The sequence below is a fragment of the Bdellovibrio sp. ArHS genome, from assembly GCF_000786105.1.
Classification (GTDB): domain Bacteria; phylum Bdellovibrionota; class Bdellovibrionia; order Bdellovibrionales; family Bdellovibrionaceae; genus Bdellovibrio.
Genome location: NZ_JTEV01000030.1, coordinates 1 through 48,319 on the forward strand (window position 1 = coordinate 1; position 48,319 = coordinate 48,319).

General features: G+C 49.0%; 42 protein-coding genes. 28 read left to right on the top strand and 14 right to left on the bottom strand.

Annotated elements, in window-relative coordinates:
• From OM95_RS14710 to OM95_RS14720, 3 genes are all read left to right on the top strand, one after another.
• The coding region (locus tag OM95_RS14710) for an amidohydrolase family protein (protein WP_041875411.1) at nt 1-795 on the top strand (795 nt) is incomplete at its 5' end.
• A complete protein-coding gene (locus OM95_RS14715; RefSeq protein WP_291516529.1) occupies nt 761-1,621 on the top strand; it encodes a cyanophycinase in 861 nt (286 codons plus the stop codon). The genes OM95_RS14710 and OM95_RS14715, both read left to right, overlap by 35 nt.
• A gap of 64 nt (nt 1,622-1,685) precedes the next feature.
• Nucleotides 1,686-2,228, top strand: a complete 543-nt coding sequence (locus OM95_RS14720) for a hemerythrin domain-containing protein (protein WP_041875414.1) — start codon at nt 1,686-1,688, stop codon at nt 2,226-2,228.
• Here the strand turns inward: OM95_RS14720 and OM95_RS14725 are convergent.
• Complete coding sequence (locus tag OM95_RS14725; protein WP_041875417.1) at nt 2,222-2,896, bottom strand: cupin domain-containing protein; 675 nt, start codon at nt 2,894-2,896, stop codon at nt 2,222-2,224. The genes OM95_RS14720 and OM95_RS14725 overlap by 7 nt on opposite strands.
• A 221-nt stretch (nt 2,897-3,117) precedes the next feature.
• Here OM95_RS14725 and OM95_RS14730 point away from each other — a divergent pair, with 221 nt between their 5' ends.
• The 5 genes from OM95_RS14730 to OM95_RS14750 all read left to right on the top strand — a co-directional run bounded on the left by OM95_RS14730 (nt 3,118) and on the right by OM95_RS14750 (nt 10,987).
• Nucleotides 3,118-4,497, top strand: a complete 1,380-nt coding sequence (locus tag OM95_RS14730) for a DUF1254 domain-containing protein (RefSeq protein ID WP_291516531.1) — start codon at nt 3,118-3,120, stop codon at nt 4,495-4,497.
• 123 nt (nt 4,498-4,620) lie between these two features.
• The gene (locus tag OM95_RS14735; RefSeq protein ID WP_041875491.1) at nt 4,621-6,411 is read left to right on the top strand and encodes a sensor histidine kinase; all 1,791 of its coding nucleotides are present in this window, start codon (nt 4,621-4,623) and stop codon (nt 6,409-6,411) included.
• A gap of 172 nt (nt 6,412-6,583) precedes the next feature.
• Nucleotides 6,584-9,325, top strand: a complete 2,742-nt coding sequence (locus OM95_RS14740; RefSeq protein ID WP_041875423.1) for a PKD domain-containing protein — start codon at nt 6,584-6,586, stop codon at nt 9,323-9,325.
• A 1-nt stretch (nt 9,326) separates the two neighbouring features.
• Nucleotides 9,327-10,043, top strand: coding sequence for a hypothetical protein (locus OM95_RS14745; RefSeq protein ID WP_041875426.1), 717 nt, complete (start codon nt 9,327-9,329; stop codon nt 10,041-10,043).
• Nucleotides 10,044-10,237: 194 nt separating this feature from the next.
• Nucleotides 10,238-10,987: a murein L,D-transpeptidase catalytic domain family protein gene (locus OM95_RS14750; protein WP_291516533.1), complete on the top strand. Its 750-nt coding sequence runs from the start codon at nt 10,238-10,240 to the stop codon at nt 10,985-10,987.
• 66 nt (nt 10,988-11,053) lie between these two features.
• Here the strand turns inward: OM95_RS14750 and OM95_RS14755 are convergent, their stop codons facing one another.
• Nucleotides 11,054-12,871, bottom strand: a complete 1,818-nt coding sequence (locus tag OM95_RS14755) for a TonB-dependent receptor (protein ID WP_041875429.1) — start codon at nt 12,869-12,871, stop codon at nt 11,054-11,056.
• Nucleotides 12,872-12,895: 24 nt separating this feature from the next.
• Nucleotides 12,896-13,498, bottom strand: coding sequence for an energy transducer TonB (locus OM95_RS14760; protein WP_291516535.1), 603 nt, complete (start codon nt 13,496-13,498; stop codon nt 12,896-12,898).
• A gap of 116 nt (nt 13,499-13,614) precedes the next feature.
• Between OM95_RS14760 and OM95_RS14765 the strand changes: the two genes are divergently transcribed.
• Nucleotides 13,615-14,565 carry a putative sulfate exporter family transporter gene (locus OM95_RS14765; RefSeq protein ID WP_041875431.1) on the top strand — a complete coding sequence of 317 codons (951 nt, stop codon included), beginning with the start codon at nt 13,615-13,617 and terminating at the stop codon, nt 14,563-14,565.
• A 68-nt stretch (nt 14,566-14,633) separates the two neighbouring features.
• Here the strand turns inward: OM95_RS14765 and OM95_RS17410 are convergent, their stop codons facing one another.
• The 4 genes from OM95_RS17410 to OM95_RS17415 all read right to left on the bottom strand — a co-directional run bounded on the left by OM95_RS17410 (nt 14,634) and on the right by OM95_RS17415 (nt 16,467).
• On the bottom strand, nt 14,634-15,161 hold the full coding sequence (locus OM95_RS17410) for a hemerythrin domain-containing protein (RefSeq protein WP_291516538.1): 528 nt from the start codon (nt 15,159-15,161) through the stop codon (nt 14,634-14,636).
• 130 nt (nt 15,162-15,291) lie between these two features.
• Nucleotides 15,292-15,657 (bottom strand): hypothetical protein, encoded by a 366-nt coding sequence (locus OM95_RS14775; RefSeq protein ID WP_041875433.1) that lies wholly within the window; start codon nt 15,655-15,657, stop codon nt 15,292-15,294.
• Nucleotides 15,629-16,063, bottom strand: a complete 435-nt coding sequence (locus OM95_RS14780; RefSeq protein WP_041875435.1) for a hypothetical protein — start codon at nt 16,061-16,063, stop codon at nt 15,629-15,631. Before OM95_RS14780 ends, OM95_RS14775 begins: the two co-directional genes overlap by 29 nt.
• 41 nt (nt 16,064-16,104) lie before the next feature.
• Nucleotides 16,105-16,467, bottom strand: a complete 363-nt coding sequence (locus tag OM95_RS17415) for a response regulator (RefSeq protein ID WP_291516540.1) — start codon at nt 16,465-16,467, stop codon at nt 16,105-16,107.
• A gap of 208 nt (nt 16,468-16,675) precedes the next feature.
• On the opposite strand from OM95_RS17415, the gene mtnN reads away from it, so the two are divergent.
• Nucleotides 16,676-17,422: a 5'-methylthioadenosine/S-adenosylhomocysteine nucleosidase gene (gene mtnN, locus OM95_RS14790; RefSeq protein ID WP_041875437.1), complete on the top strand. Its 747-nt coding sequence runs from the start codon at nt 16,676-16,678 to the stop codon at nt 17,420-17,422.
• Between the two features lie 22 nt (nt 17,423-17,444).
• Here mtnN and OM95_RS14795 read toward each other — a convergent pair whose 3' ends face one another.
• The 3 genes from OM95_RS14795 to OM95_RS17420 form a co-directional block, all read right to left on the bottom strand.
• On the bottom strand, nt 17,445-18,140 hold the full coding sequence (locus OM95_RS14795) for an endonuclease/exonuclease/phosphatase family protein (RefSeq protein WP_041875439.1): 696 nt from the start codon (nt 18,138-18,140) through the stop codon (nt 17,445-17,447).
• Nucleotides 18,130-20,280, bottom strand: coding sequence for a VTT domain-containing protein (locus OM95_RS14800; RefSeq protein ID WP_041875441.1), 2,151 nt, complete (start codon nt 20,278-20,280; stop codon nt 18,130-18,132). Before OM95_RS14800 ends, OM95_RS14795 begins: the two co-directional genes overlap by 11 nt.
• Before the next feature lie 93 nt (nt 20,281-20,373).
• Nucleotides 20,374-20,616: a hypothetical protein gene (locus OM95_RS17420; RefSeq protein ID WP_291516542.1), complete on the bottom strand. Its 243-nt coding sequence runs from the start codon at nt 20,614-20,616 to the stop codon at nt 20,374-20,376.
• A 10-nt stretch (nt 20,617-20,626) separates the two neighbouring features.
• Between OM95_RS17420 and OM95_RS14805 the strand changes: the two genes are divergently transcribed.
• The 8 genes from OM95_RS14805 (at nt 20,627) to OM95_RS14840 (ending at nt 28,143) form a co-directional block, all read left to right on the top strand.
• Complete coding sequence (locus OM95_RS14805) at nt 20,627-21,904, top strand: DUF1214 domain-containing protein (RefSeq protein WP_291516544.1); 1,278 nt, start codon at nt 20,627-20,629, stop codon at nt 21,902-21,904.
• A 127-nt stretch (nt 21,905-22,031) separates the two neighbouring features.
• Nucleotides 22,032-23,087, top strand: coding sequence for an alkene reductase (locus tag OM95_RS14810; protein WP_041875446.1), 1,056 nt, complete (start codon nt 22,032-22,034; stop codon nt 23,085-23,087).
• Between the two features lie 189 nt (nt 23,088-23,276).
• Nucleotides 23,277-23,606: a hypothetical protein gene (locus OM95_RS14815; protein ID WP_291516546.1), complete on the top strand. Its 330-nt coding sequence runs from the start codon at nt 23,277-23,279 to the stop codon at nt 23,604-23,606.
• A gap of 101 nt (nt 23,607-23,707) precedes the next feature.
• Entirely contained in the window at nt 23,708-24,712 is a 1,005-nt protein-coding gene (locus OM95_RS14820) for a zinc-binding dehydrogenase (protein WP_041875451.1), read from the top strand.
• Between the two features lie 109 nt (nt 24,713-24,821).
• On the top strand, nt 24,822-25,325 hold the full coding sequence (locus OM95_RS14825) for a hypothetical protein (RefSeq protein ID WP_041875454.1): 504 nt from the start codon (nt 24,822-24,824) through the stop codon (nt 25,323-25,325).
• A 78-nt stretch (nt 25,326-25,403) separates the two neighbouring features.
• On the top strand, nt 25,404-26,102 hold the full coding sequence (locus OM95_RS14830) for a metalloregulator ArsR/SmtB family transcription factor (protein WP_041875456.1): 699 nt from the start codon (nt 25,404-25,406) through the stop codon (nt 26,100-26,102).
• Nucleotides 26,099-27,250, top strand: coding sequence for a cytochrome c biogenesis protein CcdA (locus tag OM95_RS14835; protein WP_041875458.1), 1,152 nt, complete (start codon nt 26,099-26,101; stop codon nt 27,248-27,250). The genes OM95_RS14830 and OM95_RS14835 overlap by 4 nt, the downstream gene beginning before the upstream one ends.
• Before the next feature lie 122 nt (nt 27,251-27,372).
• Nucleotides 27,373-28,143, top strand: a complete 771-nt coding sequence (locus OM95_RS14840) for an SDR family oxidoreductase (protein ID WP_041875461.1) — start codon at nt 27,373-27,375, stop codon at nt 28,141-28,143.
• A 183-nt stretch (nt 28,144-28,326) separates the two neighbouring features.
• Here the strand turns inward: OM95_RS14840 and OM95_RS14845 are convergent, their stop codons facing one another.
• Nucleotides 28,327-29,157: an alcohol dehydrogenase catalytic domain-containing protein gene (locus tag OM95_RS14845; RefSeq protein ID WP_291516549.1), complete on the bottom strand. Its 831-nt coding sequence runs from the start codon at nt 29,155-29,157 to the stop codon at nt 28,327-28,329.
• Nucleotides 29,158-29,279: 122 nt separating this feature from the next.
• On the opposite strand from OM95_RS14845, the gene OM95_RS14850 reads away from it, so the two are divergent.
• Entirely contained in the window at nt 29,280-29,891 is a 612-nt protein-coding gene (locus OM95_RS14850) for an AAA family ATPase (RefSeq protein ID WP_041875463.1), read from the top strand.
• A 4-nt stretch (nt 29,892-29,895) separates the two neighbouring features.
• Entirely contained in the window at nt 29,896-30,591 is a 696-nt protein-coding gene (locus OM95_RS14855; RefSeq protein ID WP_291516551.1) for a PfkB family carbohydrate kinase, read from the top strand.
• On the opposite strand, the gene OM95_RS17425 is transcribed toward OM95_RS14855, so the two are convergent.
• The 3 genes from OM95_RS17425 to OM95_RS14865 form a co-directional block, all read right to left on the bottom strand.
• Nucleotides 30,546-30,719 carry a hypothetical protein gene (locus tag OM95_RS17425; protein WP_291516553.1) on the bottom strand — a complete coding sequence of 58 codons (174 nt, stop codon included), beginning with the start codon at nt 30,717-30,719 and terminating at the stop codon, nt 30,546-30,548. The genes OM95_RS14855 and OM95_RS17425 overlap by 46 nt on opposite strands.
• An 8-nt stretch (nt 30,720-30,727) precedes the next feature.
• Nucleotides 30,728-31,204: a hypothetical protein gene (locus OM95_RS14860; RefSeq protein ID WP_041875466.1), complete on the bottom strand. Its 477-nt coding sequence runs from the start codon at nt 31,202-31,204 to the stop codon at nt 30,728-30,730.
• A gap of 121 nt (nt 31,205-31,325) precedes the next feature.
• A complete protein-coding gene (locus OM95_RS14865; RefSeq protein WP_291516555.1) occupies nt 31,326-32,009 on the bottom strand; it encodes a hypothetical protein in 684 nt (227 codons plus the stop codon).
• Nucleotides 32,010-32,353: 344 nt separating this feature from the next.
• Between OM95_RS14865 and OM95_RS14870 the strand changes: the two genes are divergently transcribed.
• The 8 genes from OM95_RS14870 (at nt 32,354) to OM95_RS14905 (ending at nt 48,164) form a co-directional block, all read left to right on the top strand.
• Nucleotides 32,354-32,677 (top strand): hypothetical protein, encoded by a 324-nt coding sequence (locus OM95_RS14870; RefSeq protein WP_041875471.1) that lies wholly within the window; start codon nt 32,354-32,356, stop codon nt 32,675-32,677.
• Between the two features lie 6 nt (nt 32,678-32,683).
• Nucleotides 32,684-36,907 (top strand): hypothetical protein, encoded by a 4,224-nt coding sequence (locus OM95_RS14875; RefSeq protein WP_041875474.1) that lies wholly within the window; start codon nt 32,684-32,686, stop codon nt 36,905-36,907.
• A 42-nt stretch (nt 36,908-36,949) separates the two neighbouring features.
• Nucleotides 36,950-37,705, top strand: coding sequence for a LamG domain-containing protein (locus OM95_RS14880; RefSeq protein ID WP_291516557.1), 756 nt, complete (start codon nt 36,950-36,952; stop codon nt 37,703-37,705).
• Between the two features lie 173 nt (nt 37,706-37,878).
• Entirely contained in the window at nt 37,879-38,622 is a 744-nt protein-coding gene (locus tag OM95_RS14885) for a TIGR02147 family protein (protein ID WP_041875479.1), read from the top strand.
• Nucleotides 38,585-39,739, top strand: coding sequence for a hypothetical protein (locus OM95_RS14890; RefSeq protein WP_041875481.1), 1,155 nt, complete (start codon nt 38,585-38,587; stop codon nt 39,737-39,739). The genes OM95_RS14885 and OM95_RS14890 overlap by 38 nt, the downstream gene beginning before the upstream one ends.
• 130 nt (nt 39,740-39,869) lie before the next feature.
• Complete coding sequence (locus OM95_RS14895) at nt 39,870-40,193, top strand: KH domain-containing protein (protein ID WP_291516561.1); 324 nt, start codon at nt 39,870-39,872, stop codon at nt 40,191-40,193.
• 167 nt (nt 40,194-40,360) lie between these two features.
• On the top strand, nt 40,361-44,734 hold the full coding sequence (locus OM95_RS14900) for a hypothetical protein (protein WP_041875483.1): 4,374 nt from the start codon (nt 40,361-40,363) through the stop codon (nt 44,732-44,734).
• A gap of 10 nt (nt 44,735-44,744) precedes the next feature.
• On the top strand, nt 44,745-48,164 hold the full coding sequence (locus OM95_RS14905) for a hypothetical protein (RefSeq protein ID WP_041875486.1): 3,420 nt from the start codon (nt 44,745-44,747) through the stop codon (nt 48,162-48,164).
• Nucleotides 48,165-48,319: the final 155 nt, after the last annotated feature.

Genomic DNA, 48,319 nt, shown 5'->3' on the forward strand with positions numbered 1-48,319 from the left:
GGTTTGACCGCCTACTGTTATACTGGCGGGTATGATTGTCCGCCCAAAACTTTGACGGGCTCTGTGCGCGATGATCTGATTTATATTCCGGAAGTCATTGGGGTGGGCGAGTTGGCGATCGCGGATCGTCGGGCTCCAGAACCCGAGATCAAAGATTTGGCCAAAGCCTGCATTGATTCATACGTCGGTGGCATGTTGGCAAATAAACCAGGGGTTGCGCACATCCATGTCGGCGACGGCGCTCGTCGCATGCAATCGTTGCGAGATCTGATGGAAAAACACGTTGTGCTGCCTGGAAATTTTCATATCACCCACATCGGACGCAGCGAGGCCTTGATTAAAGAAGCAGTGGAAATGGCCCGACAGGGCTGTTATGTCGATCTGGATTTGTGGGATCGCGACTTTAGCTATTGGTATCAGGTGTACAAAGAACTGAAAGGTCCGTTGGATCAGTTGACAGTATCCTCCGATGCAAGCAAGGGACCACCGGCAGATCTTTGGTACGAAATAAAAGCCTGTGTTTTACAACACGGATTTAAACTTGAGGAGCTACTAAAACACTTTACTAGCAACACCGCACGGGCCTTAAAGCTCAGTCGTAAAGGGCACCTGGCCGTGGGGTGTGATGCGGACGTTGCGGTCTTCGACAAGAACACCTTTGAGATGAAACATGTAATATCTCGGGGACAGATTCTGATGAAAGATGGAAAATTAAATTTCATTAACAGACCTCCTGACTCAAGAAGGGAATTTGATGTTTATGGAATCCGTAAAGAAGAAGATTCGAAGATCTGAAGCCCGGCATGTCAAAGTGCTTCATCCCCAGGGGACGCTGATCATTATCGGTGGCCGCGAGGATAAAACGGGTGAAAAAAGAATACTCAAAGAAATCGCCGCCCGGGTTCATGGAGGAAAGCTCATCATTATCACGGCCGCCAGTGAAGTCCCGCACGAAGTGTGGCCCGAATACCGGGAAATTTTCAAAAAATTAGGCGTCAAAAAAATCGAGCACTTCCATTGCAATCAACCCGAAGAAGTTCGCACCATGGATTTACAAAAACTTTTTGATAAAGCCAAAGTGGTTTTTTTTACTGGCGGTGATCAACTCAAGTTGACGAGCAAGCTGGGAGGAACTTTGGTTATGGACTATATCATCGAAGTTTTTAAAAAAGGGGGCACCTTGGCGGGAACTTCCGCCGGGGCCAGTGTCATGGGTGAAATCATGCTTGTCGGTGGGGAAAATGCCGAATCTCACAAAGTGGGAAACTGGATGATGGCTCCAGGTATGCGTTTCGTGGAAAGTCTGATTATCGATCAACATTTTGCCCAGCGCGGACGCATCGGCCGATTGTTAGGGGCTGTGGCTCTGAACCCCGGCGTTTTGGGAATTGGGATTGATGAGGGCACGGCGATCATTGTCGAACAGGAACAGTTTCGCATCATGGGCGAAAATGCCGTCTACGTACTTGATGGCCGGGGCGTGACATACACCAATATTTCAGAGGCGTCTGCGGACCAGACGATGTCTATTCATGATGTCAGACTGCATGTGTTGTCGGAACCCGAAGTTTTTGATTTGAAAAAGCGCACCGCCTTATCCATGTCTTCGGGCAATGGATAGTGTCCCTCACTTGCCTTCTTTGCTGAGCGGTTGAATATTATAAAATTTGAAAAGCGAGGAAACTATGCTCATTTACGATGCTCTCCGTAAGGATCATGATGAAGTCAAAGAACTGTTAGCGCGTCTTATCGAACTTGAGGAAACTCAAACAGCTTCGCCTCAGCGAACGAAGTTGATCGAGCAAATTGTGGAGACATTGATTCCACACGCTCGAGCGGAAGAAGCCGTGCTTTATAATTCACTGCGGATGTTGAAAGACTCTAAAGACGATGCCATGCACGCGTATCGCGAGCACATGGAGGCCGAGGCGCTTCTGCGTGTTTTGCAGGTGCAGGATAAAGCAAATATGGCTTGGAAAACCACGGCCAGAAAACTTCAATCGTCCCTGGAACACCACATTCAAGAGGAAGAAAATCATTTATTCATGGTGGCTCAAGGGCTTTTTACCGATGAAGAAGCCGAAGCAATGACTGACGAGTTCAATGATATGAAGATGGAAGTCAGCGAGAAAGGTTTTATGGGGACCACCTTGGATATGATCACTAATTTGATGCCCCCGGCGATGTCGGATGCTCTTCGAAGCAATAATAATCGCCACGTTCAATAAGGACTTGAGCTGCTTTTTCCCCTCAGGACCCCCACAGAAATATGGTAAGAGTCGGTCAGGGCTAGGGCTTTATGCCAGTAGCCCGCCGGAATATAAAGCCAATCACCGGGCTTCAAATAGCAGCGAATTTCCGCGCGATTGGTTTCTTTACGAAGATCCTCGGCCTGAGACTCTTTGCGAAGCGAAGCTCCGGGATTGACAGAGTTCTTGCGAAGACGGAATTCTTTTTCGCCATGGCTTTGGATGACGAACACATCTTCATAGTCGTAATGCCAGTCAAATCCTTCCTGCCCCTCAGGAGTGCAGTAAAGCTGCACATCGATGGGCGCCTTAAAAAGGCGGTAGAAGTCGCGAGCGATCGCCGCAAAAACGGGATGTGCTTGTTCCGCGTGACGAACTAGGACTGTGCGCCCCTCGATAAAACCTTTTCTGGCCTGACTAAAAGTCAATTGACCGGTGTTGAGGTTTTCATCCGTGGGCAGTTGACCCTGTCGCGGAAGCCAACAGTTTTTGTGACCCGTAAAAAGAATCTCATCCAAGGTATTCCAGGAAAGGCTCTTGCGAAGAAAGGCCGCTTTTTCCGGCGCAGCGTAAGGCTCGCGATATAAGTGATTCGTCGAAAAATCTGATAGGGTCATGGGTGCAAGAAGCTGTTCGAGTATCGACATGATCGGGTCCTTGTGGGATGAGGCTAAATGACTGAATAATATGGCGCGAAGACGACCACAAGTTACGATTGATTACATTTTGGACGATCTATGGAAGAACTTCATGTGCAAGGGAAGTAGTGTTTGATTGCATATCAGTCGCTGTATAATTTCAGTATGAAGAGGAGTCCTTGGACTCCTCTTTTTTTTTGCCGCTAGGATGAATGTTGGTGGGGGTGGCAATGCGGCTGTTAATTTTGGTGTTAATGGTCCCAAGTATTTTGTGGGGCCAAACGGAGGACACCCGAGCTCGTCAATTGGAAGTGTTGGCAAAGAAAGCCACAATCTATGCCTATCCGCTTGTCGAGAACGCGCGGGCTATTTACGAGCAGTTCTACAACCGTGATTCCAAAGCTTTTAAGGCCCCAGTCAACACCCTTCGGACCGTGGCAACTCTTCCAGACGCCAGTTTTAAAACCCCGTCGATGAATCTAGATGTCGCTTATGGCTACCTGTTAATGGATTTACGAGCAGAGCCTTTTGTAATTTCACTGCCCAAAATCACTAAAGACCGTTACCACTCCGTTCAGATCATGGATCTTTATACGCACAACGTGGACTATCTGGGTACTCGCAAAGATGGCCGGGAAGAGGGGCCGTTCCTGATCGTCGGTCCTACCTGGACGGGAAGTGCAGCAGGTTTTCGGCGAATTATTAAAGTTGAAACCGAGTTCGCGCTGGCTCTTTTTAGAATGCAGATCTTTGACGAACCCGACCTGGTGAATGTGCAGGCTTTGCAGTCGCAATATAAGGTGATGCCTTTAAGCGTTTTGCAAAAAGGGACCGCCGTGCAAAAACCTGCCTTGATATTTCCGCCTGTTCTGGATGTGAATGATGTGGATTCCTACTTTGCCACTTTCAATTTTGTTCTAGGATTGTCGCCGGTTTTAAAAAGTGAAAAGGCCTTGCGTGCGGACTTTGAATCTTTAGGACTTGCCCCAGGCCAACCATTTGAGTTGGCGCGCTTGAATCCTGAGCAAAGAGCCGCCCTTCGCAAAGGATACGCAGAGGGGCTGCAAGAAATTCGCGAAGTGGCGCAGAATACTGGAGATACCCGTCACCTTTATGGAACGCGGGAGTTCTTCAAAGAAAATTATCTGAACCGCGCCGTGGGCGCTTTTTTGGGGCTTTATGGTAGTTCGAAAGAAGAAGCTGTGACCGTGGCCTGGCGTGTGGATGAGATCAATGAAGGCGAAAAGCTGGATGGTTCCAAGTACAACTATATGTTGCGATTCACAAAGAACAACTTGCCACCGGTGCGCGCCTTTTGGTCGTTAACGATGTATGATGCCGGTTTGAATTTGGTTAAAAATCCCATCAGCCGCTATCACATCAGCTCGCACAATTTATCAAAGTTGAAACGTGATGGTGATGGTGGCTTAACCATTCACTTGCAAAGAACTTCACCGGGACCCACGAAAGAGACCAACTGGCTGCCGACTCCCGCGGGGCCCTTTGTCGCCGTCTTAAGAATGTATGCGCCTATGAAAGAAGTCAGAGAAGGTCAGTGGAAGAAGCCAGCAATGACCGCAGTAAATCCGTCCGCTCTTTCGAAGAAGTAGCGATTGTGTTGACCTCAATAGAATCGCAAAGAATAATAAGAGTACATGTACTTAAATGAACTCCGGAAATACATTGTTGCGTTCATACTCTTTTTTGCCACGAACGCAATTGCTAGTCTGCAAATGCAGTTATCCACCGGGGTGAGTTCCCCTCAGGCCACAAACCCCAGCGAAGTTATTTTTGCAGATCAGAGCGCGCCGGATCTGGCAATGGGCTATAGTGCAGAGGATTTATGGATTCGAGTCACACTTTTTAATGACTCGGACTCAGTGGAAAAGAAAATTCTTTACTTGGATTCTCCCTTAGCAGGGCGTCTTTCACTGTATGGTGCAGACGGAATTGAACAGATTTCAGGACCGGGGGTTCCTTTACAGGACCGTCTTTATCATTCTCGATTAGGTGCTTTTCCGCTGGAACTTAAACCACGCTCTGAAGAAGTTTTGTACCTAAAAAGGGACTCCCATCATGCCCTCAGCGGGCGAGTGGTGATTGAGGACGAAAGTACTTTTTTAAAAAATGAGATGACCGCCAAAGCGATTTTCTTTTTTTACATCGGCGGAATTCTTTCTTTAGTTATCTATAATTTTTTTGTGGGTCTTTCGACGTCACAGAAAGATCATCTTAGTTACGCGGTGTTTGCTTTCAGCTTTGGTGTCACCGCGATGGTTCTGCACGGAGTCTTCGACACCTATCTTTTTCCTCAGGGACATTTCGTTTTTTCGAACTATTTGATGTTCTTTTCCTCGTTGACTCTTTTGTCAGCGACCCTCTTTGTGCGACGCTTTTTGAATATCGGCAGAAGTTTTTGGGTCGGTTATTACGGTACGATTCTGTTTTGTGGCTTGGCCCTCGTCACCGTGTTCGTCAGTTTTTTTGCGCCCAAGCATCGCGAACTTTTTGTGTTCGGCTACTGGATTGATCTTTCTATTGCCGGTGCGATTCTGTTCTTTATTTTTTGCGGGTTCTATTCGCTGATAAAACTGAAAAACCGACTGGCTCTTTACTTTTTAGCCAGTTGGTTGGTTGTTTTGGTTGGTACGTTCTTTTGGATCGCGTCTTTGCATGGCCTCGTCAGATCGACCAGCTTTACCCAATACTCGTTGCTCTTTGCAAATCTGGGAGAAATGTTGGTTTTGTCCTTGGGACTTGCTTATAAGCTGAAAACATTGGATCGGGAGAAGCGTCTGGCGCAACAGGCCGCGGGCGACAAAGAACGTTATCATCGTCTGGTGCGGGTGTTGTCCCACGACGTTGCCAATACAGTGTCGGGGCTCATGTATCATTCCGAGATGTTGGAAGAATTAGCCCAGGAACCGCAGATTCGCGAACATGCGCGAAAAATAGGTCTTTCCATTCAGCGTCTGGATAAAATTCTTCATGCTGTCCGTAACGAAGAAGTGGTCTATTCATTAAAATCAAAAAGCCCACTGCAGACGGTGGATCTGGGGGCCGCCTGTGACGAGGCGATTCAACATTGCAGCTGGCAACTTGAAAATAAAAATATCCAAATAATAATCGACGTGCCACCAGGCAAAGTCGTCAAAGCGGACCCTTCCGCCCTCGTAAATCAGGTTTTGCTGAATCTGCTTTCGAATGCGATTAAGTTTTCCCAGCCCGGTCAGTGCATCACCATTGATTATATCGAGAAGCCAGAACATCTGGGATTAAGGGTGAAGGATCAGGGGGTCGGCATCCCCGCCGAGGACCTGGAATATATCTTTAAAGGGAAAAAACTTTTTTCGCGACGGGGAACCGCCAACGAAAGCGGGACCGGACTGGGCACCACATTGGTCAGCGACTATATGCACCTTTTTGGCGGGGTGATCGAGGTGGAGTCCACGCAATCCTTGCGGGGTGAGGGTTCTGGGACGACCGTCATTCTTCTTTTTCCTAAACGCCCTTCGGCGACATAGCTGTCTGAATAAAGTTTCGACAAAAAATGAAACTTCGAAAAATCCTTTTTAAAGCGTCAAATCTTTAGAGAGTCTACATAGTCATGATGATCCACGGACTTTAAAAAAGTTGAGAGAGCCAGTGAATGGGTTGAGAATTTAAACATAATAATTACCAACCCAGGAGTTTTCCATGAACAAAGGGATGCGATTAGCTGCAACAGGATTGTTGTTACTGTTGGTGGGGTGTCAGAAGGCTCAGGAGAATAGTGAAGTGATGGATCTTTCCAGCTCCACATTGACCTGCAAACCCGGCTCGCAAAAGATCAGCACGTCCGACCTTAAGATCGAAGGCGAGTCTGTCGGTCAGACCAACGAGTCGATCCGCTATAAGCTGAACGAGCAACTGTCCTGTGATAGCACTCAGGAAGTCGTGTGGAAATCTGCCGGTGGTACGGCACGAACTGCCAGCAGCGTCACTTCAGTATATAAAAAGGCCGGAACGTACATCATGACGGCCAAGGTTCAAGACATGAGTGGCGTCACTTCGCAAGAAGTGTCCTTTAAAACCGTGGTGGTTGCTGGCGAACCTGTGATGTTGGCGCCGACAGTGGGAGTAGCTGGACAGCCCGTGACTTTCGACGTGGGTATTCCTGAGACGATGACTCTTTTAGATGCTTATTGGACTTTCGGTGACGGCACGCCGTCCGTCAGCTCGATGGAAGCGATTCAACACACCTACGCTAATCCCGGAACTTACACTGTGAAAGTTCTTGTTGTTGGAAATCCTGGTGGTGAGAAAATGCTTTCTCAAACTATTGTGATTTCTGAAGAAGAGGATCAGGTGGTTTGTACGGCGGCCGCCGCGATTTCGGGTCCTTCTGAAGCGAAGGTGGGATCTCCGGTTAGTTTGTCTCTTTATATGCCACAATGTTTGGCTGATCAGGTGGGCGCCATTCGTTGGGCCTTTGGTGATGGTGGCTCGGCATCGGGTCAAAATGTTCAGCATACCTATACCGCAGAAGGCACATTTGAGGTCAGCGCGGTGTTGCTCAAAGGTGATTCCAGTCAGGTGCTTTTCAATTTGAAACATATCATCACCGTGACTGCGGCCTCTCAAGAACCTGATCCAGAACCAACGCCCGAGCCGGAGGTTCCAGGTTCCTGCACCGTGAAAGATCAAACTCGTGAATCTCAAGGTGACATCTATTCAGAGACAATGGCTTGTGGCTTGAATGGTTCTAAAGAAATCTCTTATCGTGATGTGATCAAAGAACAATGTCAGTTGGTCAACGAGAAGTTAAGTTGGGTGGAAACCTCTCGAGTGAAAGAAGTAACCAATGAGGGTTCTTGTGAGGGGCAGTCATGCCGCTTGCCTGATGGAAGTGTTCTGCCGCATGGTGGATCGAAGGTGTTATACTCGACCAGTTCGCCTGTCGGCTCGTGTGCTAGTGTTTCCCAGGAAAGAGTGTGTAACAACGGAGTGCTTTCAGGCTCTGATTCTTACAACCAAAACTCTTGCCACAATGGCTGCGGTGATTTCGGTTCGCACGGTACCGTGAAGACAGAAGTCGTTACAGGCGAAGTGAAAGTGTCCTTGACTTGTGCCTTCGGAGAAACCGGATTCTTTGACATCTTTAACGAGGTTGCAGACCAAAAATGTCAAGACGGTCAAATTATCAGTTCGAATACTCGTCAGGGTTCGATTAAAACGGCCGGCGTATGTCCCACATATAAATATGTACCCACAGAAAACTACACAGCTTGTACGGCGGATTGTGGTGGTAAACAGGCGCGCATCTTCGTTTGCGTGGATGACAAAGGAACGCAAGTTAGTAATGAGCGTTGCGTAGGTCAGGTTTACCCGGTGGAAGAACGAGTTTGTGATGGCAATCCTGAAGCCGTTCGTCGCCAGGAAACCGCAACCTCTGTTGAAGAAGCGAATAGTTCACAAAAATGTCCTTCGAATCAAATTGGTGTGATCGTCAATAAACGTAATGTGACGACTGTCAGCACTTACGCGTGTATTGATCATCAGGTGCAGTTAGCAGGAACGGAAACTCAATACAGCGCTTGGGTGGCTGAAAGCTACTGCCGTGACTATGTGGCCCGACGTTGTTCGCAAGACAGCTTGAGTAACTCGCAAGCGCAGGGTCGCTATGAATGGATGGTGAAGTGTCAGGATCAATTGCCTCTAATTAAAGAGTTCCTGACTCAGTTTGAAGATGTGAAGGCAAAATCGGGCAAGACATCGGTAGCTTTGAACTCGAACGGACAGCACTTGTATCCGACATTCATGAATCGGGCTTACAGCCCCGAAAAACCTTGGATTGCACCGACTTCGAAAACTGCCGCATGTAGCATGCCTTCGACGGTCTATGTGGCCACGGTGTGTGTGTCTTCATGTGCGACGCCGGAACAGTTGATTCTGGCTCAGGAAGCGGGCAACACAGAAATGAAGTATGTGCCTTTCATTGAAGCGTTGACGAAGAACTATGCCTTTGTCGCCTCTTTGCAAAGCGCGCAAAGCATGGGCAGCAAAGCGATCCAAAAAACAAAAGTCGATCAGTGGATCACAGAGCTTATGGAGACAGAACACGATATCCTCCAGTTCCGTATGAAATCGGGTCGCACCCTTAAAGTCACTCCGAACCATCCATTGGTGGCGGCAAATGGCTTTATGCAGTCCGCGCAGGATTTCAAAGTCGGCGAGGATTTAGTGCAACTGGGTGGTGTGTTGGATGAGATCGTTTCGATCACACCGATGAAATATACAGGAAAGGTTTACAACATCTTCGTTCAGTCGACGGCGATTCATCACAATATCCTGGTTCTAAATGGATACTTGAACGGTTCGGCGTACTTCCAAAACGACGGAGCTAAAGAGTTGAACAGATCCTTATTCAGAAAAACTCTGACTCGAGGAGCATTCTAGAATGACCAAAAAACAGCGGGCCCTTACGGGGGTGGCAGTTGCAGTCGGAGGAGTCATGCTGGTCATGACTTCTCTTTCTGTTAAAAAGGACTCGGTTCATGAAAATATACAGGCCGTGCCAAAGGCTGTCGATTCTGTTTCTGTTCCAGAGGCGGCGAAATCGGCACAGGTTCATAGTGATCTGCCACTTGCTAAGATGGCGAATGTTCCGGTGGCGGAAAGTGCGCCTATCTGGAAAAACTATCCCTACAAAAAAGAACTCAGTGCCTTTCATCGTGTGCACAGAAAGGTCTTCTTGAACGAGGACGAAAAGAAAATGCGCCAAGAACTGCTAAAAGATCCACGAATGATTTCTTCATTAGGTGAGCTTTTGCAGACCCCTGCGTTGACGGTGGATGAAGTGATTTTGCAAAATGTGGCGTTGGATCTTCTTTTGGAATCACTGCGGGAGGTTCCGGCAGGTGAAGCCGTGGGCGTCCTTAAGGACATTGTCAATAATGGATACATAGAAGATAGTACGAAAAGTTTAGAGTCGCGAAAGTCCTTGGGCGAGGTGAAAGCAGAGATTTTGTATCAGTGGTCCTCGTTGCAGCCGCAAAAAAAATCCGAAATTGAAAGGCTGCTCCCGGGGCCGGTCAGTCGAAAAATTTGGGAAAATGTCCGCTACCAGCAGGAAAACAATTTGGCGGAATCTGCTTTAGAACAAAAAGGCCAATAAACTTTCGCGTCCTTTTTGTCGAAACACATTTTCATTTCTGTCAGAACACATGCTTTGTCCTAGCTATTAAAGTTCCTCTCGAAATCGGCCCCAGCCTTGGTCCGAATCTTTATCCTTCCGTAACGAATTTTTCTATCGCGTAATCTTTCTCCTTTAAGGTTTGTTCATGCACATCAAACAACTTTGGAGGTTGAATGCAAGTGACTGTTAACAAATCTTTCTATTCCCGTTTTACAGCGACTCTATTGGTAGCTTCTTTTATGATCCTGGCAGCTTGCGCGGGAAATGGTGGTGGAGATACAGCCGCTCTTCCCGATGACACTACAGAGGAACAAATTGTTGGCAATCCGGGAGCCAGCGCTTCAGTACCCCGAGATGCCTCGGAAAGTCTTTCAGACTCGCAACGCGAGGGCATTTTACAAAAATACAACTACGTCGATCCGACGCGCATGGTTCGCACGGAGGCTTTAGCTAAGGCCTTGGTGTATTTTGATGCTAATAAAAACAACCTGAAGAATCAGGATTTTGTTTCGGTGATTGATTTTGGCAAAAATTCTTCAGAGGCGCGCTTCTACATTGTGAGCATGAAGACCGGAGCTGTCTGGGCGATTCGTGTCGCGCATGGAAAAGGCTCTGATGCCAACCATGACGGCTTTGCCGAGAAGTTCAGCAATACTTCAGGGGCCCATGCGAGCTCTATCGGTTTCTATCGCACGGCCGAAACCTATCAGGGCGGTCACGGCTTGTCGCTCCGCCTGGATGGCCTGTCGACAACGAATTCCAATGCCCGGGCACGCGCAGTTGTCATTCATGGCGCGGATTACGTTCAAGACACCAATATCAAGCAGGGGCGAAGCTGGGGATGTCCCGCGGTCTCAATGCAGAATCTTAAAAATGTCGTGAACTATCTTAAAGGCGGCAGTTTGATTTACGCGGTTAAATAACCTCGTCGAGTTTAGAAAAAGAAAGAAAAAATCGGAGATGACTCTCCGATTTTTTCTTTTTCCGAATTAGAACCAGTACTCGCCACCCACAGAGGTGTTAAAGCCTTCGGAATAATAGCTATAGGTCTCTTCGTAACGATGATCCGCCAGATTATTTAGACGTGTGTAAAGAGTGAGCTTGTCATTGACGGTATAAGAATACGCAGCATTGGCTGTGACATAACCCGGGATGCTAATCACGTCCGTTGCACCATTATCCAAACGAGTTCCCGCAGCAATAAATTCTAAAGAGGCGGAATGTTTGTTATCCCAGCCTTGAATATATCGCAGGCTTCCATTCACCAAGGGGCGACGTAACAACCAGCGATCGTTTTCAAAGTCGCGAGGTTCTTGATAGCCATAGGTAGCGACAATGCTGGACGCTGTGTTCGGTCGGATTGTATAGGCCACGTCAACGCCACGAGTTTCTGATTTCGCGACATTGTTGTATTTGAAATTTCCGGGGGTTCCCGTAATTAAGAGTAAATTGGAAAACTCAGAATAGAAAAGGGTCACAGAAACATTTTGAATGTCGCTGATAATCCATTCTTGCATCAAACTGTATTGGTTGGCATTTTCGGCTTTCAAATCCGGATTTCCATAACTGGAGTAAAGCTGGAACAAAGACGGAATTTTATACCCCGAGGTTGCTTCAAGCTTGGTATTTTCAAAAAGCGTTAAACCCACCTGATAGGTGCCGACAGGGTCCTGGTCACCCCAGTTTTCCACGCGGCCACCGAGAGCCAACGAATAATTTTTATTCCAGACATAATCCGCTTTTAGAAAAAGACCGCGCTGTTCTGAAAGGGTGTTGATTTGTTCAGCGCCTTTTTTTCTATAAACGAAGTCCTCGTAAATATAACTCAATCCCCCTGTGAGCGTAAGTTCGTCTCCTTTGAACGGGGTGAAGTCCAGGCGTACGGAGCGCAAATTGGCGCCGTAATCATCTTCAGTGCCCGACGGATTGTCGGGGCCAAGAACCGGCCAGTCGTAGCTGCGCAAGCTGTTTTGCGTGCTGATGGCTAAGCGAGGCTCCCACGGAGTCTGCGTGAATCTTAGGTTGGACGAAGCGCCGATTTGTCGGGTGTACTGCTCGAAGTTTTCAGTGTCATACAGAGCATTGTTAGCACGACTGGAAGCGGGCGAGGCATTCAGATCCTGAAGAAAATGAGCCTTGATATTTCCTTCAATGTTTCCCTTCCACGCATAGGTGCCCTCTGCATTCCAATTATTGCGAATGTATGTTTTCGCAGAGCCTAAGACTGGTGATTCTGCATCTTTCCACGCTCCGTGGCCACGCATGATAAACGCATTGTTTTCATCAAGTGCTTCGGTGTGCACGGCCGTGATGTCGCGAAAGTTCTGTGTGCCGATCTGCGCCTGCAGGCCTGTTTTGGTTTTAAACTCGGCAGGAATTGTATCAATCTTAATAACGCCACTTAAAGCCTGACCGCCGTAAAGCACCGTTTGACCACCCTTGATGATCTCAATACGGCGCACCGATTTGATATCCAGAGAATTGAGATTGAAGGTGCGTTGAATCGTTGAGGCATCATAAAAGGGCACGCCATCCACAAGAATCATCACGTGGCTTGCATCGCCGCCGCGAATGAAGATGGAATTAGGCTGATAGGGCGTGCTAGTTACCGTGATATTGGCCTGGCTGGACAGCAAAGTCGTGATGTTCGGTGCGCGCGATTCGCGAATGGTTTCTTCATCGATCACGATTTTGTTCGAGGTGTTAAAGATGACGTCTTCAACAACGGTTTCGAAGGAGGGAATGCTTTCCTGTGCTTGGGCAGAAAGTCCCATCAACAATGACAATAACAGGCTTGAGTATTTCACGGACTTTTCCTTTGCGCTAAGGTCCTAGTTAACTTCCAATTTAAATCTATAGGTGTAGCGAATCTTAACGGCAACAGATTCTTCGCCTTTGAAAGCAGGTTGAAACTCGAATTTTCGCAAAGCCTCAATCGCCGACTCGTTCAGGCCATGGCCGGGACCGCTCACTAATTTCACATCGCGCACTTGACCCGCTTTGTCGATGATAATCTCTAAAACCACGGGACCATCGACGCCGGCTTTTTTCGCCTCTTCCGGGTACTGGGCCTTGATTTCTTTTTTTACCTTCGGAAAGCGCGTGATTTCGCCGTACGAGGCCGTGCCACCGGAAAACTCACTGCCGGCGGTGGATGTTGGCGAGGAATCCGCTTCTAGCGCAGAAGGTGTCGCCACCGCGGGCTTTGTTGGCTCATCCGTAGAAGAGGTCTGGGGCGTCGGCGAAGGGGGGCGAGGAGTCGGCGTTAAAGGCGTGACTTCCTTTGGCGTTGCTCCCGCGCCTGGCAAGTCCATGACTGTAAGATCAACAATCTCAACGGGCTCGGCAGGCATTGAGGTCGCACCCCAGTGCAAAGCCGTTACAGCCAGTAAATGCAAGACAAGTGATAAAATAATCCAATACGCTAGTTTCAATCCTTTGAACTTCTCACAAAAAAGTTTGAAGTCAAATGCGGAGTGCTTTTCGAAAGTTCTTTTTTTGCAGAAATACGAGATTGAAGTCGGCGCCCATTAAAGGCAGGATTTGAAGCATGAATTCTCAAAAAATCGCTCGTATTCTTTTTCCTTTTGCCGCCGTACTTTGCTTTCATCCGGCTGTTTCTTCCGCCTTAGCGCTGATTGCTGGGATGGTCTTAGCTTTGACTCTGGGCAATCCTTATCAAGAGCGCACGAAGGTTTGGACGTCGCAATTGCTTAGCCTTGCGGTGGTTGGATTGGGCGCCGGCATGAACTTGATCACCGTAGGACAAGTTGGAGCCCGGGGCATCGGCTATACCGTCGTCGGAATTGCCGTCGGTCTTTTATTGGGCACTTTGATGGGCCGTTTATTGAAGGTGGAAAAGAACACCTCCACTTTGATTACTGTGGGAACCACCATCTGCGGAGGCAGCGCCATCGCCGCCGTGGCGCCGGTGATTCGCGCGCGTCCACCGGAAGTTTCGGTGGCTTTAGGAACGGTGTTTTTGCTGAATGCTTTAGCCCTGTTTATTTTTCCTCAGATTGGTCATCATTTTAATTTGAGTGAAACCCAATTCGGTCTGTGGAGTGCGTTGGCTATTCATGATACCAGCTCTGTCGTTGGCGCCAGTCTGCAATACGGTCCTCACGCTTTGGAAGTGGGAACGACCGTCAAGCTGGCTCGGGCTTTGTGGATTGTGCCGATCGCGTTGGGTATCGGACTGCTATATAAAAATCAGGGACAACAGGCTGGCGAAGCGAAAGCCAAACGGCCATGGTTTATTCTGGGATTCTTAATCATGGCGGGAATTATGACTTGGGTGCCTGCATTGCAGCCGGTGGGTCATGGAGTTGAATGGGTGGCGAAAAGACTTCTGGTTCTGACTCTTTTTCTGATCGGCGGAAACCTTACTCGGCAAACGGTCAAAAGTGTTGGTATCAAGCCATTTATTATGGGCGTGGCACTTTGGATTGTGATGGCCACTGGATCTTTAGCCGCAATTCTTGAGGGTTGGGTCCACTAACTGCATGTCGATGATTAAAAGAGCCATCGCATAGCGACGGCTCACATCGTCGGGTCTCATAAATTAGGTTAGTGACGAGCGTGAGTTTCTCGTTCATGCGGGGCATCCATGCCTCCGCGCTCAAGCAGGCGTGTTTTCAGATCCAGGAAAAGTTGCCCGAGCTTTTCGCGGTCACTTGTCTCGGAATGTTTCTTGAAATCTGGAAGTAGTTCGTCTTCTTCCTCTTCAATATGATGCTCGACCAATTCCGCTAGGACTTTGACCCGCGCGCTCCAGACATCTTCATCTTCCGTGCGCAGAATTTCTTCGACCATTTGATCTGCCAACTGATGTTCGACATCTCCCTCAAAACCACCTTCGCGCAGTTCTTCATCGCTTTTCATATAGCGATAAAGGGATTGTTCTTCTGGTTTAGCGTGGCTGATAAGAAGAGGAGCGAACTGGGCAAAAGCCTCTTGTCGTTCCTCAAGACCTTTTTCAGAATCTTTCATCACCTCGATCAACTCTTTCAAAGGTTTATGGTCTTCCAGTATCATGTTGATGATGTCGAGTTCCGCATTTTTTCCAGAGGAGATTTTGGTCTGCTTTTTACTCATGAGTCCTCCCTTAGTATAGGAATTAATTAGAGCAAGGAGGATGCCAGGAAGGGCCTATTGTAAACTCATTAAGACCGCGATGTTTTCAATCTCGGGGATTTTTTTCTTCTGACCCTGGGAAATATATCCCTTACAATTCACAATCTAAAAAACCGTAGGCGATGTGCGTGAACCCTTCGTCTAGAAGTTTCTGCGCCAATTTTTGATAAGCCCGTTCGACGGCAGAGGCATCTTGCGTGACCACATACTGTGACTTCGCCAGATGTTCCAACATCGAAGATATAGGGGCCGGATTGGGTAAATCCGGTGCATCGTAATCATGCTGTTCCAGGCACCACTGAATTTTGGCGGCAGGGAAAATTTTTTGACACAGTCGAGGAACTTCCCATTCGTTGTTTTCTTGTGTGCCCAAAGTCCACGTCAAAAAACACGCACGGATCGGAACTGCATTTTGTTCCGCAAATTTTTTAACCAGTTGGAAAGAGGCGATCTGCAAATCCGCACCGTGTTCGCCGCCTCCCCGCCGCAGGATCGATCACCCATTCGGCCCAGTGTTGCAGCTTATTTCGCTCGCAATATTTCAGCAGAACTAAAGCTTCATCTGGATCAGGAAAAACTCGCATCGGCGTCGGCATCCAAGCGCCGTCAGTTATAAAAAGGCGAGACGCGATGCGGTTGATCTTAACTTGCAATTGCTGATTCTGAATGAAAGCTAAACTTCGTAAAATGGGAAAGCGCGGATCTTCCGCCACGACAAAGGGAAGGCGGGGGTCAGAGCTCCACCATTTTTGATAAAGCTCGTCCTGATAAAGCTGTGCGAGCTCATGGTGGACATTCTTTTTTAGTGTCTGATCTTTGGAGATCGTCAGCCAGATCCTATTGAGTTCTTCCGTTGCAAGCATGCCTTCATTATGTCGAGGATAATGAAGCGCTTAAAGATGTTTCATGGCAAATGAGTTGTCACAGCTTTCGCCATGGTGGCGCGCTCAACCGGCTTGCGCAGCCCCTCCTGCGCATTAAACACATCCACCCATGTTTTAAGATCATCGCGACCGCTGATAAGAATTTTTTTGACTTGATCGAGGTGAGACAATGCGGTGAATTTTTCACAGAAGTCCATGGTCGACATGTCTGGAAAAGTGAGATCCATCAGGATGAGGTCGGGAGTGTTTTTCTCTAGGTACTGAAGAGCTTGATGGGCCGAAGAGGCTGTTGCGATCTCGTAATCGGTGTTCTGCAAAAATCGCGTGTAGAGCAGCAACAGGTCCTTAGCATCTTCGATGATAAGTATTTTCTTTGCATTCATGCTAAGTCCTCCCGGGGACGATTTCTGACGTATTGGAAATGTTTGCCAGCGAACAAATAAGAAGGGAAGGTTTCCTTCCGGATTTTCATTCATGTAATTGCTTATGACATATGTGCTAAACGATCTTTTGTGCGCTTTTTAACACGAATCGAATGACGCGCGACGATGAGGTGAGGAATTGCGGCGATTATTTGTTAAATTTCTTTTTATGAAAAAGCATCTCATTATAGCGGCAATGGACAGTGAATTCAGTGAATTGGTTAAGGCGGACGGTTTTACCTGTCGCACGTTGCCGCAAACGGATGTAGTCTTATGGGAAAGATCCAGGGGCCGCAGTAAAATCACTGTGGCCAAAACGGGGGTAGGGCCCATCAGTGCCGCGATGATCTTAACCCAAATCCTGTCGGAAGCGACCTACACAGATGTTCTTCTTCTGGGCTTGGGAGGAGGACTGGATTCACGCCTGACCGTGGGCGATGTGGTGATCGCAGATCGAGTTATACAGCATGATGCTATTTGCACTTTTGACGATCGCACCGAAATCATGGCTTGTGGCGACCTTCATCTATCCCTGGCTCCTGAAAAGCGGAAAAGTATTTTTATGATGCCGGATCAGAGCCTGAATATAAAATATCACGAGCATTTATCTGAGCAGTCCTTTCAGGTGTTTCAAGGAGACCTGCTGTCAGGAAGTGAGTTTGTTGGCGCCTTGGAAAGAAAAAATAATTTGAAGAGTCGTTTTCCCACGGCCACTCTGGTTGACATGGAAGCTTGTGCCGTTGCCTATATCTGCACCCACAGAAAAATTCCCTTTGCGGTTGTGAAAACAGTGGCCGACACACTTCATCCTCAAGCTTCCCGACAGTATCTTGATTATGTTCAATCCAGCGCGCAGAAATGTGTGGAGCTTATTTCCTTTTTGGAAAATTCAAAGAACGCTGAAAGCGCGCAGTGATTTCTCTGGCGTCGGGTGTATTTCAATAAAGTTTAATCTCTGCCATCAACGGGTAATGGTCGGAAAAATATTTGACGTTTTTGGCTTTCAAAACTTCTGAGCTTTGTACTAAAATCGCGGGACGACACCACATGCGATCCAGGCGGAGGAACGGGGCGCGAGTGGGAAATGTGGGACCCGAGGGAATGGGATGTAAAACCGTATTTAGTTTTTTCAGGGCGCCCGAATAAGTCTGCCACTCATTGATATCACCACCCACGATCAGTGGAATTTCGCTTTTGCGGGTCAGTAATTCATTCAGTTTTTTCATCTGTTGATTTCGTTCAGAAGGTTTTAGACCTTTGTGGGTGTTGAGTATATGCAAAGGGCCCTTGGGGGTCGCCAAAAAGACTTCCAGAATATTTCGTGGTTCGCGCCCCGGGGCGCTGATGTCGATGATGTTGTAATTTATTATGGGAAAGCGAGATAAAAGGGCGTTGCCGTACCAACCCAAAGTGTTTTGCATAGTCGGGGCCGAGATAAATGTTTTAAAGTGGTCCGTCTTAAGTTCCTCAATATCCGTGACCGAGTCTCGATCAGCGAAGCGGGTGTCCATTTCCTGAATTAAGGCGACATCGATATTCTGATGCTTTAAAAAAAGTCCGATCCGCAAATAGTCTCTTTTGCCGTCAATCCCTCGAGCACCGTGAATATTATAGGTGACGACTCTAAGAATCATACTGCTTCCTGCGGCGCCACCAGCGAGTTAGAAAATACGAAGCGACGACCAACAGCATCCATAAGACGATCCCCAAAATCAACATGCCGACAGTTCGCGGTGTCGGGTGCAGGAATATCTGCGTGATGGAATCTCCCACCAAGCCTTTCACGATGAAGGCAGGAAGAAAGCCAAAAAAACTTCCTAAAAGAAAATCAGAGAAGCGCAGCGAAGAGATGCCCGCAGCCACGTTGACGATGCTAAAGGGGGCCACGGGAATCATTCTTAAAACCGTGACGCCAAGAACGCCGGCCTCTCGGAACTGATGATCGATTTTGCGCAGGCGGTTGCCCAGAAAACCGTTGAGTCCGCGTCGCCCCATCCACCGACCCAGATAAAACATCACCGTGGCACTGATCAGAGCGCCGGACATTCCATAAAGCGGCCCTAAGATTGAGCCAAACACAGCGGCGGTTATCAAAGACATCAGCGTCACAGGAAAAAGAATAAAACCACCAACAATATATGCACCCCAGACGAGTAACAACGCCCAGGGTGATTGGCGCGCCGTCTTTAAAAAACTTTCGACAGATTGGGGACTGAACCACGCCATATGTTCATTGATAAACCAGACCAAACCACTGACGGCGAAAATGAAAAGCAAAGCGATAGGAACCATGTATTTACTGGGGTTGCGAAAAATAAAAAGAGCTTTTTCTTCTCCCACTTGGGGATCCGCTACCTTGTTGGCGATGGACTTAAAGTTCTGTGTGGTGAACTGGGCATCGTCGATCTCGAAAAGGCAATAGGCGCCCGATATGCAGGGACTCATCAGTGCTTTGAACGGCTGAGGCTCGTGCATGACTCGGTCAATTTCTTCCACCGTCCGACCGGCGTGCTCGGCGATCAAGTCGTTGCGAAGATGAACGATATGACGGCGCTCTTCGCTATGGCGTCCTTGGACCACGAAGTCACACTCGGTGTCGAAGGTCATCGAACGATTGGTCAGATTCGAGGACCCCACCACGAAAAAATTGTCGTCGATCACCATCACTTTGGAATGAATGCGCTTATGCACTACTTTGTTCTTTTCATTTAGAACACCGGAGCAGGCAAACTGCACCCGGTCTTTCGCAACACCGTCTTCCACGCTTCGTTTGAAGTCGATGCGACTGGCCCACATGCCTTCGGATTCAAAGACTCCTTGAGGATCATATGAGCTGACCAGCAACGCACGCAGATTTTTTTCGCGACGTAGGCGATCGTTCAGTGCCACGGCAATTTCCTGCGACGTGAGGAATTGATTTTCGATATAGATGAAGTCTTTGGCCTGATGAATGAGATCTAAATACATATGAAAGACTTCCCGTGAACCGCGGTCGTCTTCCGTAGCGGGAAGGGTGCGCGCGATGGCGCCCACCATGTCCGAATATGCGACTTCAAATTGGCGGGGCCAGACGGCCGGCAGATCCTCGGGAAAAGACGGGCTCGCATTGACGGGAAGAGCTTCATATCCTGCGGCTTGCAACCAACGTTGTCGGGCCAGTTCGGCGAAGTGTTTGACAATCGGTCCATCTACCAGAATTTGCACGTCATGGTAAGGGCCGTAGGGGCCATTGGCATCGGTGCGCTCGGGATCATAGATATGATGAGCACGTTCATCCCAACGCTGACGTGCGATATCCATGCCGCCGGAAAAAGCGATTTCATCATCCACTAAAATAATCTTCTGATGGTGGCTGCCGCCTAAAGGAATTGTCTGATCCAGACAGAAATGAATATTTTCAAGCCCCTTATTGATCCAGATGTATTCGCCCATGAATTCGCGCTCGCCCAGAAAGACAATTGAAGAATCCCAGGGTAGGATGTAGATTTGCAGAGCGGGATTTTCCTGCGCTTTTTGCGTCAATAAATCTACCACAATGGATGGTCGGGACGCCTTCATCTCTTCGTCTTTCCTAAGAAGACGGATGTTGCTGTCGATCTCCCACCCGATAATGAAGACAGATTTTTGTGCTTTACTGAAAGCGTAGTGCAAGGCGCGATAAAAATCCGCACAGTCAATAAGAACTCGGCCATGGTGAAAGTGATCCACACGCCAGCAATTACGGCCGGGAATGAAAATAGATCTCTCTGACGATTTAAGAAGATCGCCTCTCATCGGATTCCTTTTTTTTGATTCTCGATCATATCAAGGGATTGGCCTCAACGCGGCCGAGTATTTTAACAGAACTTCGGCACGAGGGCTTTTAAGTCAGAAGTTTGTTAAATACCACGCAAGAAAAGAGGCGGGTTGCTTCTCGTCACGGCCTGAGTGCGGTGCTTGCTCTTGCGGAACTTCCTTCTGATTCTGATTGTATTCAGGAGGACGTCCTATGCAGTTCATTTTTGCCACGATGATACTTTTCGCCTCTTTAGGTGTCGCCGCGCCTGAGCGTCCTAAGGACATGAATTCTGCCACCGACTTATATCGTTTCTGGTACCCCACTGTATCCATGGAGGCCTTCATGGAGGGTTTGCGAAAGCAGGGGGTGCAAGAGGGGGTAAATATCTTCAGTGCCATGCCCGATGCTCCCCTGACGAAATTGACGACGGATCCGAATTTGCCTTTTGTGGCGGCGGTGGTGGATCTTTTGCAAAGTGCTTATGCTGTCGAAGTCCCCGCAGGGGCTTTCTTGGGATTTATCAATGATCATCATCAGCGTTGGATCATGGATCTAGGCTTGATGGGGAAGGACGCGGGTAACGGCGGAAAGTATGTGATTATTCCGTCTGAATACAAAGAGCCGATTCCCCCGGGTTCTTACGTTGGAAAATCTGCGACCCGCAAAGTTCTGATCCTCGTCCAAGCCGTTCCTCAACCGGGACAAAGTCTGCATGCGGCCCAGGATAGTCTTGAAGAGATCCGTATTTACCCGCTGACATATTCAGAGCCTTCGAAAGCTCTGACTCTTGTTCGTTATAAGGGAAAGAAAGCAGATATGACTGCGGTGAAATGGGAAGACAATCTTCAGTATTGGCAAAAGTTGGCACAGGTGATTCAAGACGAGTCATTGCCTCAAAAGGATCAGGAAATGTACGATCAGCTGAAGACGTTTGGTATTCAAAAAAATCAAATCTTTAAGCCGAACGAGTCGGCGAAAATTTTTTTGGCCGCAGCCGCCAAAGAAGGGAAAAAGCAACTACTGAAGACGGCTTTTACCTCGGACCGACCCGACCGCGTGAATTGGGGCGATCGACGATGGGAGTGGGTGCTTTTAAGTACGGACCCATCCTGGGCTCTAGAACCGGAAAAGGACCCCGGAGCCCGTGACCGTTACTTCGTTCAATCGCTGGGCATTTCCGCTGCGCAGATGAAGCGCGACTCGGGGGTAGGCACTTTGACCTGGGGGGCGTATACAGATGGAAGTGGCCGAGCCTTTGACGGTAGTAAGAGCTATAAGCTCAGCATTCCTTTGCCGGTGCCGACAGAGTTTTTTTGGTCTGTCAGTCTTTATGATTCGGACACGCGAAGTTTTCTTCAGAATGGAACCAAAAAGTCATCGTTGCGCTCTTTGGAGGAATTGAAAGAGACCAAGGGATTGAAATCCATCGATGTTTATTTTTCACCCAAGGCTCCCTTGGGAAAGCAAAAGGTATGGATTAAAACGATTCCTGGGAAAAAATGGTTTGCCTACTTTCGAATTTTTAGTCCTGGGAAGGCCGCCATCGAGGGACCCTGGAAGTTGGGGGATATCCTGGAGATGAAATCTGAAACCATAGCAAAGAAGTCAGGTCGACATTAAATTCCTTCAGCTGCAAATCTGAATCTTTCTTTATTTGATGGACTGCGGTGCTCATTGAATTATATTGTAACAATTATAGTTGCATTATATGATGGTCAGCAAAGTTTGCTTTTGCTGAGGAGTCTGCATGTCAGTTCTATTTGAACCCTTAAAGTTGGGGCCCTTGAATTTAAAAAATCGTATTATCATGGCGCCTTTGACTCGATCCCGAGCGATCGGCGAGGGGCGTGTCCCCAATGACCTAATGGTAAAATACTACGAACAACGTGCGTCCGCAGGCCTGATTCTATCAGAAGCAACAGCGGTGACGCCGATGGGGGTCGGTTACGCCCACACACCGGGCATCTGGTCTAAAGAGCAAGTGAGCGCTTGGAAGAAAATTACTGACGCCGTCCATGCCAAAGGGGGCGTTATTTTTATGCAGTTGTGGCATGTCGGTCGTATTTCTGATCCGATCCATTTAAATGGTGAATTGCCGGTAGCGCCTTCTGCCATCAAACCCAAGGGGCATGTCAGTCTGGTGCGCCCGGTGAAAGAATATGTGACCCCCAGAGCTTTAGAATTGCATGAAATCAAAGAGATCATTCAGGCCTACAAACAAGGCGCGCAAAATGCGAAAGAGGCTGGCTTTGACGGAGTTGAACTGCATGCGGCGAACGGGTATCTGATCGATCAATTTCTTCAAGATGGCACGAACAAGCGCACTGACGAATATGGTGGATCAATTGAAAATCGCGCGCGATTTCTTTTAGAGATCACGGACGCGGTAATTGCTGTTTGGGGCGCAGAGCGTGTAGGAGTGCATCTGGCTCCTCGTCGGGATTCTCATGATATGGGGGATTCTACGCCCGCAGAAACCTTTGGCTATGTTGCCGAAGAACTGAATAAAAGACAGATCGCATTTATTTTCACTCGCGAATACGAAGGCGCTGATGGTTTGACTCCTTTGATTCGCAAAAAATTCCATGGCGTTCTGATCGCAAATGAAAAGCTGTCTAAAGAAAGCGCTGAAAAGCTGCTTTTGAGTCAAGCTGCTGATGCGGTGGCTTTTGGTCGCTGGTTCATTGCCAATCCGGATTTGCCGCAACGTCTTTTGCTGAATGCCCCATTAAATGAATTGAATTTGCAGACGTTGTATTCTTCAGGCGCGGAAGGGTATACGGACTATCCTTTTCTGGCGTAAGTTTTCTTCAAGAAAAACCTTTGCAAAGGCAAGGGTTTTTCCATCTGTCGATTCAGATCCTGTCGCAGAGAGTTTGGCGTCGACAAGCTTGCAAAAATAAAATGCTCAAACATCATTCCTCCGCTGCTCGTGGCAAGTTTTTTGAAAGAAAATGCGGTAAAAGATCTTATCGATTTTAAAGGAGATGTTATGAAGTCCGTGCTAGCCATTTTTGTTCTTCTTTTTTCCGTTTCGTCTTTTGCGGCTGATTCTTGCGAAAATCATGCGAAAGCCGCGGCGATTCGACTTTATAAAAAAGTCGCTGGGGCTGTTCAAGGTTCCGAGGGGATACACTATTGGTCTGCGAAGATCGATGGTTGGAACAATCCTTTTCTTTATAAAGTCACTATTGCCGACAGTAATGAAGACGGAGATACTTGGCAAATTGACTACGAGGTCAAAATCGAAGATCGCGCCGGCCAATGCCAAACGCTTTCTGTCACAGAAGTGGACAGTCGCTATCGAACACCTTATCTATAAAAGGCCCACACATACGACTAGTATTTTAACATTCTGTTTTGCACAGCTTTTGGTTTTCGGTTTTGAGAGCTAAATTAGAGTCCTCACTGAGGAGGACTCTCATGTTTGCAGCCCGTTATGTTCCTGGCGAAAAAAAACTTTTACTCACGGATGTTCCAAAGCCTAAACCAGGCCCCCGAGATGTGCTTTTAAAGATTCGGGCGGCAGGGATTTGTCATTCTGACTTGCATGTCCTGGCCGGGGAAGTTCCTTTTCCTAACTCTTTCACTATGGGGCACGAGGCCTGTGGCGAAGTCGTCGAGAAAGGAAGTGACGTGACTTCCGAAATTAAAACGGGCGTTCTTTATGCCGTTCATGGCCCGAATCCATGTGGTGATTGCACCTACTGTCGCACAGGATTTGATAACCTGTGTAACGGACCGGGGCGAACATTTGTTGGCTTAGGTCAAGACGGCGCTTATGCAGACTATTTGGTCGTGCCTGCAAGAAATATCGTTGAGGTGCCTCCGGGTATTTCACCTGAGATCGCGGCGGTCGCCACGGATGCCGTTTTAACACCTTATCACGCAATAAAATCTTTGGGCGAAGTGAAGACCAACTCCAAAGTATTGGTTATCGGTCTTGGCGGTCTAGGGATGAACGGCGTGCAAGTGGCTGTTGCCTTGGGTGCAAAAGTCACGGCGACTGATTTAAAATCTTCGGCACTGGATCTGGCCAAAGAATTTGGCGCCAGTGAAGTCGTGAATTCAAAAGAGATGGACAATAAGCTAAAACCAGCTTCGTTCGACGTCGTCGTTGATTTTGTGGGAAGGGATTCTACTTTTACCCAAGCACAAACCTATGTCCGTCCCGGAGGAACCATTGTTTTGGTTGGATTGGGCTCGGCGCAGGTCCCGGTGCTGACAGCCCCCATGATCACTTATCAGGTCCGTGTGCAAGGGGCTTTCTGGGGAACACATCAAGAAATGCACGAAATTTTCCAATTGATTGCCGAGGGAAAAATCAAACCACAAGTCGAGACAGCCCCCATGAAAGACGTCAACCACTGGTTGGAAGAATTGGAAGCCGGTCGGGTGAAGTCCCGCATGGCTTTGTTGCCGTCATGAGTTTTTCGTGAAATAAGTATGTCAGTCACTTCTTGGTCAGTAACTTGTCCGAAAGTGATCTAGAACTGACCGACGAAGGAAAAATCGTCGGTCTTAATCGGGCCGTCGCATGAAACCACCAATCGACAATCTTATGTGGATCGAAGAACTTTTGCCGCCAGGCTACGACTGTATGCCGAAGCAGGGTGGGATGGCTTACTACTTGGATATGAAGCTAGTCCTTATTTTGGTTGAACGACGGGGACTTTATGAGCATAAGGGCGTCCGTTATCCCTTTGAACTTTGGAATGGCTGCATTATTCCTGTTGAAAAAAAAGCCCAGAACGCCTTCTTTCTTAAGTATCTGTTTTTGGAGAATCATCCGGCCAATAAGGACTGGCTTTATATTCCCGCCGAGTCCGAAAACTTCGAAGAAGAAGTGAAGTTACTGATACGTGAGATCGCGCGGGGCAATCCCTTGCTGGGTCTCGCCGTGAAACAGTCTGAACTTTCGCGATCCGAAAAATCCAGTGAATTGCCGCCCAAGAAGGTTCGGAAGAAAGCCAGGACCGATAAGAAAGGTGAAAACGCCTTTCTTCTATCTGTCGCGAAGAAGCAGCGATCGTCAAGCTAAGTCACTGAGTTTACAAAGCCTTTTCAGTTAGAAGCAGCGCTCTTGACTATTCAAGAACTCTATTGAATACTTGAATATATGTCAAAACATGCAGTTTTTCTCAAGTCGTCCGCCCAAGCGAAAGAAGTTCGTAAAGAGATTTACGAGACTATCAGTCAGGTTGTATCGGCATTTGCGTCACCGGCGCGACTAAAAATCGTGCAGATTTTAGCTCAAGGTGAGTGCAGCGTCGAAGAACTGGCCCACGAAACTGGCGAGTCCGTCGCCAATGTTTCACAGCATTTGCAAAGATTGGCGCGAATGAAGATCGTCCGCTGCGAACGGCGGGGATTAAGCCGCATTTACAGTATTGGCAGTTCTCAGGTTCTTCGACTGTGGGAAGGTTTTCAGGATCTTGCCCAGGAGGTCGACGAGGAACTAAGCAATAAGGAACGCCTTTTGACGGACGCAGAGCTTCTTGCTGGGGAAACGCCTGCGGAAGTTTTCAAGTTGGTGGCAAAGCGAAAAGCTGTTTTGGTCGATGCGCGGTCTTCTAAAGAATCGGCGATGACCAAAGTCCCCGGGGCCTTAGCTATTCCTGCCGAGGATCTTGTTGATATAAAAAACTATCAGAATCTGGGATTATTAAAGTCGAAGCCGATTTATGTCTATTGTCGCGGACGATACTGTTCTTTAGCGAGCGAAGCTGTTCGTCATTTGCGTAGCCGGGGCTACAAAGCATTTCGCTTTCGCGAAAGTCCTTTCCAGCTTCAATTAATTCAAGGAGATAAAATATGACCCTCACCTGGTTAGGACTTTTTGTCGCAGGACTTGGAACCTTTATTTCTCCTTGTGTGCTGCCCATGGTCCCAGTGGTCGCGGCGAACTATATCATGACGGAAGGTTCCTCGAAGTATGCGCGGGTGCGCGCGACATTGCTTTTTGCCTTTGGCTTTCTTTTGACGTTCACTTTGATGGGTTTAAGCCTGCCCTTCGTGACAGATTTTTTGGGTGAATCCAAAGTTTATCTTTTGACGATTTCGGGAATAATTCTTTTGCTGTACGGTTTAAAGATGTCGGGCTTGGTCTTGAAGAACAGTGATCAATCCAAAATTTTTTCCTGGATGTCGCGTTCTGCTTTTTTGCCGGATTTAAAGAAGTACTTTCCTCAATCTCTTCATGGCTTTGTCTTTGGCGCCACATTCGGTTTAGCGTGGACGCCCTGTGTGGGACCTATTCTTGGGGGTGTGCTTGCTTACGTGGCGACTCAAGATAGATCGCTCACGGAAAGCGCCTTAATGATGCTAACGTTTGGAGCCGGTGTGGTGGCACCTTTTATCGCCCTCGCTTTTGGGGGAGAAATGGTTGCGGCAAAGTTAAAAGCTTTGCGCAAGCACCTTCCCAAAATCGAAGAGGCGACGGGATATGGCTTGATGATCTTGGGTGTCTTGATTTTGACGCAAAGTAATTTACCAGCGATTTTTGAATCTGAAAAAGCGGTGACCGAGATCGAGTTTGTGACCTCTACCGGAGACGTCGTGACTTTAAACAGCCCGCGCTTGGCCCCGCACAAACTTCTGTTCTTTCACACCGACACCTGTCCTATTTGTCATGCAATGGAGGCTTATCTTCCCGCCGTTGAAGCGGAATGCAATTCGCAGAATGTGCAAATTGTCCGCGTGAATGTGGGCCGTCCCGAAAATCAAAGAATTGCGGATTTGTTCAACGTTCGCGCGGTTCCTACAATCAGTCTGGTATCTCCGGATGGCAAAGAGTTGGCACATTCCGTGGGCTACCAAAGTGAAACGAAGTTGCGTCAGGGTTTGGAAATGATTCCGCAAACATCTTGCAGACACAAACCTGACCTGCAACCTCACAAAAAGATACACCCGGAATTTCCCGAAGGAAAAAGTTGTGCGGATGAGGGCCCAGGGCTGACCTGTTAGGACATTTTTCTTTGAAAATATGCAACATGGTCGTTGGCATCGTCTTCTTAATTCAGTTCCCTAAAACGACGAGTTGAACCATTTTTAATAATGGAAACTTATTCGGGAAACGGGGAGGAGACATGTCCAGCCTTGCGTATAACTATTCCGGCAAAGTCGTTCTGGTGACGGGAGCTGGTTCAGGAATTGGTCGGGCGACGGCCTTAGCCTTTGCGCAGGAGGGGGCTTGGGTGGCGGTGTCAGACGTGAATGAACAAAGCGGCATTGAGACGGTCAAATCCATTCTTGCCAATGGCGGAGACGCCACTTTTTTTCCTTGTGATGTTTCGCATCCCTCTTCCATACAGTCGATGTTGGAACACGTCGAAAGGCATATGGGCGGGCTTAGTTGCGCCTTCAACAATGCCGGTATAGAAGGCGACTCGGCTTTGTTGGCAGAGGTTTCCGATGCCAATTGGGAACGTGTCATCGCCACCAATCTTCGCAGTGTCTGGTTGTGCATGAAATACGAAATTTCCAGTATGCTCAAAAATGGCGCGGGGGCGATTGTAAATTGCGCGTCCGTTGCGGGCCTTGTGGGATTTAAAGCCTCGTCGCCCTATGTGGCCAGCAAACATGGCGTGATCGGTCTGACTAAAAGTGCCTCTTTAGAATACGCACCACAAAATATCAGGATCAATGCGGTTTGCCCCGGGGTCATTCGCACGCCGATGGTGGATCGCTTTGCCCAAAACAACCCGCAGGCTTTGCAGGAATTGCAAAAGGCAACGCCACTGGGAAGACTCGGAACGCCCGATGAAATCGCCATGGCTGTTTTGTGGCTTTGTTCCGATCAGGCTTCGTTTGTAACTGGTCATGCCCTGGCCGTGGATGGTGGCTGGACGGCGCAATAGTTTATGACGACGAGTCCTCCACGCGGAGAACGGCCGTGCCGTTGATGCGGTCAAGCTTCAAATCAAGAAGAGCTTGGTTGGCATCAGTGAAGTCATAGACGGTCACTTGCGGAATGATCTTATGGGTAAAAGCGAGCTGTAGAAACTCGACGCCATCTTTTCGTGTATTGGCGGTGACGGACCTTAAATCCCGTTCATAAAAAAGATGTTTTTCGTAATCGAGTTGCGGAATTTCGGAAAGATGAATTCCCGCAACAGCCAGAGTCCCCCGCGTTTTAGAGCTGATAAACTGTCTGGTACTAAATCTCCCGCAGGTGCAAAAAGAAGGGCGCTTTCTGCCGCCTCAGGAAGATCGGCAACCGTGGACCCCGCCCGGGAAGCTCCTAATTCCAAAGCCAGTTTCTGATGACTAAGAGCGCGGGTGACGACAGAGACGCGGCCTCCGAGTGCGAGAGCCAACTGCAACATAAGATGAGCCGAAGACCCAAAGCCAAGAATTAGAAGATGTTGGCCGGGTTGGAAGTTGCTGCGCTTTAACGCCCGGTATCCCACAATGCCCGCACACAAGAGGGGGGCCACGTGAACGGCGTCGAGATTTGCGGGTAGAGGATATACGAATTTCTCTGCCGCCACCATGTACTCGGCATAGCCCCCCTGAAGTTCATATCCGGTGAATTGAGGACGAAGACAAAGATTTTCTTTGTCTTCGCGACAGTACGAGCATTGACCACAAGTTCGCCCGAGCCAAGCCACACCGACGCGATCGCCGACTTTCAGACTATCGCAACCAGGCCCCAGTTGGTGCACGACTCCCACAACTTGGTGTCCCGGAATAATGGGCATTGTCGACGAGGCAAGATCACCTTCTATGACATGAAGATCGGTTCTACAAACAGCGCAACAGATCACCTTGATAAGAACTTCACCCACAGAGGGTTGCGGAATGGCCGTTTCAATCAGGGCAAGCGGACTTTGCTCTATCTTCGTATGCTTGTGTAAAATCAGGGCCTTCACGAAAACCTCCTGCGAGTATGTTCCCTCAATCGGCATTCCCCGCAACATGCTTCTTCACATTTTCAGTGGCTTTTGTGTCCGGAGTTTTTTCGATTTGGACAATAATGGTCTTGGAGGCGGATATGCCAAGAAAGGACTTTCGAATCGTTTTAACGGGAGGACCTGGCGGTGGGAAAACCACGGCCGTGGATTTGTACCGCCGAGAAATCGGTGACAAGGTTGTTGTGGTTCCCGAGTCCGCCACTCTTTTGTATTCGGGTGGTTTTCCTCGCTCTGTCCGTTCCGAGGTGAAGAAAGTCGCACAAAAGGCCATTTACCAAATTCAAGTCTGCCTGGAAGACGCCCAAGCCGTCGAATATGAACATCGCCTTCTTCTGTGTGACCGCGGGACTATTGATGGCGCGGCTTACTGGCCCGGAGAACCCGCAGACTTTTTTGATGCGTTAGGAACGACCTTTGAAAAAGAACTAGCCCGTTATGATGCGGTTCTATTTTTTGAGACGGCCGCAGTCGGGGGAATTTCCATTGAAGGCGGAAATCCGATTCGCATCGAATCTTTGGAGCTTGCTATTGAACTGAATCAAAAGTTGCGCGCGCTTTGGTCTCAGCATAGCAATTTTATTTTTATTGAGCATGACAAGTCTTTTCTTAAGAAAGTCTATAACGGCCTCTTCGAGCTGCAAAAGGTTGTTGGCGCCCATTTGTCCGCTAAGGCAGTCATTCAAGATGAGTAAGACTATGAAGGAAGCAATTCTTACCATCACTCCCAATCCCGCGTTGGATATCAGTGGATTTGTCAGAAAAATCAATGTGAACGAGAAAACCTACGTTCACGGAGAAAAAAGATCACCGGGAGGAAGCGCCATCAACGTGGCGCGCATTCTTCACCGTTTGCAGGTCCCGGTTCTGGCGTCGGGATTTTTAGGGGGAAGTATCGGGGAGGAAGTGCAAAAATTATTAGAGCTGGAAGGCGTGCAACAGCAGTTCATAAAAACAGAAGCTTCGACCAGGATTAATGTGACGATCGCGAATAAAAGTGATCATCGACAAACCCGCTTCAGCTTTGCCGGTCCCGAAATAAAAAACACTGAGATCCGGGAACTGATGAAAATAGTTTCAAAGCATCGCGGCGCTAAGACGTTGGTGGTGGGCGGTTCATTGCCGCCTCATTTTCAAGTTCAGGATTTGAATCGACTCATTCAGCGGGCCCAACAGCAGAAGATGGATGTCGTGGTTGATTGTCCGGGGCTGATCCTGAAGGAAATAAGGGCCTCTGGATTGTTGCTGATCAAACCCAATCTCGATGAGTTTCGAATTATGACGGGAAGTCGGGTGACAACAGTTTCTCAGGTTTTGAAAAAAGCTGGTGGACTTTTGCAGACGGCCTCTTACATCTGTGTTTCTTCCGTCGAGGAGGGCGCATCCTGGAAATGAATGTTGGTGGGAAGAATCACCATTTTTCCTTTCCAATGGAAACCAAGATGACCAAAGCTGGCATCCTGAAGCAGGCGAAGACAGTCCGAGTGCGATAGAACTTTTAAGTGACTGTGATAGATACTCATCCCGACTCCTAGCGCAGCGTATTTCCCGGAATTTCATAATTACGCAGCTTTTCATATAGATTTTTTTTATCTTCGCCGTACCCCACTATGCTTTGCAATTCCTCAAGGGCTGAAAACATAATATTCAGGCGTCGATTGTCGGCGGCAACGATGCGTTGAGTGAGTTCATTGATATCAGGAGAACTGAACTTATTGACGGCAGCTTCTTTGAATAGAAGGGATTTCATTTGTCCGATTTCTTTCCGAATTTGCCAAGATTGCGCGTATGTTCGTAAATAAAGAGTTTTCAATTTTTGTCTTTGCTCATCGGTTAAACCGGGAGCGGAAGAGAACACATCCGCAGCGCGCTGAACAATATCTTCTGGTGTATTGGCTTGCTGCTCGTCCTGAATTTTTCTATCCAGGGCTTGTTCATTGTCATAGGTCATGGTCTGACAACCTGCCAGAATTAGAAACGCGGTCGCCACAATGAGTGCTTTTTGCATTTTTGACTCCTTACTGTCTGTAAAAGCAAATTGTGAGCCATGAAAGAAGCAAAATAGAGGCTCGGCATTTTCATCGTGCGACAGAATGTCGTAACGTTGAGACATTTTGGCAGAGGCTTTGTTAGCGTGGTATCAGATTTATATTCACGACTCTTTCGCCTGGCCCCGGAAGGGATTCGATGAGTCGATTGTTGATAGAAAAGTTGAATTGGTATTTTTGCCGATTCACATCTTCGCCGGGGCGATACGTCTGATTCGCTTTCCCCGAATATTGATGGGCGAAGTTTTGTTCATAACCATCGTCGCCAGCGCCGTTGTTTCCTTCTCTTAAAAAGAATAAAGACGCAAAAGGATATTTTTCTATTTCAATCTTGCTTAGATCCATGCTTCCGGTTTCAAGAAGCTCTCGCCGAAATTCTTCCCATTCCGAATAAAAGTAAATCGCCGACATCGGCAGATGCACGGTGAATGGTTTCGACGAAAACTCGAAGTGCATGCGAATCGCATCTTTTATCGCCAGTGCATGACAGCCATTCATGGTGTCGGTACTGCCAAAGAATCCACCGACGATAGTAACCTCGTCGGCGCTCACGGGAAGATTGTGTTCACCGCCCTCAGAAAAAACTTCAAAATCAGGCGAGCGATCAGCGGTGTACCAGTGGTCCGAACCGAGAGGGCTGGGCTCACTGACCAAATAGACGACGGGGCGTCCTGTCGTTTTGAATTCTTGAACCAGTTCGTCAATGCCTGCGGCGGCAGATTTCTTTTCATCGAACTGGGTCGAGGCATGCACAACGATCAACATCGCCCGGTCTGATAACCGGTTTAAATTCTCTGAGCCCCACTTTGGCCGTATCAGGGCGTCCGAAGCAGGCTGACGGCTCGTCAGATGCTGGCAGCCAAGAATTGCAATAGAACAGAGAACTAGAGTCAGGAATTTCATTCTCGTCCTTATCGGTATTTTCGCGTGCATCGTGAGTGGCACTCTGTCGAGTCAGATTTCATCGGAATTTCAAGAGTGTAAGGTCCAGTCGCTCTGACTCACTCTAGAGCAAATTATGCGGCCATGCGCTCGTTCTTGTTCAAAAAAGAGAACAAGGGTACCGATAGCGTCTTTGTGAATGGAGTTCGTTTTTAATAAGGAAGTTTATGGACGTGTTTCAAAAGCGAGCAAACAAAAGTGAAAATAGAACGGCGTGGAAGATGCTGTCGGCATTTTTCACAGCGTTCATCTTATCCTCGTGCTCTATGCAGGCCAGCATTGTGGATCTTATAAGTCATGAGGAAGTCGTGATTCCGCAAAAAGTATCTGGCAATAAGGAAGTCGTTCCCGTCAGTCAGCAGGGAGTGGTGACGTCTTCGGGATACCGAGTTCAGTCTTCCGTCAGTTATTACAAAGGGCCCTCAGAGGTGCAAACCTCGCAAGGCTATCACGTTCGAACCAGTGTTCAATCCACCTTATTCAGGGAGTAAGCATTCATGATTAAACAATACTTACTGTTTCTGTTGGGTCTATTGTTTCTTCCGATGTCTTCCTGGGCGGGAGCGGTGATTACCTACCATGGTCGAATTGTGGATGCCGCGGGAAGACCTGTGGAAAGTTCCAACGTCACATTTACGGTCAGAATTTATAGTCCCAACCCTGACAAATGTCTTCTTTATGAGGAATCTCGAACACTGTCCATGAGCGGCAGTGACGGTGTTTTCGTGATTCCTATCGGCGATGGTTTCGGAGCCAGAACTGCGACCGACCCGGGCATTGTTATGGAGAAAGTCTTTTCAAACGACGGTTCTTACACCTTCAATACGGTCAACACTCCAAAATTGATCTGTCATAGTGGGACGTCTTATACACCAAATGCGTTGGATCAACGTCAGCTTTACGTCTCTTTTTCTGTGGATAGTGGGCCGGCGCAGGTTCTGCCACTTATGGATATCAATTTTGTGCCCTTAGCGGTCAACTCCTATGACACACAGAATGTGGGTGGTACTCCGGCGAGTTCCGTGCTTCGTCTTAGCAGTGGCACAGCCACCCCTTTAAGTACCGCCAACTTCACTGAACTTTTGAACTTACTCAATGGAAGTTCCTCACACTTTGAAAAGGCGGGGGAACTGGGTGGGGTCGCAGTTCCGGTTCTGGCAAATGGGCAGGTTTTGGGATGGAACGGCGGATGGACTGGTGTAACTCCGTTGACGAGTTACACTGAGACAGATCCGATGGTTAAGCCTTTCGCCAAAGCGGATCTTCCGACGTGTACGGCGAACTCATTCTTAAAGGACGATGGAAATGGAAATCTGATCTGTGCTTCCGTGAATGGAGCCAACGGCGGGACTGTCACAAGTGTGACGGCAGGAACTGGATTAAAGAACGTGACAAGTTCTGGAAACCCTATCACCGTTTCAGGAACCCTGGCCGTCGATGTGGGAACCGGTGCGAATCAGATTGTACAGTTGGATGGCGGTGGAAAATTGCCCGTGTTGGATGGTTCGCAGCTTTCCAATGTGACGGCTTCTGCCTTATCGAGTACGGCCAGTATTAACACCTCCGGCGCTATTGCCACCACGGGAAGTTTAAGCGGACAGCAGCTAACAACCACAGGCGATGCCCTGATCGGTGGTAATATTCAGACAACGAAGGATATTACCGCAAAAAGAATTTTTCTTTATGATCATTCGGGAAGTGGCCCGGGTTCTATTGGCGTTCAGGCCCCCAGTGATATCGCGGGCGCGGGTGGTACTAGTTATATTTTAACACTTCCCGAAAATAAAGGGACTGCAGGACAGGTGCTTGCAGCGAAGGACAGTAATGGTGTGTTAGAGTGGATTTCTCCAAATTCAGGTTCCGTCGCCAGTGTCACGGCGGCGGGAACAGCGGGGAATCCGCTTATCATTGGAGGTACGGCGACAGCACCGACTCTGGATATTCCTGTGGCCAACGGTACGACGAATGGATATTTGTCTTCTGCGGATTGGACGACCTTCAATAGTAAACAGGTCGCGGGAAGTTACATTACTTCGCTCAATGGTGATGTGACATCCAGTGGTTATTCCGCGGGATCCGTGACAGCTTCCATCACGAATAATGCTGTGACTTCTAGTAAAATTGCCGACGGTGCCGTAGGGCAAGTGACTAAAATCATTTCCAGTCCTGGTTCTGCCGGGACGAACAGATTGATTGCGACGGACACCACGACAGGCACAACTGTCATGGATTTCTATTGTTCCACCGTAGGTCATATTCTGAAGTGGACGGGAACGACAGGGTTTGGTTGTGCAGCGCTGAGTAGTGCAGATATTCCTTCTTTGGATGCGGCCAAGATAACCAGTGGAACTTTTGATACGGCAAGACTCGGCACCGGCACGGCGGATAATACCAAGTATCTGCGCGGCGATGGAACGTGGCAGACGTTGAGCACTTCTGATGCGACGAAGCTCCCTCTTGGGGGTGGGCAAATGTCGGGCGCTATCGATATGAACGGGAATAAGATCGTCAATGTCACGAACATTCCTTTCGTGGCTGCGGCACCAAGCTCAGGGCAGAACGGTCAATCACTGCGCTGGAACAATACCTCGTCTCAGTGGGAATGGTTCACAGCCGGCGAGTCCGGTGCGGGTGTTTTATCCGTGTCATCGGCGAATTCCGACATTTCTATAAGTGGCACAACGAATCCGATTTTAACTTTGAATTCTGGCACCTCGGGCGGAGCCGGTGATGCGAACAAAATTGCCAAGCTAGATGGCAGTGGAAAAATAAGTTCAGGCATGCTTCCAAGCATTGCCGCTTCGAACATCACAGGAACTATAGGTGTTGCTAACGGAGGCACGGGGCAAACCAGCTATGCGATTGGTGATCTGCTTTACGCTTCTTCCCCGACTTCCTTGTCTAAGTTGGCTGCGGGAACAAATGGATACTATTTAAAAAGCAATGGCCCTGGCGTTGCTCCCAGTTGGGAATCCATCAACTCAGGGACTGTGACCTCGGTGTCTGCCGCGGCAACCGCAGGAAATCCTCTTGTCGTGGGCGGCACTTCAGCGGCTCCGACCTTGGATCTTCCGAAGGCGACCAGTTCTGCCAATGGATATTTGTCCTCCGCCGATTGGACGACATTCAATTCCAAACAAGCCGCAGGAAACTATATCATGGCTTTGACCGGGGACGTGACGTCGTCGGGATTTTCCAGTGGCTCTGTGACCACAACAATTGCCAATAATGCTGTGACTTCGTCGAAGATTGCCGACGGGGCCGTAGCGTCTCTTGCAAAAGTTGTTGCTTCACCCGGGTCGGCGGGAACGAATAGATTGTTGGCCACGGATGCAACGACGGGAACGACCATCAATGATTTTTATTGTACCACCGTCGGTCATGTTCTGAAGTGGACGGGGACGACGGGTTTTGGTTGTGCTAGTTTGGTAAGTTCAGATATTGCGAACTTCAATGCGGATGTGGATGCGCGGATCACAGCACAAAAAGCCGCGGCAAATGGCATTGCCTCCTTAAATGCAAATTCACGGGTGCCCGTCGCTCAATTGGGATCAGGAACGGCGAACAACACGAAGGTTTTGTACGGTGATGGCACCTGGGGCGATTTACCCAGTGGCGGCACGGTGACAAGCGTGGGACTTAGCCTTCCCAGTATATTTTCTGTGACGAATTCTCCGGTCACAAACAGTGGGACGTTGACGGCGAGTCTGGCTTCGCAAGCGGCGAATACTTTTTTGGCGGCACCAGATGGAACCACCGGAGCCCCCACATTCAGAACGATTGCTTCTGCCGATTTACCGACAATTTCCATAGCTAAAGGCGGAACTGGTGCCACGACGGCAGCCGCGGCACGAACGAACTTAGAGTTAGGAACAGCAGCGACTGTGAACACTGGAAGTGCGGCGGGGAATATTCCTGTGTTGGGTACAGGTGGTCTGAGCGCCAATAAAATGTGTACGGCGGATGGAGCCGGCAGTGGAGTTATTTGTACCTCCAGCATCCCGACAGGATCTCAATGGGTGACGGCGGGAAGTGATATTTCCTACAGCACGGGTAACGTCGGAATTGGTATGACTGCCAATAGCTTTAATCGGCTCTCGGTGAACAATTCTGGAAGTAGCATAAAGACAGCAATTGGCGTTGCAAACCTGCAAACGCCCGGGGCCGTCGGATATGGAGCACGCTTAGGATTTATGCTAGCCACCTCGGGGAGTTCATGGAGCGGTTATACGTCGAGTATTGAAGCTGTGACGGAAGATGCCTCTGTAAGTACATTTTCGTCTTCGATGCGCTTTAATAACAGAGACGGGGGCGCGGATAGAGAAATCATGAGGCTGATGCCTGGAGGCAATGTCGGCATCGGAACCACGAATCCTACAGCGAAGCTGGATGTCGTTGGGCAAATGCGCACGCAGGTGGCCAATGCCGGTGCGCCGGCCGCCAATGCTCTGACGGTGAATTGGAACAACAGTAATATTCAGTATACTTCCGGTGATTGCGGCGGGGGCACAGCGGTGACCTATACCATGCAGAATCTGCTTGATGGTGGCGTTTACACACTGGTGATGACGGGCACCAATGGTGGCACCTGCACCTTCACCGATGGAACGAATACCTATAAGTTTCCAGCGACCGGCAGCAGTGTGACCTCGGGAAAAATGGCCACGTTTAGTTTTCTTCGTGTTGGATCGAATGTCTTTATTTCTTGGACGGAATACTAAAAGAGGAATGTCGTGAAAGAGCAATTGGTTCTAGGAAGATGTTTGCGGGATCTCTTTTGTGTTTTGATTTTTTTAGGAGCGACTTGGGGTGGTCATTCTGTGGTGGAAGCCAATCCCATGCAGATGCGTGTCTTTCATTCGACCAAGGGAGAGGATCCCTATTCGGGAAGTGTCGTGTTGGGATTGCACATGGATGGAGCCAACGGTGGCTCCACCTTTACTGATGTCAAAGGCAAAACGATCACTCTGACGGGATCTCCCACCACCAGTACAGCGCAAGTGAAGTACGGCACAGCCAGCGGACTGTTTGCGAAAGGTCATCGTCTGGTTTTGCCCACCAGTGCGGATTTCACATATAATGGAGATTTCACTATTGAGACCTGGGTCTATCCGACGGTCCTGCAAACCGCGTGGGGAATTTTTGACGCCAGAACCAACGGAGGAACCGCGGCGATGTACTGTATGGGTTTGGTGAATGTTGGGGGTGTTTACCGTTTGGAATATTTTAATGGGACCTCTTATAAAGCCACTTCCACTTCTGTGGCCATCAATACCTGGAGCCATGTTGCTATTGTTCGAAGCGGATCGACATTGAGTTTTTATGTTAATGGAGTCAAGGATTCGACCACGGCGACAATTGCGGCCACTCAAACAGGTGGTACGTCTCCTGTAATAGGAACTAAAGACGACGGCTTGGCCGGTTACGGTATCGTGGGCTACTTAGACGATTTCAGAATCACTAAAGGTGTCGCGCGATATACTGCGAATTTTACCCCTCCCAGCAAAGCCTTTCCCTGATTGATTTTGCGGTGGAAGGTTTCCTTTTGTTTTTTCTAAGGAATCGTTTTCCCGGGGATTCTACCGATGCCCATATTTCTTGCAACTAGTGCTCTGGCCGTGATAAGAGCGCTTTATATATGCTTTTTAGCGTAGGATCTTTGAACGGCGAAATAACTGTTGGGTGGAATTGAATGGATACTCCGGCTGATTTTCTTAAGTCCGTTTATCATGCAAGAAAGAGCAAGAATCATCGCTACTCTCTGAGAGCTTTTGCGGTGTCACTTGGGATTTCGTCAGGACGGCTGTCTGATATTTTAAATGGCCGACAGCGCATCTCGAATAAGGCGGCCGCAGCCCTGGCTAGCAAGCTGGGAGTCGATCGGGACCAACAAGAACTCTTCATTCAAGTCAGTCGAGCCTATAACGAACGAACTGAATACGTCGGCGAGGACACGATTTCTTTGGATCTAGAACAATTCAGACTGATTTCCGATCCGGTTTACTTCTATATTCTTTCGCTGCTAAAAACGACGGTGGCCGAGATGGGGGTTGAGCGCATCGCCGAACGCCTGGGTTACTCCTCGGAGGTGATTGGAACCGCCTTGGAAAATCTTGAAAAGCTGGGTTTTTTGGCGCGAAACGGGGGACGGTTGATTCCCAAATCCGCCAGCATCATCACCCCCACCGATATTCCTTCCGAAATCATCCGCGAGTCTCACAAAAAAAGAATTACCAAAGCCATAGAATCTTTGACTGAATCCTCTGTCTCTGAAAGAGATATCACCTCGATGACGATGGCCATTGACGTTAAAAAAATTCCTGAAGCCAAAAAGATGATTCGTCAGTTCCGAAGAAAGTTAAGTAAATTTTTAGAGGAGGGGGAGGCCTCGGAAGTTTATGATCTCAATATTCAACTTATCAAAATCAGTCGTTAAGGTCGGTCTCTTTCTCTTGATTGCGAGTCACGCGAACGCCGGCTATGAAGTCGGCAATGGTGGTGACGCACTTTTGTGTGACGACCGCGTTGTTCTTTTGGATCTGGACGAAGCCGGGGGTGTTCACTCCTTTCAATTGGAATCCATAACAGATCCTTTCGAACGCACTCAGGAACTATTAAAGGCTTGGCAGTTCCTAGATCCGCAACGATCAGCCCAATGGCTGCGAGAGCTGGAATACCTTAAGAATCATATTCGCTGGACTGCGGGCGGGGAATCCCTTGCGAATATTTCCGATGAAGGCCCGGTTAAAGTTCCGGTTGAATGTGCTTTGAACCAGGCTGCGGTGCAAAGTCGCGATCCCATCAATGACAGCTACACCTACGATTTCGATGCGCAAATCTGGAAGATGTTTGACGGGAACTCAAAGGCCGCTCTTTTAATTCACGAAGTCTTATTCAAGAATCTTTTAGACAGTCTGCCGGGGGCGCACTCCTATTTAATTCGTCCCATGGTTCGCGTGATCATGAGTGAAAACCCTCAGGACTATAATTTAGCACGTTATCTGAGTTTCTTAAGCAAGATTGGTTTTACTTACTATAATTACCAAGGCTGGCTTGTGGATTTGCACCAACCCTTTGTGGCCGACGACGGCGTCCTTCTGGAAGCCCAGGTCTTGCGGGACCTTAAACAAGAATGCTCTTGGAAATTGAAATACAATAAGGACAGAAATCTTACGACAGTCGTTGCGGGTGATTCTTGTCGAAGACCTTCATTCACAACCGCCGTTACTTTGCAGTCGGGACTTTTTCTTGAAGGACATTTTGTTCAGGTGCAGTATAAAAATGAACAACTGTATTCCGCATTGTCCGTTTATGGTGGGTTCGACATTGCTGATAAGGACGGGTCGGTCGTTGGTTCGGTCAGTTCCTTAATACGAAACTATCAGGTGTCCGTCACAAATGAAGAAGGCCAACGTCGAACTCGCATTTATGTCTGGACTCAGAAAGAGACAACGTGTTCAGATCTTATCTTCGGTGACTGGCAGCAATATCTTTCCTGCGATGCCGGGAAAAGCAATGAGAACAGCCGAATCTTTACACTGGAAATGAAATAGGCGGTAACCATCTTTGGGCCTGTTCTTCTAAGTGAAAGAGCAGAACTTGGTTCGTCGGCGAGCGCGGGTTTCGAAATGGTTTGAATCAGAATTCTTGATCAGCTTACGATTTTGGTAAGAGGGAGAATTCATGATTGTCATCAGAAAGACGAAAGCTCAATCAGAGGCACCACAGATCACTGACGAAGAAAGAAGTCTGGAAGTGCGCGAGGAGATTCGTGTCATCCTTGAAGATTTAATCAAAAGGATGGTTATTCAGGCTGATTCCGTCGTTGTGAAGGCCGAGATCGGCGCCAAGACCACCGTCTATCGAGTAGACTGTTCAAAAGAATGTATTGGATATCTTATCGGTGTTCGTGGACAAAACATCATGGCACTTCGCGGAGTCGTCAAAGCCCTGGCCGGCCGGCATAATATAAGGGCCATCATAGAAATTCCTTACTTCTCGCCATAGTCCTACCCCGGTTTAAAAAAATTTTTAAAAGGTCGCAATGAATCCCCGCTCTGACGGACCGTCAGAGCGAATATTTCCTCGCATCGATTGAGCCACCAAAATAACTCTCCGAACAGTATGTGGATATTTTTCGAATTTATGGGGACGTATTAGTGAGAGGTCGAATTATGAGCCCAAAAAAAGTTCTAATAGTTGCAGTGCTCGCGGTTCTTTTCGGTTCACTTGCATGGGCGACGCCCACCAATTTGACTTATCAGGGCCGCATCATTAAGTCGGATGGCCAGCCTTTAGAGTACGAAAACGTCAGCTTCGTTTTTCAGATCCTAAATCCCACGGGATCTTGTGTGATTTTTCAAGAGCAGGTTTACGGCTATAATATGGTGAACTCCAAAGGGGTTTTCGATGTTCCCATCGGTAAGGGGACTGTTCAGTATCCCTTAAGTGCCGGGGCCACGGCCTTAGCCGCTTTTAATAATAACGACCCATTCACCTGTGGCGTATGTTCTTCTTCCAGCGGTAGTTATAGTTGTAGTACGGGATCAGGAACTTACACACCGTTAACTGATGATGGACGCGTCCTGCGTGTGCATTTCTATGATGGGCAAGGATGGAGAACGATTTCCCCAGACAACGTGATTCGCTCGGTGCCGTTTGCGGGTTATGCGATCTCTGCCCAAAAGCTGGGGTCCTATTCTTCCTCTGACTTCTTAACAAAAATCGGCATTCCTACCTGTAATAGCGGAGAGTATTTAAGCTGGAATGGCAGTGTCATGTCTTGCGTAGCCGTTAGCGGGGCCTCCGGAGGCACCGTGACCAATGTGAGCAGCGCCAATAGTTATTTGACCGTCACAGACGCGGGCACCACTCCTGTTTTAACAGTCCATGTGGGAACCACGGCCAATACGGTGGCCGCCGGCAATGACTCGCGCTTTACCGATGCTCGAACTCCCACCGGTTCTGCCGGAGGAGATTTGGGAGGCAGCTACCCATCTCCGACCGTGGAAAAAATCAAAGGGCAGTCGATCAGTGCAACCGCCAGCGGACCGGGGCAAGTTCTGCGCTTTGATGGCGGAAGCTGGACGCCGGCTGCTTTAAAACTTTCGGATCTGGCCGGCGTTGCCGGAACTGTCGGAAGTGCTTTCAGTGTTTCAAGTTGTAGTGCGCATGAAACCTTAAATTGGTCTTCACTAACGGATTCCTTCACCTGTCAGGCCATTAACGGCTTGGATGCGGCGAAGGTCACAAGTGGGACTTTTGCGACGGCTCGTTTAGGAACGGGAACGGCAGATACGACAAAATATCTTCGCGGCGATGGAACGTGGCAGACTTTAAACACCTCAGACTCGACAAAACTTCCCTTAAGCGGTGGCCAGATGTCAGGTGACATCGACATGAATGGGCATAAAATCTTGAATGTCACCAACGTTCCGTTTGTGGCAGCGGCTCCCAGCTCGGGGCAAAATGGTCAGACTTTACGTTGGAACAATGTTTCGGGTGAGTGGGAATGGTTCACGGCGGGTGAATCCGGCGCCGGTGTTTTGTCGGTGTCTTCTGCTAATACAGATATAGGTGTCAGCGGTTCGGCGAATCCTATTTTAACTTTGAACTCTGCCACCTCAGGGGGGGCGGGGGACGCCAATAAGATCGCAAAATTAGATGGCAACGGTCGTTTGACTTCAGCGATGCTGCCGACGATGACCGCGAATAAAGCTCTCGTCTCAAACTCGAGTGGTGTGATCACCAGCTCTGCAGTGTCTGATGCAGAGCTCGGTTATCTTTCCGGAGTCTCTTCTTCTTTGCAAACGCAGTTGAACTCTAAGTTGTCGGCGACTGTGGCGTCGCCATCGGCAGGACAGGTCCTTCGTCATGATGGCTCCAACTGGGTGAATGCGACTCTGGGCTTTGCAGATCTTTCCGGTCAACCGACCACCTTAAGCGGTTATGGTATTACGGACGCGTTGAGTTCCACTTTGAATGATGGAAGTATTTTTGTCGGCAACGGATCTAATATCGCCACAGGCGTGACGATGTCGGGGGACGCCACTCTTAGCAATACCGGCGCTTTAACTTTAAAAAACACCGGAACCGCGGGAACCTACTATAAGGTGACGACGGATGCACAAGGCCGCGTGACGGCGGGGGCTGCATCCTTGGTGGCTGCGGATATTCCCTCTCTGGATTGGAGTAAAATCACGACGGGTAAACCCACAACCTTGGGTGGTTATGGAATTACTGACAGTGTTGTGAATGGCGGCGGCGTTGGCAAAATTACCGCCGGCCTTGAGGGCGCAGCTCCCGCAGGAAGTGCCACCGGAGATCTTTTCGTCGCAACGGATTCGCAAAAAATTTACCGATACAATGGAGCGACCTGGGATTTGATCAGCTCCGCCAGTGGATCCGGCGGAACGATCACAGGTGTGACCGCCGGCACAGGTCTTAGTGGCGGGGGCGCTAGTGGCGCCGTGACTTTGAACTTGGCCAACACGGCGGTGAGTGCGGGCTCGTATGGTTCAGCGACTCAAGTGGCCACATTTTCTGTGGATGCCCAGGGACGCTTAACCAGCGCGGGCCATGTGACTATCACTGGTACGGTGCCTGGCGGTTCGGCTGGTGGAGACCTTGGTGGAACCTATCCAAATCCAGCGGTGAATAAAATCAAAGGACAGACCGTGAGTGCGACTGCCACAACTGCCGGGCAAGTCCTTCGTTATGATGGGGGCGATTGGACTCCGGCGGCTTTGAAGCTCGCGGATCTTGCGGGTGTGGCGGGAACTGTCGGCAGTGCGTTCAGTGTTTCCAGTTGTAGCGCGAATGAGACTTTGAATTGGTCTTCATTGACGGATTCTTTCACTTGTCAGGCTATCAACGGTTTGGATGCTGCAAAAGTAACAACCGGAACTTTGGCGGTTGCCCGTTTAGGAACAGGTACTGCGGATAACACCAAATATCTTCGCGGTGATGGGACATGGCAAACGATCAGCACCTCGGATGCGACGAAGCTGCCACTAGCTGGTGGCCAGATGTCGGGTGATATCGACATGAACGGAAATAAAATTTTAAATGCGGCGAAGAATGTTCCCTCTGTGGGGACCGTGCCAAGCTCGGGTCAGAACGGTCAGTCGTTGCGTTGGAACAACACTTCCGGCCAGTGGGAATGGTTCACCGCAGGCGAATCCGGCGCTGGCGTGTTGTCCGTTTCTTCCGCCAATGCAGACATTTCTGTGAGCGGTTCCACGAGTCCTATTCTGACTTTGAATTCGGGCACAGCGGGTGGCGCGGGTGACGCCAATAAGATCGCCAAACTGGATGCCAGTGGTAAGTTGGCTTCGACAATGCTTCCGAATATTGCGGCTTCGAATATCACGGGTGTTCTTCCCATCGCGCATGGTGGAACGAATTCCTCTGCGACGTTGATTAACAATCGTATCATGGCCTCCAGTGGCGGAGCCATCATTGAAGCGGCCGCGATCACGGCGAACAAAGCTTTGATTTCTGACGGTAATGGTATTCCGACTGCATCTTCTGTCAGCCACACAGAGCTGGGCTATTTGTCAGGAGTGACTTCGTCCGTGCAAACACAACTCGATACAAAATTGTCGGCCACGGTGACGTCGCCTGCAACGGGGCAGGTGCTTCGCTATAGCGGAAGTGCCTGGGTGAATGCGGCAGTTAATGCGGCAACGGACCTCACTGGAACTTTGGCGATTGCCAATGGTGGTACCGGTGCGACAACAGCGGCGGCGGCTCGAACGAACTTAGGTTTGGGAACCTCTGCGACAGTGAATACGGGAAATGCCGCGGGAAATATTCCACTACTTGGTACCGGCGGATTGGTCGCGAATAAGATGTGTACCGCGGACTCGACTGGCAATGGTGTTATTTGTACCTCCACGATCCCGACTGGATCGCAATGGGTGACTGCGGGAAGTGATATATACTACAGCGCGGGACAGGTGGGCATTGGTCTTTCCAACCCCACAAATAAGCTTCAGGTTCACGAGGGGGATGTTCAGATAACGACCACTACCACGGGCGCGACCCAAAATGACGGTTTTATTATGGGGTACAACGGCAATGATTTTCGCATGGTAAATCGCCAGGTGGCGGGTTCGATTCAGATGGGTACAAACGGAAATTTAGATCAATTCACACTTACCACGGCTCCAGAAGGGGGCCGCATTGGTCTTGGTACGACCACACCACAGGTGAAATTAGACGTGGTCGGTGGAGCTGTCGTTTCGCGCACGAATATTATTAATTCCGGATCTATCGTAAATCTAACTTTGGCAAATAATCATCTTTTAAAATCCGTCGGCGGTGACGTTATCACGTTAGACAACATCGTGGATGGCGGAACTTATACTTTGGTTATATCCGACACCACGTCGCGCACCTACACTTTTTCAGGATGTACAAATTCCTATTTCAATCCTGCCAATGGCGCCACCGAAGCCGGCGCTCGTAGCACCTATACCATTTTAACTGTGCAAGATGGCGCCAACCTAGATTGTTATATTTCTTGGATGAGTGGATTCCAATAGGAGCAGCAACATGAAGCAAGGCACGTTCTTCAAAGCCATTTTTTGTTTCGGCATTCTCGGTGCTCTTTTCTTTTCACCACAAATTTTTGGTCAGGCCGCTGGGTCGATGCCATTTGGTTTTTTTTCACAGAAAGGAATTTTGTGGGGGCAGCCAATTCCCGGGATGAAAGCAGAGTGTTTTGCTGGGGAAGTCGGGAATGTTCTAAAGCTCAGTGACAACAGAACTCTGTTGTATGGCGGGTTTTCTACGGCGGGTCCCTGCACAGGGTCGGGGGTCTCGTTGGATTCTGGGACGGCAGCGCCCGTCAGCGGATTCGATGCATCGACGATGGCTGTTGATGGGCCCGTGTGGCATAGCGTCTCTGACGGAGCGGGCGGATGGTATATCGCCGGCGAATTTGAACACGTCGGTGGCATCCCTCGTAACGGGTTGGCGCATATCAATGGCAATGGCCAACTGGATCTGTCTTTTTTGCCACCTGCAAAAATTAGTGGATGGCAAATATATGCACTGGCTTTTGGTGGGGGACGCCTTTATGTCGGAGGCGTTGGCGACAAAGAAAGTCAGAATGGCGGCGTGCCCTTGAGTATGAGTGATGGCTTCTATATCAGACCGGAGTCTTCGTTTCAAAAGAGCGACTTCAATGGACATATCTACGCCGTCATCTCAGATGGCAATGGCGGGTGGTTTGTCGGAGGAGACTTTACTTCCTTTCAAGATGTCGATTTAGCAGGAGGGCTTGCTCATCTTCATGCCGACGGAACTCTGGATGAGGGGTTTGCTCCTGGAGTGAATGGGTACGTGAACGCGCTTTATCTCAGCGGCAGTACACTTTATGTCGGTGGAGCCTTTACAACCATTGCGGGTGTTTCAAGAGCGAATCTTGCCTCATTAAGTGCCGTCACCGGAGTGGCAACTTCCTGGGCCCCAGAGTCCAACGATTGGATCAATACCATAGCGGTTTCTGGTGCAACGGCCTATGTGGGCGGATGGTTTACGACAGTGGGTGGGGCTGCAAGAAATTACATGGCCGCCTTGGATACGACGACGGGTCTTGCCACATCGTGGAATCCGGATGCTGACGGGATCGTTTTATCCATCGCCGTTTCGGGATCCACAGTCTATGCCGGTGGTTGGTTCGAGGCTATTGGTGGCAGTTCTCGAAATCATATAGCCGCCCTTAATGCGACGACGGCCTTGGCGACCGCGTGGAATCCAAATGCCAATGACGGTGTTTCGTCCATCGCGGTTTCCGGTTCAACGGTCTATGTCGGCGGTTGGTTTAGCAGCATTGGTGGGGCCGCAAGAAATAGAATAGCCGCTTTAGATGTTACTACAGGCGTGGCGACTTCTTGGGACCCAGATGCGAACAGCGAAATTTTATCACTGGCAGTTTCTGGTTCGACAGTTTACGTAGGAGGATACTTTACCTCCATCGGTGGTGCGGCAAGAGAATATCTGGCGGCACTAGATACGGCAACGGGGCTTGCGACAGCCTGGAACCCGAACGCGGACGGTGGTGTGTACTCTATCGCTGTTTCGGGTTCGACAGTCTATGTTGGCGGAGAATTTAGTACTGCCGGATCGGATCCAAGGGTCGGATTAGCCGCCCTTGATAGCGCCACCGGAGCTCTAACATCATGGACTCCCGATCCCAATGGAAATATCGAAACGATCGCAGTTTCTGGTTCGACAGTTTATGCCGGAGGTCAGTTTAACGCCATTGGTGGCGCTTCCCGAAATCACATAGCCGCTTTAAATGCGACGACGGCCGTGGCGACAGCTTGGAATCCCAATCCTGATGGGACGACAGTGGATGTCATCACCGTCTCTGGTTCGACAGTTTATGTGGGCGGAAATTTTTCTACTATTGGTGGTGTTTTGCGACCGCTGTTAGCCGCTCTGGATACGACGACGGGTCTTGCCACTTCGTGGAATCCAGCGCCTAGTGGTCCCATTACCGAAATTTCAGTTTCTGGTTCCACAATTTATGTCAGTGGATATTTCTCGGTCATCGGTGGAGCTTCAAGAAATAATCTAGCAGCTTTGGATGTCACCACGGGTGTTGCCACGGACTGGGACCCAAACCCAAATGATGGAATCTCGGCATTTGCTGTCTCTGGCTCAACGATTTATGTGATTGGGTATTTCACCAGCATTGGTGGTGCTTCCAGAAGTAAAATAGCTGCGATCGACGCGACCACGGGACTTGCGACATCCTGGAATCCCAAACCTGCGGACCGGGACATTGCGTGTATTGCGGCCTCGGGTTCGTCTGTATACGTGGGCGGGGAATTCACCGTCATCGGGTCCGGACTTTCACGCAGTGGACTGGCCGTCATCGAGTCCTCGACAGGATTGCTCACAACCTGGAGCGCGCCCGATTTTTATAAAGTGGGCGATTACTTCTGGATCACCGATGTCGAAGTTCTTAGCTCTAAAATATTTGTCGGAGGATATTTTGATGCCGTGGGTGGAACCGCCAGAAGTAATCTTGTGGCCTTAGATGGAGTCTCTGGAAAGGTGACGGCGTGGGATCCGAATCCAAACGGAGATATTTGGCAAATGGAACGTCAGGGAAATACGCTTTATGTTCTGGGTGGTTTTAATACGATAGGCGGAGAAAACCGCTACACCTTAGCAGGAATTAATCTTGTTGGGGGAGGTATCACTGCTTGGGATCCTTCACCCAATGGACCGGCCGCAACAATGTTGGTTTCCGGATCAACTGTCTATGTGAGTGGATGGTTCACCAGTATGGGTGGGAGTTCGCGCAACTTATTGGCGTCTGTTGACGCGACCACCGGAGCCGTCTTGTCCTGGAACCCCGATCCGGATGGTGAGATTGCCCAAATGACTTTGGCGGCTTCGCAGATGTATGTAGTGGGCTCCTTTACCACCATTGGCGGGGTTTCAAGAAATGGGGTTGCGGCATTGGATGCCACGATGGGCTCGGGGGTCACGGGGTTCGATCCTGCATTGGATGCTGGAGAAATCAGGCAGGTTTGGGTGCAAGGATCTAAAATATACATCAGTTTCGACAGCGACGCTACGATGGTGGACGGGGTTCCGCGAAAGAATATGGCGTCGTTTGATACTGGCTCGGCGACTTTGAATTCTTGGGTGACACAGTTTAATTCCAGCTGTTCAGGATGCCGCTATGTTGTGGCTTCGACAGATTCTGCGATTTATCTGACAGGCCCATTTACCCAGGTGGGCGGTACTTACAGAAATGGCGTCGCGGCCGTTGATCCCGAGACGGGCGCTTTACTGCCTTGGAATGCGGATGTGAATGGGGCCTGGGGCATAAGCAGTATTAAATTGGTTGATGATCGTCTTTATCTTTTGGGGGCATTTACAACAATCAACGGTCAAGTTCGCGGCGGCTTTGGTGTTGTCGATCCTGTGACGGGAGCTTTATTATGGTAGAGAATATTAAAATACTAGTTAGAAGCTTCATGGTGATGAGCTTCCTTTTCGCAGGCCCGTCGTCTTATGCAGAAAAAAAAGATTCTGCTTTTAAAAAACAGTCATCAATGAGATCTCAACAAAAACAAATCAAGCGTTCGCCTGAGTGTCAGCAG

What these genes read in the sequence shown, in the direction of transcription:
- OM95_RS14715 (WP_291516529.1), top strand. Translation starts at nt 761, where the DNA reads ATGGAATCCGTAAAGAAGAAGATTCGAAGATCTGAAGCCCGGCATGTC.
- OM95_RS14720 (WP_041875414.1), top strand. Translation starts at nt 1,686, where the DNA reads ATGCTCATTTACGATGCTCTCCGTAAGGATCATGATGAAGTCAAAGAA.
- OM95_RS14725 (WP_041875417.1), bottom strand. Translation starts at nt 2,896, where the DNA reads ATGTCGATACTCGAACAGCTTCTTGCACCCATGACCCTATCAGATTTT.
- OM95_RS14730 (WP_291516531.1), top strand. Translation starts at nt 3,118, where the DNA reads ATGCGGCTGTTAATTTTGGTGTTAATGGTCCCAAGTATTTTGTGGGGC.
- OM95_RS14735 (WP_041875491.1), top strand. Translation starts at nt 4,621, where the DNA reads ATGCAGTTATCCACCGGGGTGAGTTCCCCTCAGGCCACAAACCCCAGC.
- OM95_RS14740 (WP_041875423.1), top strand. Translation starts at nt 6,584, where the DNA reads ATGAACAAAGGGATGCGATTAGCTGCAACAGGATTGTTGTTACTGTTG.
- OM95_RS14745 (WP_041875426.1), top strand. Translation starts at nt 9,327, where the DNA reads ATGACCAAAAAACAGCGGGCCCTTACGGGGGTGGCAGTTGCAGTCGGA.
- OM95_RS14750 (WP_291516533.1), top strand. Translation starts at nt 10,238, where the DNA reads ATGCAAGTGACTGTTAACAAATCTTTCTATTCCCGTTTTACAGCGACT.
- OM95_RS14765 (WP_041875431.1), top strand. Translation starts at nt 13,615, where the DNA reads ATGAATTCTCAAAAAATCGCTCGTATTCTTTTTCCTTTTGCCGCCGTA.
- OM95_RS17410 (WP_291516538.1), bottom strand. Translation starts at nt 15,161, where the DNA reads ATGAGTAAAAAGCAGACCAAAATCTCCTCTGGAAAAAATGCGGAACTC.
- OM95_RS14780 (WP_041875435.1), bottom strand. Translation starts at nt 16,063, where the DNA reads ATGCTTGCAACGGAAGAACTCAATAGGATCTGGCTGACGATCTCCAAA.
- OM95_RS17415 (WP_291516540.1), bottom strand. Translation starts at nt 16,467, where the DNA reads ATGAATGCAAAGAAAATACTTATCATCGAAGATGCTAAGGACCTGTTG.
- mtnN (WP_041875437.1), top strand. Translation starts at nt 16,676, where the DNA reads ATGAAAAAGCATCTCATTATAGCGGCAATGGACAGTGAATTCAGTGAA.
- OM95_RS14795 (WP_041875439.1), bottom strand. Translation starts at nt 18,140, where the DNA reads ATGATTCTTAGAGTCGTCACCTATAATATTCACGGTGCTCGAGGGATT.
- OM95_RS14800 (WP_041875441.1), bottom strand. Translation starts at nt 20,280, where the DNA reads ATGAGAGGCGATCTTCTTAAATCGTCAGAGAGATCTATTTTCATTCCC.
- OM95_RS17420 (WP_291516542.1), bottom strand. Translation starts at nt 20,616, where the DNA reads ATGGATACAGTGGGGTACCAGAAACGATATAAGTCGGTGGCAGAATTC.
- OM95_RS14805 (WP_291516544.1), top strand. Translation starts at nt 20,627, where the DNA reads ATGGAGGGTTTGCGAAAGCAGGGGGTGCAAGAGGGGGTAAATATCTTC.
- OM95_RS14810 (WP_041875446.1), top strand. Translation starts at nt 22,032, where the DNA reads ATGTCAGTTCTATTTGAACCCTTAAAGTTGGGGCCCTTGAATTTAAAA.
- OM95_RS14815 (WP_291516546.1), top strand. Translation starts at nt 23,277, where the DNA reads ATGAAGTCCGTGCTAGCCATTTTTGTTCTTCTTTTTTCCGTTTCGTCT.
- OM95_RS14820 (WP_041875451.1), top strand. Translation starts at nt 23,708, where the DNA reads ATGTTTGCAGCCCGTTATGTTCCTGGCGAAAAAAAACTTTTACTCACG.
- OM95_RS14825 (WP_041875454.1), top strand. Translation starts at nt 24,822, where the DNA reads ATGAAACCACCAATCGACAATCTTATGTGGATCGAAGAACTTTTGCCG.
- OM95_RS14830 (WP_041875456.1), top strand. Translation starts at nt 25,404, where the DNA reads ATGTCAAAACATGCAGTTTTTCTCAAGTCGTCCGCCCAAGCGAAAGAA.
- OM95_RS14835 (WP_041875458.1), top strand. Translation starts at nt 26,099, where the DNA reads ATGACCCTCACCTGGTTAGGACTTTTTGTCGCAGGACTTGGAACCTTT.
- OM95_RS14840 (WP_041875461.1), top strand. Translation starts at nt 27,373, where the DNA reads ATGTCCAGCCTTGCGTATAACTATTCCGGCAAAGTCGTTCTGGTGACG.
- OM95_RS14850 (WP_041875463.1), top strand. Translation starts at nt 29,280, where the DNA reads ATGCCAAGAAAGGACTTTCGAATCGTTTTAACGGGAGGACCTGGCGGT.
- OM95_RS14855 (WP_291516551.1), top strand. Translation starts at nt 29,896, where the DNA reads ATGAAGGAAGCAATTCTTACCATCACTCCCAATCCCGCGTTGGATATC.
- OM95_RS17425 (WP_291516553.1), bottom strand. Translation starts at nt 30,719, where the DNA reads ATGAGTATCTATCACAGTCACTTAAAAGTTCTATCGCACTCGGACTGT.
- OM95_RS14860 (WP_041875466.1), bottom strand. Translation starts at nt 31,204, where the DNA reads ATGCAAAAAGCACTCATTGTGGCGACCGCGTTTCTAATTCTGGCAGGT.
- OM95_RS14865 (WP_291516555.1), bottom strand. Translation starts at nt 32,009, where the DNA reads ATGTTGATCGTTGTGCATGCCTCGACCCAGTTCGATGAAAAGAAATCT.
- OM95_RS14870 (WP_041875471.1), top strand. Translation starts at nt 32,354, where the DNA reads ATGGACGTGTTTCAAAAGCGAGCAAACAAAAGTGAAAATAGAACGGCG.
- OM95_RS14875 (WP_041875474.1), top strand. Translation starts at nt 32,684, where the DNA reads ATGATTAAACAATACTTACTGTTTCTGTTGGGTCTATTGTTTCTTCCG.
- OM95_RS14885 (WP_041875479.1), top strand. Translation starts at nt 37,879, where the DNA reads ATGGATACTCCGGCTGATTTTCTTAAGTCCGTTTATCATGCAAGAAAG.
- OM95_RS14890 (WP_041875481.1), top strand. Translation starts at nt 38,585, where the DNA reads ATGATCTCAATATTCAACTTATCAAAATCAGTCGTTAAGGTCGGTCTC.
- OM95_RS14895 (WP_291516561.1), top strand. Translation starts at nt 39,870, where the DNA reads ATGATTGTCATCAGAAAGACGAAAGCTCAATCAGAGGCACCACAGATC.
- OM95_RS14900 (WP_041875483.1), top strand. Translation starts at nt 40,361, where the DNA reads ATGAGCCCAAAAAAAGTTCTAATAGTTGCAGTGCTCGCGGTTCTTTTC.
- OM95_RS14905 (WP_041875486.1), top strand. Translation starts at nt 44,745, where the DNA reads ATGAAGCAAGGCACGTTCTTCAAAGCCATTTTTTGTTTCGGCATTCTC.